At 72.4% G+C, this 55,977-nt stretch carries 50 protein-coding genes and 2 pseudogenes (2 of these 52 running past the window's edge); 24 read left to right on the top strand and 28 right to left on the bottom strand.

All coding sequences use genetic code 11. The annotated features are described in order from the left end of the window. Positions 1-91 carry the start of a 4'-phosphopantetheinyl transferase superfamily protein gene (locus tag AB0I66_RS06765; RefSeq protein ID WP_363206711.1) on the bottom strand. 578 nt of this gene lie to the left of the window's left edge, so 91 of the gene's 669 nt are visible here — the first part of the coding sequence; its start codon is at positions 89-91; its stop codon lies off the left edge, out of view. Positions 92-203: 112 nt separating this feature from the next. On the opposite strand from AB0I66_RS06765, the gene AB0I66_RS06760 reads away from it, so the two are divergent. From AB0I66_RS06760 to AB0I66_RS06745, 4 genes and pseudogenes are all read left to right on the top strand, one after another. Continuing rightward, positions 204-830 (top strand): YigZ family protein, encoded by a 627-nt coding sequence (locus tag AB0I66_RS06760; protein ID WP_363206595.1) that lies wholly within the window; start codon positions 204-206, stop codon positions 828-830. 57 nt (positions 831-887) lie between these two features. Beyond that, positions 888-3,245 carry an FHA domain-containing protein gene (locus AB0I66_RS06755; protein WP_363206594.1) on the top strand — a complete coding sequence of 786 codons (2,358 nt, stop codon included), beginning with the start codon at positions 888-890 and terminating at the stop codon, positions 3,243-3,245. A 70-nt stretch (positions 3,246-3,315) separates the two neighbouring features. After that, positions 3,316-3,786: pseudogene (locus tag AB0I66_RS06750) on the top strand (hypothetical protein); the annotation flags it as partial. Between the two features lie 938 nt (positions 3,787-4,724). Next, positions 4,725-5,747 (top strand): serine/threonine-protein kinase, encoded by a 1,023-nt coding sequence (locus AB0I66_RS06745; protein ID WP_363206593.1) that lies wholly within the window; start codon positions 4,725-4,727, stop codon positions 5,745-5,747. A gap of 10 nt (positions 5,748-5,757) precedes the next feature. Here AB0I66_RS06745 and AB0I66_RS06740 read toward each other — a convergent pair whose 3' ends face one another. Next, complete coding sequence (locus tag AB0I66_RS06740) at positions 5,758-6,933, bottom strand: streptophobe family protein (protein WP_363206710.1); 1,176 nt, start codon at positions 6,931-6,933, stop codon at positions 5,758-5,760. Positions 6,934-7,230: 297 nt separating this feature from the next. Between AB0I66_RS06740 and AB0I66_RS06735 the strand changes: the two genes are divergently transcribed. The 3 genes from AB0I66_RS06735 to AB0I66_RS06725 all read left to right on the top strand — a co-directional run bounded on the left by AB0I66_RS06735 (position 7,231) and on the right by AB0I66_RS06725 (position 12,727). Continuing rightward, a complete protein-coding gene (locus tag AB0I66_RS06735) occupies positions 7,231-8,361 on the top strand; it encodes a DUF6777 domain-containing protein (RefSeq protein ID WP_363206592.1) in 1,131 nt (376 codons plus the stop codon). Between the two features lie 134 nt (positions 8,362-8,495). Then, a complete protein-coding gene (locus tag AB0I66_RS06730) occupies positions 8,496-9,659 on the top strand; it encodes an exonuclease SbcCD subunit D (protein ID WP_363206591.1) in 1,164 nt (387 codons plus the stop codon). Continuing rightward, entirely contained in the window at positions 9,656-12,727 is a 3,072-nt protein-coding gene (locus AB0I66_RS06725; protein WP_363206590.1) for an SMC family ATPase, read from the top strand. The genes AB0I66_RS06730 and AB0I66_RS06725 overlap by 4 nt, the downstream gene beginning before the upstream one ends. 18 nt (positions 12,728-12,745) lie before the next feature. On the opposite strand, the gene AB0I66_RS06720 is transcribed toward AB0I66_RS06725, so the two are convergent. Further along, complete coding sequence (locus tag AB0I66_RS06720; RefSeq protein WP_363206589.1) at positions 12,746-13,192, bottom strand: Lrp/AsnC family transcriptional regulator; 447 nt, start codon at positions 13,190-13,192, stop codon at positions 12,746-12,748. A gap of 94 nt (positions 13,193-13,286) precedes the next feature. On the opposite strand from AB0I66_RS06720, the gene AB0I66_RS06715 reads away from it, so the two are divergent. Further along, positions 13,287-13,814 (top strand): rhodanese-like domain-containing protein, encoded by a 528-nt coding sequence (locus tag AB0I66_RS06715; RefSeq protein WP_363206588.1) that lies wholly within the window; start codon positions 13,287-13,289, stop codon positions 13,812-13,814. 11 nt (positions 13,815-13,825) lie between these two features. Here AB0I66_RS06715 and AB0I66_RS06710 read toward each other — a convergent pair whose 3' ends face one another. Both AB0I66_RS06710 and AB0I66_RS06705 read right to left on the bottom strand, forming a co-directional pair. Further along, a complete protein-coding gene (locus tag AB0I66_RS06710; protein WP_363206587.1) occupies positions 13,826-15,544 on the bottom strand; it encodes a DUF885 domain-containing protein in 1,719 nt (572 codons plus the stop codon). A 35-nt stretch (positions 15,545-15,579) separates the two neighbouring features. Next, positions 15,580-16,092, bottom strand: a complete 513-nt coding sequence (locus AB0I66_RS06705) for an Lrp/AsnC family transcriptional regulator (RefSeq protein WP_363206586.1) — start codon at positions 16,090-16,092, stop codon at positions 15,580-15,582. A 60-nt stretch (positions 16,093-16,152) separates the two neighbouring features. On the opposite strand from AB0I66_RS06705, the gene AB0I66_RS06700 reads away from it, so the two are divergent. Further along, entirely contained in the window at positions 16,153-17,394 is a 1,242-nt protein-coding gene (locus AB0I66_RS06700; RefSeq protein WP_363206585.1) for a PLP-dependent transferase, read from the top strand. On the opposite strand, the gene AB0I66_RS06695 is transcribed toward AB0I66_RS06700, so the two are convergent. Both AB0I66_RS06695 and AB0I66_RS06690 read right to left on the bottom strand, forming a co-directional pair. Continuing rightward, positions 17,333-18,748, bottom strand: coding sequence for a GNAT family N-acetyltransferase (locus tag AB0I66_RS06695; RefSeq protein ID WP_363206584.1), 1,416 nt, complete (start codon positions 18,746-18,748; stop codon positions 17,333-17,335). The two genes, AB0I66_RS06700 and AB0I66_RS06695, sit on opposite strands and share 62 nt — an antisense overlap. Positions 18,749-18,889: 141 nt before the next feature. Next, positions 18,890-20,473 (bottom strand): alkaline phosphatase D family protein, encoded by a 1,584-nt coding sequence (locus AB0I66_RS06690; RefSeq protein ID WP_363206583.1) that lies wholly within the window; start codon positions 20,471-20,473, stop codon positions 18,890-18,892. 202 nt (positions 20,474-20,675) lie between these two features. On the opposite strand from AB0I66_RS06690, the gene AB0I66_RS06685 reads away from it, so the two are divergent. Then, complete coding sequence (locus tag AB0I66_RS06685) at positions 20,676-21,086, top strand: VOC family protein (RefSeq protein ID WP_363206582.1); 411 nt, start codon at positions 20,676-20,678, stop codon at positions 21,084-21,086. Between the two features lie 22 nt (positions 21,087-21,108). Here AB0I66_RS06685 and AB0I66_RS06680 read toward each other — a convergent pair whose 3' ends face one another. The 5 genes from AB0I66_RS06680 to AB0I66_RS06660 form a co-directional block, all read right to left on the bottom strand. After that, positions 21,109-21,366 carry a hypothetical protein gene (locus tag AB0I66_RS06680; RefSeq protein ID WP_363206581.1) on the bottom strand — a complete coding sequence of 86 codons (258 nt, stop codon included), beginning with the start codon at positions 21,364-21,366 and terminating at the stop codon, positions 21,109-21,111. 14 nt (positions 21,367-21,380) lie between these two features. Further along, positions 21,381-21,635 (bottom strand): hypothetical protein, encoded by a 255-nt coding sequence (locus AB0I66_RS06675; protein WP_363206580.1) that lies wholly within the window; start codon positions 21,633-21,635, stop codon positions 21,381-21,383. A gap of 34 nt (positions 21,636-21,669) precedes the next feature. Next, the gene (locus AB0I66_RS06670) at positions 21,670-23,463 is read right to left on the bottom strand and encodes a S8 family peptidase (protein ID WP_363206579.1); all 1,794 of its coding nucleotides are present in this window, start codon (positions 23,461-23,463) and stop codon (positions 21,670-21,672) included. A 19-nt stretch (positions 23,464-23,482) separates the two neighbouring features. Next, positions 23,483-23,755, bottom strand: coding sequence for a hypothetical protein (locus AB0I66_RS06665; protein WP_363206578.1), 273 nt, complete (start codon positions 23,753-23,755; stop codon positions 23,483-23,485). 115 nt (positions 23,756-23,870) lie between these two features. Continuing rightward, positions 23,871-25,313 carry a PLP-dependent aminotransferase family protein gene (locus tag AB0I66_RS06660; protein ID WP_363206577.1) on the bottom strand — a complete coding sequence of 481 codons (1,443 nt, stop codon included), beginning with the start codon at positions 25,311-25,313 and terminating at the stop codon, positions 23,871-23,873. A 27-nt stretch (positions 25,314-25,340) separates the two neighbouring features. On the opposite strand from AB0I66_RS06660, the pseudogene AB0I66_RS06655 reads away from it, so the two are divergent. Further along, positions 25,341-26,252 (top strand): annotated as a pseudogene (locus AB0I66_RS06655) (EamA family transporter); the annotation flags it as partial. A gap of 24 nt (positions 26,253-26,276) precedes the next feature. Here the strand turns inward: AB0I66_RS06655 and AB0I66_RS06650 are convergent. Further along, positions 26,277-27,122, bottom strand: coding sequence for an alpha/beta fold hydrolase (locus AB0I66_RS06650; protein ID WP_363206576.1), 846 nt, complete (start codon positions 27,120-27,122; stop codon positions 26,277-26,279). A gap of 182 nt (positions 27,123-27,304) precedes the next feature. Here AB0I66_RS06650 and sigJ point away from each other — a divergent pair, with 182 nt between their 5' ends. Both sigJ and AB0I66_RS06640 read left to right on the top strand, forming a co-directional pair. Then, the gene (sigJ, locus tag AB0I66_RS06645; RefSeq protein WP_363206709.1) at positions 27,305-28,195 is read left to right on the top strand and encodes an RNA polymerase sigma factor SigJ; all 891 of its coding nucleotides are present in this window, start codon (positions 27,305-27,307) and stop codon (positions 28,193-28,195) included. Positions 28,196-28,451: 256 nt separating this feature from the next. Further along, the gene (locus tag AB0I66_RS06640; protein ID WP_363206575.1) at positions 28,452-29,213 is read left to right on the top strand and encodes a GntR family transcriptional regulator; all 762 of its coding nucleotides are present in this window, start codon (positions 28,452-28,454) and stop codon (positions 29,211-29,213) included. Between the two features lie 150 nt (positions 29,214-29,363). Here the strand turns inward: AB0I66_RS06640 and AB0I66_RS06635 are convergent, their stop codons facing one another. The 3 genes from AB0I66_RS06635 to AB0I66_RS06625 all read right to left on the bottom strand — a co-directional run bounded on the left by AB0I66_RS06635 (position 29,364) and on the right by AB0I66_RS06625 (position 32,522). Then, complete coding sequence (locus AB0I66_RS06635; protein ID WP_363206574.1) at positions 29,364-30,521, bottom strand: ROK family transcriptional regulator; 1,158 nt, start codon at positions 30,519-30,521, stop codon at positions 29,364-29,366. Positions 30,522-30,630: 109 nt separating this feature from the next. Beyond that, entirely contained in the window at positions 30,631-31,293 is a 663-nt protein-coding gene (locus AB0I66_RS06630; protein WP_363206573.1) for a response regulator transcription factor, read from the bottom strand. 14 nt (positions 31,294-31,307) lie between these two features. Beyond that, positions 31,308-32,522 carry a histidine kinase gene (locus AB0I66_RS06625; protein WP_363206572.1) on the bottom strand — a complete coding sequence of 405 codons (1,215 nt, stop codon included), beginning with the start codon at positions 32,520-32,522 and terminating at the stop codon, positions 31,308-31,310. A gap of 108 nt (positions 32,523-32,630) precedes the next feature. Here AB0I66_RS06625 and AB0I66_RS06620 point away from each other — a divergent pair, with 108 nt between their 5' ends. From AB0I66_RS06620 to AB0I66_RS06610, 3 genes are all read left to right on the top strand, one after another. Continuing rightward, entirely contained in the window at positions 32,631-33,566 is a 936-nt protein-coding gene (locus AB0I66_RS06620) for an ATP-binding cassette domain-containing protein (RefSeq protein WP_363206571.1), read from the top strand. A 2-nt stretch (positions 33,567-33,568) separates the two neighbouring features. Beyond that, complete coding sequence (locus AB0I66_RS06615) at positions 33,569-34,306, top strand: ABC transporter permease (RefSeq protein ID WP_363206570.1); 738 nt, start codon at positions 33,569-33,571, stop codon at positions 34,304-34,306. A gap of 75 nt (positions 34,307-34,381) precedes the next feature. After that, on the top strand, positions 34,382-34,891 hold the full coding sequence (locus AB0I66_RS06610; RefSeq protein ID WP_363206569.1) for a hypothetical protein: 510 nt from the start codon (positions 34,382-34,384) through the stop codon (positions 34,889-34,891). Positions 34,892-34,930: 39 nt separating this feature from the next. On the opposite strand, the gene AB0I66_RS06605 is transcribed toward AB0I66_RS06610, so the two are convergent. From AB0I66_RS06605 to mutA, 5 genes are all read right to left on the bottom strand, one after another. Beyond that, entirely contained in the window at positions 34,931-36,010 is a 1,080-nt protein-coding gene (locus AB0I66_RS06605) for an enoyl-CoA hydratase/isomerase family protein (RefSeq protein WP_363206568.1), read from the bottom strand. Positions 36,011-36,058: 48 nt separating this feature from the next. Continuing rightward, on the bottom strand, positions 36,059-37,300 hold the full coding sequence (locus tag AB0I66_RS06600; RefSeq protein ID WP_363206567.1) for an alpha/beta hydrolase: 1,242 nt from the start codon (positions 37,298-37,300) through the stop codon (positions 36,059-36,061). Positions 37,301-37,391: 91 nt separating this feature from the next. Then, complete coding sequence (gene meaB / locus AB0I66_RS06595) at positions 37,392-38,396, bottom strand: methylmalonyl Co-A mutase-associated GTPase MeaB (protein ID WP_363206566.1); 1,005 nt, start codon at positions 38,394-38,396, stop codon at positions 37,392-37,394. A gap of 2 nt (positions 38,397-38,398) precedes the next feature. After that, positions 38,399-40,606 (bottom strand): methylmalonyl-CoA mutase, encoded by a 2,208-nt coding sequence (scpA, locus tag AB0I66_RS06590; protein WP_363206565.1) that lies wholly within the window; start codon positions 40,604-40,606, stop codon positions 38,399-38,401. Further along, complete coding sequence (mutA, locus tag AB0I66_RS06585) at positions 40,606-42,456, bottom strand: methylmalonyl-CoA mutase small subunit (RefSeq protein ID WP_363206564.1); 1,851 nt, start codon at positions 42,454-42,456, stop codon at positions 40,606-40,608. Before mutA ends, scpA begins: the two co-directional genes overlap by 1 nt. A gap of 265 nt (positions 42,457-42,721) precedes the next feature. Here mutA and AB0I66_RS06580 point away from each other — a divergent pair, with 265 nt between their 5' ends. Both AB0I66_RS06580 and lysA read left to right on the top strand, forming a co-directional pair. Next, on the top strand, positions 42,722-43,081 hold the full coding sequence (locus tag AB0I66_RS06580; protein ID WP_363206563.1) for an SAV_915 family protein: 360 nt from the start codon (positions 42,722-42,724) through the stop codon (positions 43,079-43,081). An 80-nt stretch (positions 43,082-43,161) separates the two neighbouring features. Then, positions 43,162-44,502 carry a diaminopimelate decarboxylase gene (gene lysA, locus AB0I66_RS06575; protein WP_363206562.1) on the top strand — a complete coding sequence of 447 codons (1,341 nt, stop codon included), beginning with the start codon at positions 43,162-43,164 and terminating at the stop codon, positions 44,500-44,502. Positions 44,503-44,505: 3 nt separating this feature from the next. On the opposite strand, the gene AB0I66_RS06570 is transcribed toward lysA, so the two are convergent. Together AB0I66_RS06570 and AB0I66_RS06565 are read right to left on the bottom strand one after the other, a co-directional pair. Then, the gene (locus AB0I66_RS06570; RefSeq protein ID WP_363206708.1) at positions 44,506-45,141 is read right to left on the bottom strand and encodes a response regulator transcription factor; all 636 of its coding nucleotides are present in this window, start codon (positions 45,139-45,141) and stop codon (positions 44,506-44,508) included. Continuing rightward, the gene (locus tag AB0I66_RS06565; protein WP_363206561.1) at positions 45,141-46,277 is read right to left on the bottom strand and encodes a histidine kinase; all 1,137 of its coding nucleotides are present in this window, start codon (positions 46,275-46,277) and stop codon (positions 45,141-45,143) included. Before AB0I66_RS06565 ends, AB0I66_RS06570 begins: the two co-directional genes overlap by 1 nt. A gap of 135 nt (positions 46,278-46,412) precedes the next feature. Here AB0I66_RS06565 and AB0I66_RS06560 point away from each other — a divergent pair, with 135 nt between their 5' ends. Further along, the gene (locus tag AB0I66_RS06560) at positions 46,413-47,123 is read left to right on the top strand and encodes a DedA family protein (RefSeq protein WP_363206560.1); all 711 of its coding nucleotides are present in this window, start codon (positions 46,413-46,415) and stop codon (positions 47,121-47,123) included. A gap of 5 nt (positions 47,124-47,128) precedes the next feature. Here AB0I66_RS06560 and purB read toward each other — a convergent pair whose 3' ends face one another. Continuing rightward, a complete protein-coding gene (gene purB, locus AB0I66_RS06555; protein ID WP_363206559.1) occupies positions 47,129-48,571 on the bottom strand; it encodes an adenylosuccinate lyase in 1,443 nt (480 codons plus the stop codon). 127 nt (positions 48,572-48,698) lie between these two features. Beyond that, positions 48,699-49,103, bottom strand: coding sequence for a DUF4259 domain-containing protein (locus tag AB0I66_RS06550; protein ID WP_363206558.1), 405 nt, complete (start codon positions 49,101-49,103; stop codon positions 48,699-48,701). A 135-nt stretch (positions 49,104-49,238) separates the two neighbouring features. Here AB0I66_RS06550 and AB0I66_RS06545 point away from each other — a divergent pair, with 135 nt between their 5' ends. From AB0I66_RS06545 to AB0I66_RS06535, 3 genes are all read left to right on the top strand, one after another. After that, complete coding sequence (locus AB0I66_RS06545) at positions 49,239-49,589, top strand: hypothetical protein (protein ID WP_363206557.1); 351 nt, start codon at positions 49,239-49,241, stop codon at positions 49,587-49,589. A 114-nt stretch (positions 49,590-49,703) separates the two neighbouring features. Beyond that, the gene (locus AB0I66_RS06540; RefSeq protein ID WP_363206556.1) at positions 49,704-50,210 is read left to right on the top strand and encodes a hypothetical protein; all 507 of its coding nucleotides are present in this window, start codon (positions 49,704-49,706) and stop codon (positions 50,208-50,210) included. 224 nt (positions 50,211-50,434) lie between these two features. After that, complete coding sequence (locus tag AB0I66_RS06535; protein ID WP_363206555.1) at positions 50,435-50,863, top strand: hypothetical protein; 429 nt, start codon at positions 50,435-50,437, stop codon at positions 50,861-50,863. 43 nt (positions 50,864-50,906) lie between these two features. Here AB0I66_RS06535 and AB0I66_RS06530 read toward each other — a convergent pair whose 3' ends face one another. Next, positions 50,907-51,686 carry an SGNH/GDSL hydrolase family protein gene (locus tag AB0I66_RS06530; RefSeq protein ID WP_363206554.1) on the bottom strand — a complete coding sequence of 260 codons (780 nt, stop codon included), beginning with the start codon at positions 51,684-51,686 and terminating at the stop codon, positions 50,907-50,909. A gap of 17 nt (positions 51,687-51,703) precedes the next feature. On the opposite strand from AB0I66_RS06530, the gene AB0I66_RS06525 reads away from it, so the two are divergent. Continuing rightward, positions 51,704-52,180 (top strand): GNAT family N-acetyltransferase, encoded by a 477-nt coding sequence (locus AB0I66_RS06525; RefSeq protein ID WP_363206553.1) that lies wholly within the window; start codon positions 51,704-51,706, stop codon positions 52,178-52,180. A gap of 21 nt (positions 52,181-52,201) precedes the next feature. Here the strand turns inward: AB0I66_RS06525 and AB0I66_RS06520 are convergent, their stop codons facing one another. Further along, on the bottom strand, positions 52,202-52,672 hold the full coding sequence (locus AB0I66_RS06520; protein WP_363206552.1) for a DNA-binding protein: 471 nt from the start codon (positions 52,670-52,672) through the stop codon (positions 52,202-52,204). Between the two features lie 356 nt (positions 52,673-53,028). Here AB0I66_RS06520 and AB0I66_RS06515 point away from each other — a divergent pair, with 356 nt between their 5' ends. Continuing rightward, positions 53,029-53,637, top strand: coding sequence for a hypothetical protein (locus AB0I66_RS06515; RefSeq protein WP_363206551.1), 609 nt, complete (start codon positions 53,029-53,031; stop codon positions 53,635-53,637). A 68-nt stretch (positions 53,638-53,705) separates the two neighbouring features. On the opposite strand, the gene AB0I66_RS06510 is transcribed toward AB0I66_RS06515, so the two are convergent. Beyond that, positions 53,706-55,977, bottom strand: partial view of a carboxyl transferase domain-containing protein gene (locus AB0I66_RS06510; RefSeq protein WP_363206550.1) — the 3' portion only. Its footprint extends 911 nt past the window's final position; 2,272 of the gene's 3,183 nt are visible here — the last part of the coding sequence; the start codon falls outside the window, past its right edge; the stop codon is at positions 53,706-53,708.

The raw sequence follows: 55,977 nt of genomic DNA, 5'->3' as shown, positions 1-55,977 counted from the left end.
GCGCCACGACGTCCGCCTCCTCGGGAAACAGGAAGGGATCGGCCGGATCCTCGCGGGTCTCCACGACGGTGACGGGCACGGCGGCGAGCAGCGACCCCAACACGTCAGTGGCGCCGGGGACTTGGCGTACGCGATTCGAAGGTGAGGTCACAACGGATCACCGTACCGGGGCCGCTCCCCTAGTGGGGGCCTACTCTGGCGGGATGCACGACGAGTACCGCACAGTGGCCCGCGAGGCCGTGCACGAGACCGAGATCAACCGCTCGCGCTTCCTGTGCGCCCTCGCGCCCGCGGCCACCGAGGAGGAGGCCCAGGCGTTCGTCGCGCGCATCCGCAAGGAGCACCCGTCCGCCTCGCACAACTGCTTCGCGTATGTCATCGGGGCGGACGCCGGGGTGCAGAAGGCGAGCGACGACGGGGAGCCCGGCGGCACCGCGGGGGTGCCGATGCTCCAGATGCTGCTGCGCCGTGAGATGCGGTACGTCGTCGCCGTCGTGACCCGCTACTACGGCGGGGTCAAGCTCGGCGCCGGCGGTCTGATCAGGGCCTACGGAGGCGCGGTCGGCGAGGCGCTCGACGCGGTCGGCACGCTGACCCGCAGGCGCTTCAGGGTCGCCACCGTCACGGTCGACCACCAGCGCGCGGGCAAGATCCAGAACGATCTGCGGTCGGCGGGGCGCGAGGTGCGTGACGTGCGGTACGGGGACGCGGTGACCATCGAGATCGGCCTCCCCGACGCCGACGTCGAGGCGTTCAAGGCCTGGCTGGCGGACGCGACCGCGGGCGCCGCGGTCTTCGAGCCCGGGGGAGAGGCGTACGGGGACGCCTGACGCCCGGCGAGTGCCCGAGCCCAGGCGTGGATGCGTCCGAATGGGTAGAATTCGGGCATGGGAGAGCGGTCCGCAACACCGACTGCGCCCGAACTCGTCCTGGAGACCGACACCGGCTCCACGGTGATGAGTCCGAGCCGGGACTATCACGTGGGGCGCGATCCGCTGAGCGACGTCGTCATCGACGACGCCCGCGTCTCCTGGCACCACGCCGTGCTGCACGCCGAGCGCGACCACTGGACGATCGAGGACGAGCACAGCACGAACGGCACCTACGCCGACGGGCAGCGCGTCCAGGAGTGGGACGTCGGGGCGGGCAGCGTCCTGCGCTTCGGCAGCGTCACCGACGGTCCGCGCGCGGTGCTCGTCGGCCGTACGCCGCCTCCGCCCGCCGCCCCCGAGCGCCCCTCCGCCGTCCGTACCCCCTCGGCCACCGGCACCTTCCGGCAGCCGACGACCGTGCGCCCGCTGCCCGCCCGCACCGTCCGCATCGGCCGCGCCGCCGACAACGACCTGGTCATCGACGACCTGGTCGTCTCGCGCCGCCACGCCGAGCTGCGGGTCCTCGCGGACGGCAGCTACGAGATCGTCGACCTCGGCAGCCACAACGGCACCTACCTCAACGGCCAGCCCGTCGGCCGTGCCCCGGTCGCGCCCGGGGACATCGTCGGCGTCGGCCACCGCGCGTACTGCCTCGTCGGCGACCAGCTCCAGGAGTACGTCGACACCGGCGAGGTCTCGCTCGACGTCCAGGAGCTGACCGTCGCCGTCGACCGTGGCCGCAAGACGCTCCTCGACCGGATCTCCTTCCCCGTCGGCGAGAAATGCCTGCTCGCCGTGGTCGGGCCCAGCGGCGCCGGGAAGTCCACCCTCCTCAACGCCCTCACCGGTCTGCGCCCCGCCGACGACGGCACGGTCCTCTACGACGGCCGCGACCTCTACCGCGACTACGCCGAACTCCGTCAGCGCATCGGACTCGTGCCGCAGGACGACATCCTGCACGCACAGCTCACCGTGCGACGGGCCCTCGGATACGCCGCCGAACTGCGCTTCCCGCAGGACACCGAGAAAGCGGAGCGCCGGGCCAGGGTCGACGAGGTCATCCGCGAGCTCGGCCTCGAACAGCGCGTCGACCAGCCCATCCACAGCCTCTCCGGCGGGCAGCGCAAGCGCGTGAGCGTCGCCCTCGAACTCCTGACGAAACCGTCCCTGCTCTTCCTCGACGAGCCGACGTCCGGGCTCGACCCGGGCATGGACCGCTCGGTGATGCACATGCTGCGCGGCCTCGCCGACGACGGCCGTACGGTCATCGTCGTCACGCACAGCGTGCTCAGCCTCGACGGCTGCGACCGGCTCCTCGTGCTCGCCGCGGGCGGGAAGATCGCCTACTACGGGCCTCCGAAGGACGCACTCCCGTTCTTCGGCTTCGAGGAGTGGCCCGAGGCGTTCGAGGCCTTCGAGGGGGACCGCGACCGGGACTGGGCGGCGGAGTACCGGCGTTCGCCCTTCCACCAGCGGTACATCGTCAACTCCTCGGCTCAGCCGCCGATGCCGCAGGGCGGTGCGGGGCCGGTCGCCGCGTTCGCACCGCCGCCCAAGGCGCAGAGCTGGGGTTCCCAGCTCCGGACACTGGTGCGGCGGTACGCGGCAGCGCTCGCCGCGGACCGGACGTTCCTGGCCATCATGATCGCGTTGCCGTTCGTGATGGGCGCCATGGCCCGCGCGCTGTCCGGGAGCAAGCTCACGCAGGAGACGGCGATGAACGCGCTGCTCATCCTCTGCGTGGGCGGAGTCCTGACCGGCGCGGCCAATGCCGTGCGGGAACTGGTCAAGGAGCGGGTGATCTACCGGCGTGAACGGGCCGTCGGGCTCTCCAGATCGGCGTACCTGATGTCCAAGGTCGTCGTACTGGGGACGATCACCGTCCTCCAGGCCGTCGTGCTGACCTTGGTGGCGCTGCTCGGCGTCGACCTCAACGCCCCCGGCGGCGAGGGCGTGCTGCTGCCACCCCTGGTCGAGATCACCGTGGCGGTGGCGATGCTGGCGTTCACGGCGATGATGCTGGGGCTCCTGGTCTCGGCGCTCGTGCGCAAGGAAGAAGTGACGATGCCGCTGCTCGTGCTGCTCGCCATCGTGCAGGTGGTGTTCTGCGGCGCCCTCCTGAAACTGCACGGGGTGCCCGGTGTGGAGCAACTGGCGTGGCTCGTTCCCTCGCGGTGGGCGCTGGGCGCGATGGCGGGGACGATCGGCCTCGGCAGGATCGTGCCGGGGGAGCTGACCGCCGATCCTCTCTTCCGGCACTCGGCGGGCATCTGGCTGCTCAACATGGGCATGTTGGTCGCCCTCTCGGTCGTGTTCGGCTACCTGGTGGCGCGGCTGCTGAGACGGCATGAACCCGCGGTGATGCGGAAGTAGCGAGCGGTGGGGGGCGGATTCGGGCAAGGGAGCAGGTGCAGGTGCAGGAGCAGGAGCAGGAGTGGACGACATGACCACAGCGGACTTCCGCCCCACTCACGTCGTCCCCCAGGACGGTCTTTCCGCCTGGGAGGCGCCGGACGTGAACCGCCCGACCACGCCGCTCGACGCGCTGCTGCCCGTCCAACTGGTCGACCGGCTCGGAGACTGGGCCCGGATCGTCTGCGCGAACGACTGGTCGGCCTGGGTCGACGGCCGCCTCCTGATCGCCGTACCGGCGGACCCGCCCGCCGCGGGCCACCCCCTGACCCGCACGGCGGACCCCGCCCCGCTCCTCGCCCGCGCCGAGGCGGCACTGGCCGACTTCCGCCGCGCGACGCAGGACCTGGCTGCCGGCGAGGCCGACGCCGACACCTTCCGGCAGCGGACCCGCGGACTGCGGGTGGGCGTGGTCGTGGACGGCGACGCGATGTGGCTCTACGACGCCGAGCACGAGCGGTGGGTGTACTGCGACGGGGTCCGGCTCAGCGCGTACGCGGTGGGGGAGCCCCCGAGCGTCGACGAACCGCACGGGGAGGTGGGCGGCGGCGATGGGGCGCCTGCGGGTGAGCGGGGCGAGGGTGAGAGGCCGGAGCCGACGCAGGTGGTTGGGGGTTCTCGTGAGGCGGGCCGATCCGCGAGTGGGCCGGCGGGTCCGGAGCCGACGCGGGTGGTTGGGGGTTCTCGTGAGGCGGGCGGGTCTGCGAGTGGGCGGGGCGAGGGTGCGGGCTCGGTGGCGGGTCCGGAGCCGACGCAGGTGGTTGGGGGTTCTCGTGAGGCGGGCCGATCCGTGAGTGGGTCGGCGGGTCCGGAGTCGACGCAGGTGGTCGAAGGTGCTCGTGAGGCGGACCGGGTTTCCTGGGGGCATGGCGAGAGCGGTGACGCTCCCGGGGCGGCGCCCGGCTCTCCCGAGCCGACGCAGGTGGTCGAGGTCGCGCCCGGCGCGGGGCCGGGGCCGGTGCGCGCTGCGGGCGGCGACGACAGCGAAGGGCTCACCCCTGCCTCGTACGGCGAAGTCGCCCGCCGTACCCCTGCGACGTACGGCGAAGGTCCTGTTTCCGGCCCCGCGACGGCTCGCGGCGACCGTGGCTCCGACGGCGAGGATGCCCGTCGTGCCCCTGTGGCGTTGCGGGAAGAACCTGCAGCCGCCCCTGCGACGGCTCGCGGCGACCGTGGCTCCGACGGCGAGGATGCCCGTCGTGCCCCTGTGGCGTTGCGGGAAGAACCTGCAGCCGCCCCTGCGACGGCTCGCGGCGACTCTGCCTCGTACGGCGAAGATGACCGCCGTGCCCCTGTGACGTACGGCGAAGGTCCCGTTTCCGCGCCCGCGACGGCCCGCGGCGACCCTGCCTCCGCCCCCGACCCCGCCGGCGAACCCACCCGCCGTATCCCTCCCGTCCCGGCCGACCCCGGGCCCGTGGTTCGGGGCGGTGAGGGGTGATGGGGGCCGTGTCGCGGGGTGGCTTGGTGGCGGGGGCCAGTTCTTACTCCGGGCGGGCCTCCGAGTTGGTCGGGCGGCAGATTGCCGGGTACCGGGTCGAGGGGGAGATCGGGCGTGGCGGGATGGCCGTCGTCTATCGGGCCAAGGATCTGCGCCTGGACCGGACCGTCGCCCTGAAGCTGCTCGCGCCCGAACTCGCGCGCAACGACACCTTCCGGCAGCGCTTCACGCACGAGTCACGCGTGGCCGCCGCGATCGAGCATCCGCACATCGTGCCGGTATTTGAGGCGGGGGAGACGGACGGCGTGCTGTACATCGCCATGCGGTACGTCCCCGGGCTCGACCTGCGGCATCTGCTCGACGGCTCGGGCCCCCTTCCCGTCGGCGCAGCCCTCCGCATCGCCGCCCAGGTCGCCTCCGCGCTCGACGCGGCCCACGACCACGGCCTCGTCCACCGCGACGTCAAACCCGGCAACATCCTCGTGGCCAAGGGCACGGACAGCGACCACCCGGAACACGTCTACCTCACGGACTTCGGCCTGACGAAGAAGTCGCTGTCGCTGACCGGCTTCACGACCGTCGGCCAATTCGTCGGAACCCTCGACTACGTGGCGCCGGAGCAGATCTCCGGCCGCCCCGTGGACGGCCGGTGCGACGTCTACAGCCTCGCCTGCGTCGTCCACGAGACCATGGCCGGCGGGCCGCCGTTCCAGCGCGACGACGACATGGCGCTGCTCTGGGCCCACCAGTACGACCAGCCGCCCCGCCTGACGGAGAAGCGCCCCGAGGTTCCCGCCGCCCTCGACGGCGTCCTTGCGAAGGCGCTGGCCAAGCGCCCGGAGGACCGGTACGGCTCCTGCCTGGAATTCGCGGCCGCCCTGCGCGCCGCGGCCACGGGCAGCGCGCAGGGCCATGCCCCCACACAGGTGGACCTGGGGGTCGTCGGAGCCCCCGCCGACCCGGGAGCGCCCCCAGAGCCGCCCAACTGGGCGCGCCCCGTCTTCCGGCGGCTACCCCGCTAGCCGCCCGTACTCACTTCACCTCACCGCGTCGCCGCACCCCGCGCGCCAGCAAGCCGCCGATGAAACCGGACACCAGACCCCACGCCACGGCGAGGATCAGCGCGGTCCCCAGGTTCGGGTCCAGCTTCACCAGGCCCGACAGGCCGCCGCCCAGATCGCCGATGCCCAGGAGCGACAGCCCGTAGTGGGCGGACACGCGGGCGAGCAGGCAGACGGCGAGCACCGTCAGGGTCAGCGCCACCGCCATGTGCACGGCGTGCTGCCAGGCCCGCATCCGGGCCGGTGAACGCGCCGCCATGAGGAACGCGGCGCCGAGCACCAGGACCGCCGCGACCACCAGCAGCCACCACACCCGCCCGTCGTGCTCGGCGAGCGTCCGCAGGCTGAGCGTCGAGTCGGCCGGAGTGCGCAGTACGTCGCCCAGGGCGTTCGGCATCGGCAGCCCGAAAGGACCGTCCACGCGCCCCTCCCAGGACGCGCCGAGCCCGATGGTGAAGGCGAGCCAGACGAGGTTGGGAAGGCCGAGGAGCAGCACCGCGAACGTCTCGGCCGTGTGCCCCTTGGTCACCGCCACGACCACGCCGGCCACGAGCCCCAGGGCGACGTACGCGAGCAGCAGGACGACCATGGCGTGCGCCGCGGGACGCACCGACTCCTGGAAGCGCACCAGGCGGGCCGGGAGCGGCGCGCCGCGCGAGACCAGCAGCGCCACAAGCAGGACACCCGCGAGCCACAGCAGCCCGAAGAGGACGGTCAGCGGCACATCCGTCTCGAAGCCGACCTTGGGCGAGGCGTCAAGGAGATCGCCGATGTCGGCCGCGGGCCCCTCCCCGAGCGTGATCGTGAACCGGTGGCGCGCGAGCAGGCCGAGTCCGACGAGGAGCAGCACCCACAGCACGGCGAACCGAGCGGCCCAGCCCGCGAGTTCCCGGGTGTCGGCGACAGCCCTGTGCCGCAGCGGCCTGAGGAACCCGGCGCCCACCACCAGCGCCCCGGTGAGGGTGACCGAGAGGGGCAGCACGGAGAGCCCCGCGTTCGTCTCGGCGATCGCCCCCGCGTCGCCGGAGAGCCCTACGGAGCCGCCGACCGCCATCACGACGACGGCCGCGACGACCCTGGGGAACGCGCCGTCGGGCAGATCCGCGGCCCCGGCGGCCCACAGGCCGAGCGTGGCGACGACGGCCATGGCCACCAGCGCGGCGAGCACCGCGAGGAGGGCGTGGATCCAGCCGTGGGGGGCCCGCCGGTTCTCGGACGCGCGCTGCGCGCCTGCCTGCCCGGGCGGTGTCTGGTCGCTCACGTTGTCACGCTAAGCAGCGCCGCCGGGGTCCGCCCGTCGGGAGGGCCGACCGCGTCGGCTTGCGGGTCCCCGGGAGGCGGGACACACAATAGGCGCGTAACGGAATTAGGCGTACGGATCGAGTGAAAGCAAGTCTTACCGGGTCTGAGCGCCGTACATCCCCTACGCAGGGAAGAAGTGCTCGTGAGCGCCGAACCGCCGTCGTCAGGACGCCCCACAGGACCCCCGTCCGGCCCGCTCTCGGGCCCCTCAAGTGGGCCACCGAGCGGTCCACCGGAGCCTCCGGGCCCGCCGCCGGGTGGCGCGAGCCCCGAACCGGGACCCGGCGGGGGCGGCCCGGCACCGGACCGCCCCTGGTGGAAGTCGGCGCCGCGCGTGGCGGCGATCTCCCTGGCCCTCGTTGCCGCCGTGGTGCTGGCCGTCGTCCTCACCCGGCCGGACGGCTCATCGGAGTCCGGCGGCGAAGTGGCCCTCCAGCCCGCGGGGAAGCAGGGCCCCGATCCCTTCACCGAGTCGACGGCCCGGGACGACTCCACGCCGCCGTCCCCGAGCGCCCTGCCGAGCTCCTCGGCATCGGCCAACGTGACGCGCGGCGTCGACGGCGCCGCTCCCGGCCTCTACGGAGGGACGCGGAAGGTCGGTGCCTGCGATGTGGAGGAGCAGGTGGACGCGCTGGGCAAGGACCCGGCGAAGAACAAGGCGTTCGCCTCGGTCCTGGACATCGACGCGTCCGCCGTCCCCGCGTATCTGCGGGCCCTCACGCCCGTACAGCTGCGCATGGACACCCGTGTCACCAACCACGGCTACCGCGACGGCGCCCCGACCTCCTATCAGGCGGTGCTCCAGGCGGGGACGGCCGTGCTCGTGGACGACCGGGGCGTGCCCCGCGTGCGCTGCGCCTGCGGCAACCCCCTGCTGCCTCCCGTCGCGCAGAAGAGCACCCCGAAGCCGAAGGGTGACGCGTGGCCCGGCTACCGGTCCTCGAACGTCGTGGTCGTGGCGCCGGCCACCCAGGCCGTGAACGCCTTCGTCATGTACGACCCGGAGAGCGGCGACTGGTTCGAACGTGACAAGGGCGACACGGGTGCCGGTGACACGAAGACCGAACCGCCGGCGAATCAGCCGTCACCGTCCCCGTCCGAGTCGTCGTCCCCCTCGTCGAGCTCGCCCTCTTCGTCCCCTTCATCCTCTTCGCCCTCTTCCGTTCCCCCCACCTCCGATGAACCCTCCTCGCCGTCCGCCCCGCAGACGCCCTCCTCGGAGCAGGAGCAGCCGCCCGCGTCGCAGCCCGCGCAGCCGCCGTCCTCTCCGTGACAGATCGACGTTCGTGATGGAGCAGGTGCCGACAGGCGCTAGCGTGGTGGGTGCTGTCGGCGAGGCCCGTGCTGGGGCGGTGCTGGTTCCGGGGCGTAGGAGGGGAAAGCGAGCATGCGGGCCGGAGCGGCGTCTTGAGAATTCTGCACACGTCCGACTGGCATCTGGGCCGGGCGTTCCACCGCGTGAACATGCTCGGCGCCCAGGCCGAGTTCATCGGCCACCTCATCACCACGGCGCGTGAGCGCGAGGCGGACGCCGTCGTCGTGTCCGGCGACGTGTACGACAGGGCGGTACCGCCGCTCGCGGCCGTCGAGCTCTTCGACGACGCGCTGCACCGGCTCGCGGACCTGGGCGTCCCGACGGTGATGATCTCCGGCAACCACGACTCGGCGCGCCGCCTGGGCGTCGGCGCCGGGCTTATCGGCCGCGCGGGCATCCACCTGCGCACCGCGCCCGCCGCCTGCGCGGACCCGGTGGTCCTGGCCGACGACCACGGGGACGTGGCGTTCTACGGCCTTCCCTATCTCGAACCGGCCCTGGTCAAGGACGAGTTCGCGGTGCCGAGGGCCGGGCACGAGGCGGTGCTCGGCGCCGCCATGGACCGGGTCCGCGCCGACCTGGCCGCCCGGACGCCCGGCACCCGTTCCGTCGTCCTCGCCCACGCCTTCGTCACCGGAGGCGAGGCGAGCGACAGCGAGCGGGACATCACCGTCGGCGGGGTCGCCGCCGTGCCGTCGGGGGTCTTCGACGGCGTCGACTACGTGGCGCTGGGCCACCTGCACGGCAGCCAGGCCATCAGTGAGCGCGTGCGCTACTCGGGTTCTCCGTTGCCGTACTCGTTCTCCGAGTCCACGCACCGCAAGAGCATGTGGCTCGTGGACCTCGGACCCGCTGGGGAGATCGCGGCCGAGCGGATCGACTGCCCGGTGCCGCGCCCGCTCGCCCGTATCCGCGGCGACATCGAGACGCTGCTCGCCGACCCGGGGCTCGCCCGCCACGAGGACGCCTGGGTCGAGGCGACGCTCACCGACCCGGTGCGCCCCGACGACCCCATGGCCCGTGTCAGCGAGCGCTTCCCGCACACCCTCAGCCTCGTCTTCGACCCCGAACGCGCCCCCGAGGATCCGGACGTCTCCTACGCCCAGCGCCTGAAGGGCCGCAGTGACCAGCAGATCGCGGAGGACTTCGTGACCCATGTGCGGGGCGCGGGACCCGATGTACCCGAACAGACGGTGCTGCGGGCGGCGTTCGACACCGTCCGCGGCGACGACACCTTGCGCGAGGTGGCCCGATGAGGCTGCACCGGCTGAGGATCACCGCGTTCGGTCCCTTCGGCACCACCCAGGACATCGACTTCGACGACCTCTCCGCCGCCGGGCTCTTCCTGCTGCACGGACCGACCGGCGCGGGCAAGACGTCCGTCCTGGACGCCGTCTGCTACGGCCTGTACGGCTCGGTGCCCGGGCCACGGCAGGGCAGCGGTCAGGGCGTGACGCTGCGCAGCGACCACGCGCAGCCCGGTGTGCGGACGGAGGTGTGCCTCGAACTCACCGTCGCCGGACGCCGGTTGGAGGTCACGCGGCAGCCGCCGTGGGAGCGCCCGAAGAAGCGCGGCACCGGCACCACCATGGAGAAGGCGCAGAGCTGGCTCCGGGAGTACGCGGCCGGGGAAGCCGAAAGCGGTGCCGCGTGGAAGGACCTCAGCCGCTCCCACCAGGAGATCGGCGAGGAGATCACACAGCTGCTCGGCATGAGCAAGGAGCAGTTCTGCCAGGTGGTGCTGCTGCCCCAGGGCGACTTCGCGCGCTTCCTGCGGGCCGACGCCGAGGCCCGCGGCAAACTCCTCGGACGCCTCTTCGACACGCGCAGGTTCGCGGCGGTCGAGCAGCGTCTCGCCGAGCAGCGGCGCGAGGCCGAGGGTGCCGTGCGGGAAGGCGACAGGGAGCTCCTCGCCGACGCGCACCGGATGCAGCAGGCCGCCGGGGGCGGACTCGATGACGCCGAGTCGCCGCTGCCCGAGCTCTCGCCCGGCGACCCCGGGCTCGCCGATTCCGTGCTGACCTGGGCCGCCGTCGCCCGTACCAGCGCCCGCGAGCGCCACGCGGTCGCCGAGTGCGCGCTCATGGCCGCCGAGTCCGCGCAGGCCGCCGCGGGACGCCACTTGGACGACGTACGCGAACTCGACCGGCTGCAGACGCGGTTCGCCCAGGCGCGGGAGCGGGCCGAGGTGCTTCAGGAGCGGGCCGGGGAGCACCGGGAGCGGCTTGACCGGATGGAGCGTGCCCGCAAGGCCGAACGGGTCGCGCCCGCGCTCGGCCTGCGCCGCGCCACCGAGGAGGAACACCGCCGCGCGAGCGCCGACGAGACACGGGCGAGGGGGCAACTGCCCGCCGCGTTCGCCGACTCCGGCGCGGCGGGACTCGCCGCCGCCGCGCGCAAGGCCGCCGAAGAACTCGGCGGCCTCGAATCGGCCCGGCGCGCCGAGCGGCGCCTGGCCGAACTCGGCGCGCAGCGCACCTCCTTGGAGCGCGAGGAGCGCGCCGACGACGAGCTCCTCCGCGAGGCCGCGGGCTGGCTCGACGGCTGGGAGGCGACCAGGACCGCGCTCCAGGAGCGCATCGAATCCGCCCAGGAGGCGGCGACGCGCGCGGAGCACCTCGCGGGTCAACTGGAGCCCACGCAGGGCAGGTTGGATGCGGCGCGCCGCCGCGACCGGCTCACCGGGGCAGCGGCCGCCGCGCACGAGCGGACCCTCGCGGCCCGTGAGCGTGCCACCACGGCCCACGAACACTGGCTCGCCCTGAAGGAGCAGCGCCTCACCGGCATCGCGGCGGAACTGGCCGCCAATCTGGCCGACGGCGCCCCCTGCGCGGTCTGCGGCGCCACCGAACACCCCGCGCCCGCACCGCGGAGCGCAGGACATGTCGACCGCGCCACGGAGGAGTCGGCGCTCGCCGCCTACCGGCAGGCGGAGGAGGCGCGCACGCAGGAGGAGCGGCAGCTCGGCGAGGTGCGCGAGTCGTTGGCGGCGGCCACTGCCGCGGCCCTCGGGTCATCCGGCACGGAGACCGCCGAAGAGCCGGAGGCCGCATCCCAGGGGCCGTTCGTCGAACAACTCGCCGCACTCGTCGAGGAGTTGCGACGGGAGCACACCGAAGCCCGAAGCCGCGCCTCCGGGCTGCACGCCGCGAGGGAAGCGCTCGCCCAGGCCGAGCGCGAGCACGACCGCAGGGTCGCCGCACGGCAGGAGGCCGTCGTGCGGGCCGCGTCCCGCGCCACCCTGCGCGACTCCATGGAACGCGAACAAGGCGGCCTCGAAGCCGAGTTGACCCGCGCGCGGGGAGCCAGCGGCAGCGTCGCCGCGCGAGCCGCCCAGCTGGAGCGGCAGGCCGCGCTCCTGACCGAGGCCTCGGAGGCCGCGCGCAGCGCCGACGACACCGCCCAGCGCCTCAAGGACGCCGACGCGCGACTCGCCGACGCCGCCTTCCGCGCCGGGTTCGACACGCCGCAGGACGCGGCCGAAGCCCTGCTCGACGACGCGGGCCATCGCGCGCTGCAGCACCGTGTCGACGCGTGGCAGAACGAGGAGGCGGCCGTGCGGTCCCTCCTCGCCGAGCCGGACGCGGCCGCCGCCGCAGAGAAACCGCCGGCCGACCTCACGGCCGCCCAGGAAGCCGCCGAGCACGCCGACCAACGGGCCAGGGCGGCAGCCTCCGCGCTCGACGCGGCCACGCGACGGTGCGCCGAACTCGACCGGCTCTCCGAGCGGTCGGCCGCCGGAGCCCGGCGGCTCGCGCCACTGCGCGCCGACCACGACCGCGTGGCGCGCCTCGCGGGCCTCGCCGCGGGCACGTCGGCGGACAACGAACGCAAGATGCGCCTGGAGTCCTACGTCCTCGCGGCGCGGCTCGAACAGGTCGCCGCCGCGGCGACCGCGCGGCTGCGTCGCATGTCGTCGGGCCGCTACACCCTCGTCCACTCCGACGACCGTACGGGGCGCGGCCGTTCGGGCCTCGGGTTGCACGTGGTCGACGCGTGGACGGGTCGCGAACGCGACACGTCCACGCTCTCGGGCGGCGAGACCTTCTTCGCCTCGCTCGCCCTCGCGCTGGGCCTCGCGGACGTGGTCACCGACGAGGCGGGTGGCGTACGGCTCGACACGCTCTTCATCGACGAGGGCTTCGGCAGCCTCGACGACCAGACCCTCGACGAGGTGCTCGACGTCCTGGACTCCCTGCGTGAGCGGGACCGCAGCGTCGGCATCGTGAGCCACGTCGCGGACCTGCGGCGCCGTGTCCACGCGCAGCTGGAGGTCGAGAAGGGGCGCGCGGGGTCGGTCGTGCGGCAGCGCGGCGGGGCGTGAGCGAATCGGGCGCGCGGTTCAGCGGCCCAGCGGGCGCCTCGGCAGGGGAGAGGAGTAGACGATGCTGGTGGTCACCGAACCCAGCGCGCCGATCTTTCCCGCGACTTCCTCCAGGTGACCCATCGAGCGCGCGGCGACCTTGATCACGAAGCAGTCGTCGCCGGTGACGTGGTGCGCCTCCAGGATCTCGGGGGTCACCTCGACCAGGTCGTGGAACGGCTTGTAGTTGCCGTTCGGATAGCGAAGCCGCACGAACGCCAGGATCGGCAGGCCAAGACGCTCCGGGTCGACCACGGCCGCGTACCCCTGGATCACGCCCGCCTCCTCCAGGCGGCGGACCCGTTCGGTGACGGCGCTCGGGGACATGGCGACGGCACGTGCCAGCTCGGCGTAGCTGGCGCGGCCCTCGCGCTGGAGGACATCGAGGATGCGCCAGTCGGTGGCGTCCGTGGAATAACCGGTCATGCCTGAGAGGTAACAGGGGAATCCCCGGCCGATCAAGAGGTACGCCGGTGATCATCCCTTCTGGGCCGGTGGCTTCCCCCGTAGATTTCTGGCCATGAGCACAGTGACGCACACCGAGACGACGACCGGCTCCAGCACTCCGGACGCGGCGGCCGCCGCCCCGAACGCCGTCCTGCGGGTCCCTCCCGCGTCCCCGGCAGCGGCCGCCGCCCACTTCGGCGCGAGCCTCGCCTTCCACGCCGACGTGTCCGACGTCGCCTCGGCGCTGGCCGCCGACGGCGACCCCGGCTTCGTCGTGGTCGACTCCCGCTCGACGGCGTCCTGGGACCAGGGCCACATCCCCGGCGCGCTCCACCTGCCCACCGCGCTCATCCCCGAGCAGGCGGAGCAACTCCTCGACAGGTCCGTCCCGGTCGTCACGTACTGCTGGGGCCCCGGCTGCAACGGCGCGACCCGCGCCGCCCTCGCCCTCGCCCAACTCGGCTTCCAGGTCAAGGAGATGCTGGGCGGCTTCGAGTACTGGGCCCGCGAGGGCTTCGGGTACGAGACCTGGGAGGGCGCCGAACGACGTGCGCCCGACGCCCTGACGGCCCCGGTGGACGCGGAGGACTGCGGCTGCTGAGGCCGGGGCCTCTAGAGCGCGGACAATTCGTCCACCAGGTCGTCGAGCCCCAGAGACCCCTGCGACAGCGCGGCCATGTGCCACGCCTTCGCGTCGAACGCCTCGCCGTGCCGCCGCCGCGCGTTCTCACGGCCGAGCAGCCAGGCCCGCTCGCCCAGCTTGTAGCCGATGGCCTGGCCGGGGATGGAGAGATAGCGGGTCATCTCGCTCGCCACGTAATCCGTGGGCCGGCTGCAGTGCGCGTCGTAGAACTCCTGCGCGAGGTCGGGCGTCCAGCGCTCGCCCGGGCGGAAGGGCGAGTCCGCCGGGATCTCCAGCTCCAGGTGCATGCCGATGTCGACGATCACGCGCAGCGCCCGCATCATCTGCGCGTCCAGATAACCGAGCCTGCGCTCGGCGTCCTTGAGGAAGCCGAGCTCGTCCATCAGCCGCTCCGCGTACAGCGCCCAGCCCTCCGCGTTGGCGCTGACGATGCCGATGGTCGCCTGGTAGCGGGAGAGGTTCTCCGCGACGTGCGCCCACTGGGCGATCTGGAGGTGATGTCCGGGCACACCCTCGTGGTACCAGGTGGAGACCAGGTCGTATACGGGGAAGCGGGTCGCGCCCATCGTCGGCAGCCATGTGCGGCCGGGGCGCGAGAAGTCCTCCGACGGGCCCGAGTAGTACGGGGCGGCGGCGCCGCCCGGCGGGGCGATGTGGGACTCCACCTTCTTCACCCGCTCGGCGAGTTCGAAGTGCGTGCCGTTCAGCGCCTCGATCGCCTCGTCCATCAGCTCCTGGAGCCAGACCCGCACCTCCTCCACGCCCTCGATGTGCGTGCCGTGCTCGTCGAGATGGGCGAGCGCCACCCACGGCGTCCCGGCGCCGGGCAGGATCTTCTCGGCCTCGGCGCGCATCTCGCCGAGCAGCCGGTGGAACTCGGACCAGCCGTACGCGTACGCCTCGTCGAGGTCCAGGTCGGTGCCGTTGAAGTAGCGGGACCAGCGGGCGTAGCGCTCGCGGCCCACCGTCTCGGGGGCGCCCTCGATCGCGGGCGCGTAGACGTCGCGCATCCAGTCGCGCAGTGCCACGACCGAGGCGGTGGCGGCGCGGGCCGCGGCGTCCAGCTCGGCCCTGAGCGACGCGGGCCCGTCCGCGGCGAACTCCTCGAACCAGCCGCGGCCCTCGTCGCCGCCGGGTCCCGCCCACTCGCCGAGCTGCTCGACGAAGACGGCCGTCGGCCGGGGAGCCGCGAACAGCTTGCGCTCCAGGCCCAGTTCGAGTGACGCCCGATATCCCTCGTAGGCGGCGGGCACGGCACGCAGCCGTTCGGCGATCGCCGACCAGTCCTCGTCCGTCTCCATCGGCGTCATGGTGAAGATCTCGCGCACCGCGTGCGGAAACGTGTGCAGATTGCCGACCGCGCGCAGTCCCTCCTCGGCCTCGTGCATGGCGAGTTCGGCGGTGAGCCGCTCCCGGAGGAGCCGGGCGCACCGGCGTTCGGCGTCACTGTCGGCGCCGGGCCTGCGCTCCGCCTCGTCGAGCCGGGCGAGCGTCGTGCGGGCAAGGTCCGCGACGGCTTCCTGGCCCGCCGGTGAGGCGTCGGGGAGCTTGCTGTGGCTGGCCTTGACGCCGAGGAACGTGCCGTTGATTGGGTCGAGGACGATGAGCTGGTCGACGTAGGCGTCGGCGACCTGGCGAGGCAGCGGGCCGCCGCTCTCGTTCGTGTTCGGGATCTTCGTGTCTGACATGCGGACATCCTCGTACGCGGGACACGCCCCCGTCATCACGATTGGCCGGAGGTCTCCCCTTGGTCATCGCTCCCCGGACCCGGCGGAAGGAGCGGGCCGCACTCCCACTGCTGGAAGATCAACCGGGTTTCCACGCGCGCCACTTCGCGACGCGCCGTGAACTCGTCGAGAACGAGCCGCTGGAGGTCCGCCGTGTCGGCCACCGCCACATGGACCAGATAGTCGTCCGGGCCCGCGAGATGGAACACCGACCGGGACTCGGGCAGCGCCCTGATCCGATCGACGAACGGCCCGACGAGCTCACGCCGGTGCGGACGCACCTGCACGGAGAGCAGTGCCTCGAGGCCGCGCCCGAGTTTCGCCGGGTCGAGCCGCAGCTGATGTCCGAGAATCACCCCGGAGCGGCGCAATCGGGAGATACGGTCCAGGCAGGTCGACGGAGCGACGCCGACCTGGGCCGCGAGATCGCGGTAGGTGATCCGGGCATCGTTCTGCAGCAGCCGCAGGATGCGGAGATCCACCGGGTCGAGTACGACAGAATCAGCCACTTGCCGAACGTAGCACGGGGTTCAACCATCGGGCACCGGTCTTTGTTCAGGCTGTCCCGCATGGACACGAACACGGAAACCCCCGCACCCCGGGCCCTGGCCACCGAGGCCGTGCACGCCGGACGCGACGACCTCGCCGGCCTCGGCCTGCACGCCGCCCCGATCGACCTGTCCACCACGTACCCCTCGTACGACACCCGGGGCGAGGCCGCGCGCATCGACGCCTTCGCCGCCGACGGCGCCCTGGACGACGGCCCGCCCGTCTACGCCCGCCTCGCGAACCCCACCGTCGCCCGCTTCGAGACCGCCCTGGCCAGGCTGGAGGGCACCGAGAGCGCGGTGGCTTTCGCCAGCGGCATGGCGGCGCTGACCGCGGTCCTCCTGGCACGGGGAGCGGCGGGCCTGCGCCATGTCGTCGCGGTCCGCCCGCTGTACGGCTGCAGTGACCACCTCCTGACGGCGGGGCTCCTCGGCTCCGAGGTGACCTGGGTCGACCCCGCCGGGATCGCCGACGCGATACGCCCCGACACGGGCCTGGTGCTCGTCGAGTCGCCCGCCAACCCGACCCTGGCCGAACTCGATCTGCGCGCGGTGGCCCACGCCTGCGGGACGGTGCCGCTGCTCGCCGACAACACCTTCGCGACGCCTGTCCTCCAGCGGCCCGTCGAGAGCGGCGCACGGCTCGTGCTGCACAGCGCCACCAAGTACCTGGGCGGCCACGGCGACGTCCTTGGCGGAGTGGTCGCGTGCGACGAGGAGTTCGCGCGGCAGTTGCGGCAGGTGCGGTTCGCCACCGGCGGGGTGCTGCATCCGCTCGCGGGCTATCTGCTGCTGCGCGGGCTCGCCACGCTCCCGGTGCGGGTGCGTGCCGCCTCCGCGAACGCGGCGGAGCTCGCGCGGCGCCTGACCGCCGACCCGCGCGTGAGCCGGGTGCACTATCCGCGGCTCGGCGGCGCCATGGTCGCCTTCGAGGTCATCGGCGACCCGCACGAGGTGACCGCCGGGGTGCGGCTGATCACCCCGGCGGTCAGCCTCGGCAGCGTCGACACGCTCATCCAGCATCCGGCGTCCATCAGCCACCGTGTCGTGGACCCGGCGGACCGGCGCTCGTCGGGCGTGAGCGACAAGCTGCTGCGGCTCTCGGCCGGACTCGAGGACGTCGAGGACCTGTGGCAGGACCTCGACAACGCCCTCGGTCCCTGCCCGGCCGGTATCGGAGTATTGGCCGGAGCGCCGCGGGTCAGTGCCGCTCCGCCCGCCCCTGCGGCTGGTCGTACGGCAGTCGCGAACTCACCGGCGTAGCTTCGAGCCTGGCGGTGATCACCAGCGTGCCCTCCTCGATCTGGTAGTCGAGGGGCAGCCCGAGGCCGCGCATCGCGGCGACCATGCCCGTGTTGGACGCCTGCGTCACCGCGTACACGCTCTCGCAGCCCGCCTCGACCGCCATGGACACCAGGCGGCCGAGCAGTTCGCTGCCGATGCCGCGGCGCTGCCAGTCGTCCTCGACGAGCAGCGCGATCTCGGTCTCGTCCCCGTCCCAGAGGAGGTGGCCGATGCCGACGACGCGCCCGGACGCGGTCTGCACCGCCAGGGTGCGGCCGAACCGCGGGCTGAGCAGGTGGGTGAGATAGCGGTCGGCGTCCCGTACGGGGCCGTGGTACCGCATGCCGAGGGTGCGCTGCGAGCAGCGGTCGTGCATGGCCTTGGCCGCTTCGACGTCGGCGGTGTCGGCCCGGCGCACGGTGATGGAGTTGCCCTCGGCGAGGGTGAGCACGTCCTGGCTGTGCGGGATGCGCGGGCCGAGCCGGGTGTCGAGCTCGACCAGGGCACGCGCGCGGGCGAACTCGGTCGGCGTGAACGGCAGATAGGGCCGCTCCACGGTGATCACTTCCCCCTCGGGGGCCCGCAGTCGCAGCACCGTCCCTTCGAGCGCGCCCTCGACGGGGGCACCTTCGGCGGGCGCGTCGGCCCGCTGGCCGCCCGCGCCCTGCGGCTTCGCGGGCAGCGAACGGATGGTGCACCGGCCGAGCAACTGCCGAAGGGCGAGCGGGAGTTCGGCCGCGTCCAGGGCGGTGCGGGTGGCCAGGCCGAGGATGCGGGTGGGGGCGTCCACCAGGTCGTGGGCGTCCGCCCGCTCGATCCAGGTGCCCGAGCCGCCCGCCTGCGCGACGCCCCGGCTGATCCCCGCCGCGGGCAGCTCGGCGGGGGCGCGCAGCAGGAACTCGTCGACGGTGCCTTCGGCCAGCGGGTGCGCCTGGAGGCTCAGGATGTCGACCTTGTCGTGGGCAAGCGCCGTGCACAGGGCGGCGAGCGCGCCCGGCTCGTCCCGCACGGTGGTGCGCATCCGCCACAGGGTCGTCTCCCCTGTGGCCTCCTGCCCGGCGGTGTGCGGCCGGGCGTCGGTATCGTCCGCCGTCGGGGGCGCGTGGTTGTGGCGGCGTGCCCACCATGTGTGGAACCCGACCGTGGCGAGCAGCGCCACGGCCGAGATCACGAGCAGGGCGGGGCCGTCGGGGCCGTGCCCGATCATGTTCGCCACCGCGTCCGCCACGGCGACGGCCGTGAAGAGGGCGGCCAGTTCCACCAGGTCGCGCCGCCAGTGGTGCACGGGGCGGCCGTGTTTGGTTCGCGTCACATCAGACATGTCAGCACTCATGCAGTCACTGTGGAGGAAGGGTGTTGCGTGATCACGAACGTTTTGTGACTGATGAGTTAAGACGCCTTCTGTCCGTTTAGTTCAACTTTGGTCTTTACCGAAGTGCGGACGCGACCTTTCGTTGCGCGTTCGGGGGCAAAATCACTGCTGACCCACCCGTCCCGGCCGCAGCACCTTCGTGAACAGCACTCCGCCGCCCTCCTGGCGCAGCCGCACGGTCAGGTCCCCGCTGTGGCCGTCGATGTCGATCTCGCCGAAGTACTGCGGGGTCTCGGCCGGCGAGGTGTTGGAGCGGTTCGGCGCCTTGATGAAGCGCTGCTCGGCGCCGAACGTCTGGTCGAGCTTGAGGGCCTGGAAGCCGCCCGCCGCCAGCGGTCCCGACACGAACTCCCAGAACGGCGCGAAGTCCTTGAACGCCGCACGCGAGGGGTCGTAGTGCTGCGCCGACGTGTAGTGCACGTCGGTGGTCAGCCACACCGTTCCGGTGACCTTGCGGTGCTTGATGTGCCGCAGCAGTTCGGCGATCTGCAGCTCACGGCCCAGCGGCGCCCCGGGGTCGCCCTGCGCGACGGCCTCGAAGTTCGCCGAGCCGTCGGGCACGACGAGGCCCAGCGGCATGTCGGACGCGATGACCTTCCAGGTGGCACGCGAACGCGACAGCTCGCGCTTCAGCCACCGCAGTTGGCGGGCGCCCAGGATGCCGGTGGCGTCGTCGGGCTGCCGGCCCGGCGAGTTGGCGTTGCGGTAGGAGCGCATGTCCAGGACGAACACGTCGAGGAGCGGTCCGTGCCGCAGCACGCGGTACACCCGCCCGTCCTCGTCGCCCGGCGACAGCGTCGAGATGGGGTAGTACTCGCTGAACGCCCGCAGGGAACGTCCGGCGAGGACGTCCACGTTCTTCTCCGTGTAGCGGGCGTCGGTGAGGATCTGCCCCGGGTACCAGTTGTTGCGCACCTCGTGGTCGTCCCACTGGACGATGGAGGGCACCTGGGCGTTGAAGCGCCGCAGGTTCTCGTCGAGCAGGTTGTAGCGGAAGGCGCCGCGGAACTCCGCGAGCGACTCGGCGACCTTCGACTTCTCCTCCGTGGTCACGTTCCGCCACACGGTCCCGTCGGGCAGGGTGACGCTCGGCAGGATGGGCCCGTCGGCGTAGATGTTGTCGCCGCTGCACAGGAAGAAGTCCGGGTCCCTGCGGCGCATCTCGTCGAAGATGCGCCAGCCGCCCCGGTCCGGGTTGATGCCCCACCCCTGGCCGGCGATGTCCCCCGACCACAGGAAGCGCACGCCTTCCTTGCGGCCCTTCGGTGTCGTACGGAACGTGCCGGTGACCGGCTCTCCCGTGCGTCTGGGGTCGTCGGGGTCGGCCAGGGTCACGCGGTAGTGGATCTGCTCGCCCGCGGGCAGTCCGCGCAGCCGCGTCGTCCCGGTGAAGTCGGTGCCAGGACCCAGCACCGGGCCCTTCCAGCGGGTGGGGTTGCGGAACGACTCGGTGGCGGACGTCTCCACGATCATGCGGGCCGGACGGTCGGAACGTACCCACACCAGACCCGCGTGCGCCGTCACGTCACCGGCCTGCACACCCCACTCGGCCCGCGGGCGCCCCGACCTGGCGAACGCGGGGGCCGCCCCGGCGAGGGACGGCACGGCCAGCGCCGCCGGCACGGCGAGCGAGCCGCGCAGCACACTGCGGCGGCGTGGTGACGGGCTCGGCTGAGGGTGTGACATGGATGCGCCTCCAGTGACAGGTCCGACCAGTGTGCAGGGCAACAACTAGTGGTGCGCGGCGGCGCACACACAAACCACAAGTGAACAACTGCCCATGGGCACAAGGGAACCGGTGTGCGAAGGCCGCGTCGCCCGGATCTTCGGCTGGCTACGCTCGGCGGCAGCGGCGCGCGGCCGAGCGCGCCCCACCGAAGGGGGATCTGTGCCGGTCAACGGTCAGAGCCACATACGTATCGCCCGCCCGTCCCGCGACCTCGCGGCGGCGGAGCGCTTCTGGGTGGGGGGCCTCGGCCTGGACGTCGTATGGCGTTCGCAGGGCGGCGGTGTACCTGGTGAGCACGATCTGCTCATGGCGGGCTGGCCGGACGCCTCCTGGCATCTCGAACTCGTCCACGACGCCGACAAGCCGGTCCTGCCCCGCCCCACGGAGGAGGACCTGCTCGTCATCTACCTCGACGAGCAGGTCCCCGACAGCCTGGTGGCCCGCCTGGAGGCGCACGGCGGCACGCGCGTGCAGTCACCCAACCCGTACTGGAACGAGTGGGGCGTCACCGTCGAGGACCCCGACGGCTACCGCCTGGTGCTCTGCACGCGCGCGTGGGCCAACTCCTGATACGGCTGTTCCTACGTTCTCGTCACCTCGCGCTTCCGGCGTCCATGGCCCGGCCATCGGACGACCCGCGGGCCTCCTGCGGCTCCTCGCCCGGGCGGGCCACCTGACCGGCGTCGGCGAGCCTGACGAGTTCGGTAAGCCAGGCCGGGGCCTCCCCGCCGTCCGTGACGGGCCCGGCTTCGGCGGTGCCCGTGGCGTTTCGCGGCACGGCAAGCTGCTGGCCCGTGGCGGCGGTCGGCGCCGCGCCCGCGTCCTCCGCGATCGTGATGTGTACCTGCATGGCCGTCCCCTCGCCTAGTTGAGAACCGCGTACCGGCCTTCGAAGTTCATCTGGGTGCTGCCGACGTTCTTCACCGTCAGCCAGTACGTGACGGTCGTGGCCGAGGCGCGCTCCACCTCGGTCTCCCATTCGATCTGCGGGCTGCCGGTCTGCGGAGTCGTCGGCATGAAGTACCAGATGACGTGCCAGCCCTGTGGCCAGTTGAAGGTGAACCAGCGCCCGGTCTGCCCGGGGTTGAGTGTGCCGGTGAACTGCGTGCCTACGCGCATCGTCGTTTTCCTCTCAGCGTCCGAGAACCGCGAATCACCATCCGAGGACCGCGAACCGGGCCTCGAAGTCGACCGGGTCGGCCACGAGGTTGGTCACGTCGATCCAGTACGTCGCGTACGTGTCACTGGCCCGCTCGACCCGGACCTTCCAGCCGATCTGCGGGGCGCCGGTGCGCGGACTGGTCGGGACGACCGTCCACACCACGTGCCAGTGGGCGGGCCAGTTGAAGGTGAACCAGCGGCCGGTGCGGTGCCCGGCGAGGGTGCCCCGGAACTGGACGCCGACCCAGCTGCTCGTCTGGAGGGCCGCAGGGATGAGCTGGCGCAGATCGGGCCGCCTGCCGATGCGCTGGGTCGCCGGGCGGCCCGGCGCGTCCTGCTGCGGTGAGCCGGTGGCGCGCAGCAGCTGGCGGGCCCGCGAGGGCGACAGCGGGATACGGCCCGCCGCACGCAGGACGCCCTGTGTGCTCGCCACCGCCCCCACCACGATCGGCGAGGCGCTGGACGTGCCGCTGAACTGATCCGTGTACCAGAAGTCGCGGTCGGCGCCCGCCTGGAGGTCGCCGTACCCGGTGGTGGTCACCTCGCGCCCCCAGCCCTGGGCGTCCACGCAGGCACCGTAGTTGGAGAAGTCGAGCCGGGAGCGGTCCGGGCCGTGCTGACGGCCGTGGGTGCCGGGCGGCGGCGCCCCGGCACCGACGATCACGGCGCCCGCGTCCAGCGTGGTGCGCCGGAAGGGGTTGCGCCACCAGGCGGGGAAGCCGGCCCGCGGGGTGTCGTAGTCGGCGTGGTCCAGGTCCTCCGCGCCGTTGCCCGCGGCCTCGACGACGGTGATGCCCTTGTTCACGGCGTAACGGATGGCCAGATAGTCGTCCGGCCACCACTCGACGGCGATGTACCCGACCTGGCCGACGCCGGTCGCGTGCGGCCCCGCTCGATGGATCTCCAGCAGGATGATGTCTCCGGGACCGAGGCGGTCCGCGGCGTTGCGGATCGCCGTGGCCGTGGGGATGGAGAAGGCGGACGCGCTGGTGACGGCGTCGGGCGCGATCCCGGTGATCCCGAACGCGTTGACGTCGCCGCCGATCTCGCCGAGCACGGCGGTGCCGTGATCGGTGTCCGTGCTCCCGGTGCCCGAGACGATGCCGCCCTGGTTGAGGCGCAGGTCCTCGTGGGTGAAGCGCCAGCCCCACTCGCAGTCGATCACCCGGACGCCGGCGCCGCGCCCACCCGCGACGGTCCACGCGTACCGGGCGTCGACGCCTCCCGGAGCCGCGTCGAGGTAGCCCTGCCGGGCGGTGAAGTCCGGGGTCACGGGCGGCGCGTCGGCGCCCGTCGGCTGCATGTCGTTGAGCGGCGGCTGCTCCGCCTCCTCGCTCTCCTTCTTCGGGACGACCCGGGGGACGGCCAGGGCGGCGGCGGGCTTGACGTAGGCCCCCTCGACGGCGTCCGACGCGCGGAGCCGCTCGGCCAGCGCGTCCAACTGGTCCTCCGGCGCGTCGACATGGAAGAAGAGCGCCATCCGGTCGAGTATCTCCGGCGTGGCGTCGTCGGCCCCCGAAGCCTCCGGCAGCGGCCCCGCCTGGGCCCGCAGCCTCTCCTTGTCCACGCCGAACAGCGGCCTGATGGTGACGCCCTCCAGGGCCGCCACGGCATCGAGGCCGCTGACGGAGATGTCCGCCGCGGCACTCGCGCCGGTCTCGGTGATGCGTACCCCGGCGTCGGCGCGCGTGACGCACACCAGCTCGGAGCGTCCGAAGAGTGGTCCGATCTCTGGAGCCGGGCTGCTGTTCCCCCGGCTGTTGCCCGCACCTGATCGCTGTGGCACAGCTGACTCCTTCACCACGTCACGGAAGGTCCGCCGGTGGTTTCACATAGGCGGCCTCGACTGCCGGGTGGCCGCGCAGGGCCGTGGCGACGGCCTCGGCGTCCACGCCGGCGGGGACGGCGACCCGTTGCCATCCGACGAGGGCCGGGTCGTCGACACCGGGGTGCAGCGGCTCCGCCGTCACGCCGAACCACCGCCGCAGCAGGCTGCTGACGTCCAGCACCCCCGTGGTGCCCGCCGTCGCGGGACGCTGCGGGGTGCGGAGCCGGACGATGACTTCGGCCTCGGCCACAGGTCTGCTCCCCCCGGACTGCTCCGGCACCGCGTCCGAGCCGCTCGCTCGGGCCGCCGGGCCCGGACGACGGCGCTCGCGGTCACCGGGCCCGGCCGACCCTAATGACGTGCTGTCACCGGACCGTCCCGGTCGCGTCACCGTGCCGGTGGTCCGCCTCGGCGAGAAGCCGCACCCCTTCGGCGATCCGGGCAGGAGTGAGATGGGCGTAGCCGAGCACGAGACGTACGCCGGGGGCGTCGGCCGAGCCGTAGTCGCTCAGCGGGCGGACCGAGACCCCCGCCGCGGCCGCCCGCCGCAGGAAGTCGGCCTGTGAGCCCCGTTGCGGGGGCAGCCGGGCGATGACGTGCAGTCCGGCGGCGATGCCGGACACCTCCGTGCCGGGAAAGTGCTCGTCGAGGGCGGCGACGAGCGCGTCCCTGCGCTCCCGGTAGGCACGCTGACAGCGGCGCAACTGGCGGTCGTAGTCACCGCGTTCGACGAAACGCGCGAGGAGCGCCTGGTCGAGGGCCGGATTGCCCAGGTCCATCATGCGTTTGCGGGCGACGACCTCATCGGTCATCGACTCCGGTACGAGCAGCCAGCCGAGGCGGAGCCCCGGGGCGAGCGACTTGCTGACCGAGCCCGTGTAGGCGACGTGCCCGGGGTCGAGACCTTGCAGCGCGCCCACCGGGGCACGGTCGTAGCGGAAGTCCCCGTCGTAGTCGTCCTCGATGACCAGACCGTCCACGGCCCGCGCCCAGTCCAGGAGTTCGGCGCGCCGCCCGGCCGAATAGCCGATGCCCAGCGGGAACTGATGCGCGGGCGTGGTGACGACCGCCCGCAGGCCCCGCTCCCTCAGTACGCCGGTGACGACACCCTCCTCGTCGAGGGGCACCGGCACGGTGGCGACGTCCGCAGAGGCGAACAGCTCGCCGTGCTGCGGGCTTCCGGGGTCCTCGACGCCGACGGTGCGCACCTCGCGCGCGTGCAGCACGAAGCCCACCAGGGCCATGGCCTGCGCGACGCCGGAGCAGACGACGATCGCCTCGGGGTCCGCGACCACCCCCCGGCGGCGTACGAGCAGCTCTGCGAGGGCCGTACGCAGCCGGGGCAGGCCCCGCGGGTCCGGGTACCCGAGCGCGTGGTGGGGGAGTTCGGCCAGGACGCCGCGGTGCGCGGCCGCCCATGCGGCGCGCGGGAACAGGGACAGGTCGGGGGTGCCCGCGATGAAGTCCACGCGCGCGTGGACCTCACGCGGCGCCAGATCGCGCGCCCCCGGTGCGGCCTTCCGCGCGGCGCCGCCCACCCAGGTGCCCGCGCCACGGTCGCTGCGCAGATAGCCCTCGGCCGTCAACTGCTCGTACGCCTCCGTGACGAGCCCCCGGGACACGCCCAGGTCGGCGGCGAGCTCACGGCTGGAGGGCAGCCGCGTCCCCGACGCCAGGCGACCGGACCGCACCGCCTCGCGCAGCGCCGACTGCAGGCTGCGGCCACGACTGCGGGCGGGCGCGGCTGCGGCGGGGAGCAGCAGCTCCCAGGCGGCGGTCCCGGGCGCCCGGCCCGAACTCGTTGGCACCGGTATACGCCTCCTTGGTTCACCGGGATGGCGAAGTGGTCCCCGAAACGGTCCCGGAAGTGGACCTTAAACCGGTCCGCGTCCGTTCCTAACGTCGGGGACATGAACGCGAACCTGACACGCGGGTCCCTCCTCGCGGCCTTCGCCTGCCTCCTCGTGGGCGGTTCCTTCACCGCCAACAGCCTCCTCGGCGACTACCCGTACGCGGGAGGCCAGTTCCTGCGCTACGGCTTGGCCTGTCTGCTGCTCCTGCCGCTGCTCGGACGGGGCGGCACGGCGCCGCTCCGCCGCCTCACCGGCCGCCAGTGGGGGCGGCTCGCCGTGCTCGCCGCCGTCGGCATGGTCGGCTTCAACCTGGCGATCCTCGCCGCCGAACGCACGGCGGAACCCGCCGTACCGGGTGTCGTCGTAGGCTGCGCCCCGGTCGTCGTGGCGGTCATCGTGCCGCTCCTTGAGGGCCGTCAGCCACAACGCCTGGTGATGTACGGGGCGTTGATCGTGGCCGTCGGGGCCTTCACCGTGCAGGGGTGGGGCCGAACGGACGGGCTCGGCATCCTCTTCTCCGTGTGCGCCCTTGCGGGCGAGGTCGGCTTCGCGGTCCTCGCCGTCCCCGTGCTCCGCCCGCTCGGCCCGAAGCTGCTCTCCGCCACGGTCTGCGGGATCGCCGCCGCCGAGTCCGCCGTCATCGGTGCCGTGGTCGACGGCGGGAACTTCCTGCGGATGCCCGGCACCACCGAGGCGGCGGCCCTGCTGTGGCAGGCGGCGATCGTCACCGTCATCGGCTTCGTCTGCTGGTACTCGGGCATCCAGCGCATCGGCGCCGAACGGGCCACCCTCTTCTCCGGCCTCATTCCCGTGGCGGCGGCCTTCACCGCCCCCATGGTCGGCACCGGCACCTACGGAGTCCCGCAGGCCGTGGGCAGCGCACTCGTCGGCGCCGGGGTGGCCCTGGGCTCCGGCGTGCTAAGCGGCCGGCGTACGGCGGCAGGTGTCCAGGACGACGCGCGAGACGAGAGCCGGGTCGTCGTTCATCGGGACGTGACCGCAGCCGGGCAGCCGCACAAGCCGCGCGTCGGGGACGGCGTGCTTCGCCCGGACACCCTGACGGCGCAGCAGGATCCGGTCGCGCGAGCCCCACGCGACGGTGACCGCGATGCCGGGCACGTCGTCGCCGAAGAGCACGTCACGCCCGGCGGCCAGGGTCTGCTCGAACCCCTTGGCGTCGCGCAGCGCGAGCGTCTCGGCGACGACGGCCTCGGGTGAACGCCGCCCGGGGTGGGCGTAGATGGTGCTGGTCAGCGCCGTACGTCCGGCCACGCTCCGCGAGAGCCGTTCGATCAGCGGCAACGGGAGCAGCCGCGCGCCGTGCCGCATGGCGAGCAGCGTGTTGAACGCGTAACGCCGCTCACCGGGCGTCCAGAAGCCCGCAGGGGACAGCGCGGTGACCGAGCGCACGAGCTTCTCCCGGCCGAGTTCCAGGGCGAGCAGGCCGCCCAGCGAGTTGCCGGCCACGTGCGGACGCTCGATCTCCAGGGCCTCGCACAGCGCGCCCAGCACGGACACCACCGTCGTGATGTCGTAGGGCAGCCCGTCGGGCAGGGCGGGGGACTCCCCGAAGCCCGGCAGGTCCACGGCTATCACGTCGTACTCGGCGGCCAGGATGCCGAGCACCGGGTCCCACGCCTGGCGGTGGTGGCCGATGCCGTGCAGCAGGAGCAGCGGCTCGCCCCGGCCCGTGCGTTCGTAGGCCACGGACATCGTCCGTGGGCCGCCCGGGGTTTCGACGCTGAAGGACACCTCTGCGGCCATTGCTGCTCCAGTCCCCGTCGCCCGGCGACGGTCTACAGACACCTTAGACACCTTGTCAGCAACAATTACCGCTCAGTAGCTCCCAGTTCAAGAGGGTGGGGGTCACGGCCGCGGGACCGGTGTGGGGCGTGACGCACCGAATTCGCCTGGACACCGCGTGGCCCGTCGGCTGGGATGGAGAAGTGGCGACCGACACCGTGACCGACGTCTTCGAAGAGCACCGGCCCGTCCTGATGGGCGTGGCCTACCGCATGCTCGGCCGGGTGGCCGACGCCGAGGACGTCGTACAGGAGTCCTGGTTGCGCTGGGCGGCGGCCGACCGCTCGCAAGTGCGCGAACCCCGGGGCTACTTGGTGCGTGTCACCACCCGGCTCGCCATCGACCGCCTGCGCCACGTGCAGTCCCGGCGCGAGTCCTACGTGGGTCAATGGCTGCCCGAGCCCCTCGTCACGGACTTCGGGCCGACCGTCCCCGACACCGCCGAGCAGGCCGTGCTCGCCGACTCCGTGTCCATCGCCGTCCTGGTCGTCCTGGAGTCGCTCTCGCCCCTGGAGCGTGCGGTGTTCGTGCTGCGGGAGGCCTTCGGGTTCCCCTTCTCGGAGATCGCCCTCACGCTGGACCGCGGTGAACCCGCCGTGCGTCAGCTCGCGGCGCGGGCCCGCAAGCACGTCGACGAGGGCAGGCCGCGCTACGCCGTGGATCCGGACGAGCGCCGGGATCTGACCGAGCGGTTTCTCGCCGCGGCGACCAGCGGTGATCTGGACGGTCTGATGTCCCTGCTCGCTCCGGGCGTACGTCTCGTCGGGGACAGCGGCGGCAAGGCCAAGGCCCCGCTGCGGGTCATCGAGTCGGCCGACAAGGTGGGCCGTTTCCTCGACGGCGCGGCCCGCAAGGGCGTGCCGGCGGACGCGGAGCTGGAGGCCCGCTTCCTGGAGGTCAACGGCGCGGGCTCCGTCCTCTTCCTGGTCGACGGGAAGCCGCACTCCCTCTTCCAGCTGGACGTCGTCGACGGACGGATCGCGTACGTCTACATCATCCGCAACCCGGACAAGCTGGTCGGCCTGGCCCCCTAAGGCACCCCTGCCGGCCATCTCACGGACCCCCGCCTTTACAGGGCGGGGGTTTTTGTCTTGTTCGCCACGGGTGCATGACGCGACGCCAACAACACGTGAATGCTCTGTGGCATCGTCCTTGTGCGCGCTGTAACGGATCGAGGATTGGTCTTGACCAAGGGTGGGGGCCGCTCTATCGTCGCAGAGATAGTGCAGGAACCTTTAATAAACAAGGGCGCTAAAAAGCCGCCGGCACACGGCGATTGCGGAGGACAGGGTGGGGACCACGCAGCTGGAAACGGCACCGGAGCCGAAGTACTGGCACCTCAAGACCGTGCTCAGCGAGGCACTCGACTCCGAGTTCGCCGTCGGCGAGATCCTGCCCAACGAACGTGATCTCGCCGCCCGGTTCGGTGTCGCCCGCGCCACGCTTCGTCAGGCACTGGAACAGCTGGAGCTCGAAGGCAGGCTGCAGCGCCGTCGCGGGGTCGGCACGACCGTCGCCCCGCCGCGGATGGGTGTGGCCGTCGGATCCGCACAAGGCACGTGGCCGGGCGAGGTCGGCGACGCCTGGCAGCCCGCCGACTGCGCACCGGCGGTCCCGCCCGCGGACGTGGCCCGCATGCTGGCGGCCGACCCCGACGAGCAGGTGCACGTGGTACGTCGTACGCGCGTCTCGCACGGCCAGCCCGTGGCCGCCGAGCTGCTGTACGTGCCGATGTCGTCCGTCGCGGAGCTCTCCGCCATCGACGCGCCGTCGGGACCGGCACGCGCGCGTGGCGTGCTGCGAGAGCTGCACCGGCTCGGCCTCGAAGGGCAGGACCGCGCCGTCGAACTCGGCTCGGCCCGCGCGGACGACGCCAAGGCGCTCGACCGACTGCCCGGAGCACCGGTCCTCGTCGTGACGACCCGCTTCTTCGCCGAGGGACGCACCGCCGCGGTCTCCGTGGCGACGTACCGCGCGGACACCTGCCGCCTCACGTTCGGCGACACAGGCGGCGTCGAAATCCACCACGGCCCGGAACGCCGGGCTTCCTAGCCCCTGACCCGAGCCGCCGCCGTCTCAGCGAGCAACGCGGTCCGTTGCGACGGCCGCTTGGCCGCGCGGCGGAGCGGCGTCGAGATCCACCACGGCCGGGAGCGCCGGGCTTCCCGTCGGCGGCGTTACCCCCGGTCCGGCCCGGCGGGCTCAGCGGCGTGCCGTTACCGTTCCCTCGACCGCGAACAGTTGCTCCTCGACGTGGTCGAGGGCCAGGCGCAACGCACCCGTCGCGACGGCTGCTTCGCCGAGCATCGACAGGGCGACCCGGGGCGGTCGCAGGCAGTAGCGTGCCAACTCGCGGCGCAGTGGCTCCAGTACGCCGTCCAGGCCGGCGGCCCAGCCGCCCACGACGACCAGTTCGGGGTCCAGGGCGAGCACCAGCGCCGCCACGTCGTGGACCAGGCGCTGGATGAAACGCTCGACGGCCTGCTGCGCCCGTTCGTCGCCCTCGCGCGCGTGGGCGAAGACCTCCGCCACCGCCTGCTCGTCGAGCGGATGCAGGGGCTCGTCCGTGGTCGAGAGGAGCGTCTCCGGGGTCACGTCACGGCCGAGGAGATGCAGCGCGCCGATCTCCCCGGCGGCGCCGCCGTACCCCCGGTGCAGCCGACCGCCGATCAGCGCACCGGCCCCGGGACTGAGCCCCGCGAGGACGAACACCACGTCGTCGGACTCCGTCGCCGCACCCTTCCAGTGCTCGGCCACGGCCGCCGTGTTCGCGTCGTTCTCCACCAGGACCGGGCACTTGAAGGACCGGCGAAGACGCTCGCCCAGCTGCAGCCCCGTCCATTCGGGCAACGCGGTGCCCAGCCGGACCGTGCCGTCCGCCTCCACGATGCCGGGGCTGCCGACGCCCACCGCGCGCAGGGAACTGCGGGCGATCCCGCCTCGGCGCAGCAGATCGGCGACCGCCATCCGCAGCCGCTCGAGGCGCTCGTCGGCCGGGGCCGTCTCGTCCACGGCCTTCGAGGCCGAGCCGAGCACGCGGCCGTCCAGATCGGAGAGGACCGCGGCGACCCGGTGCGGGCCGATCTCCAGGCCGAGCAGATGCCCCGCCTCAGCCCGGAAGCGGAACCTCCGCGCAGGCCTTCCCTGGCGTCTGGCCGCGCCTTCCTCGGCAGCGGTCTCCACCACGAGCCCGGCCTCGATGAGCCCCTCGACCACGCCCTCGACGGTCGGCCGGGAGAGCCCCGTCACCCGGGTGATCTCGGTGAGTGTCGCGAAGTCCGCCGCACGCAGCGCGTGCAGCACCACCGCGGAGTTGATCCGCCGCAGCAGAGAGGGATCCCCGCCGGTCAGCCGCCCCAACGTCCGTCCTCCCAGCTCGTGCGCATGATGGGCGGATCGTACTCGCCGGGGCCGACCGCTGCGAGCGCCGGGCCCGCCTGTGACACAGAGTGCCGATCGGCCGTCGCCCTCACCCGGGCGCCACGAATCCGGATTCGTACGCGGCGATGACCGCCTGCGTCCGGTCCCTGGCCCCCAGCTTCGCCAGCACGGAGCTCACGTGCGACTTCACCGTCTCGGCGCCCACGATCAGCTCCGCGGCGATCTCCGCGTTCGACAGGCCGCGTGCCATGAGACGCAGCACGGCCGACTCGCGCTCGGTGAGCGCGGCGCGGTCCAGGGCCTCCCTGGCCGCGGCGTTGCCCGGCCGACGCCCGTACTCGCCCGCCAGCTGCCGTACCGCTGCCGGGAACAGCAGCGACTCACCCTCCGCGACCAGACGGACGGCGTTCACGATCTCCGCCGGCCGGGCCCGCTTCAGCAGGAAACCGTCGGCGCCCGCGCGCAGCGCCTCGTACACGTACTCGTCGTTCTCGAAGGTCGTCACGACGAGGATCTTCGGGGGGTCCTGCACGGTGCGCAGGACCGCACGCGTGGCCTCGATCCCGTCCAGGAGCGGCATGCGGACGTCCATGGCGACCACATCCGGCCGCAGTTGGCGCACGAGCGGAATCACCGCGGCCCCGTCGGCCGCCTCTCCGACCACCTCGATGTCGGGCTGAGCCTCGAGGACGGCGCGCAGTCCGGCGCGTACGAGGGGTTCGTCGTCGACGAGGAGGACTGTGACCGGCATCCGGTCAGCGTAGATCACCCCAGGGGCAGTTCGACGTGCACCTGCCATTCCCCCGCGCGGGGGCCCGTGACGGCCCGGCCGCCGAGCAGCGTGGCCCGCTCGCGGATGCCGCGCAGCCCGCTGCCGCCACGCCCGGTGGCCTCTCCTCCCGTGGGCAGAGGATTGCGTACGCCGATCTCCAGGGCCGCCGCGTCGACCGCGAGCCGCACCTGCACAGGGACCGGCCCGGAGTGGCGCAGCACGTTCGTGAGGGCCTCCTGGAGCATGCGGTACGCCTCGCGGGAGACCGGACCGGGCACCTGGTCCAGGGGGCCCGTCACCTCGACGTCGACCTTCGCCCCCGAAGCGCGCGCGGAGTCCAGGAGTTGACCGGCGTCGGCGAGCGTGGGGCGGCGGCTCGCGGGCTGCCCGTCCTCCCGCAGCACGCGCAGGACACGCTCCAGGTCCTCCAGGGCGGCACGGCCCGTCTCCTCGATCGCGCCCAGCGCGCGGTCGGTGAACTCGGGGTCCGCCGCGGCCCGCGCGGCACCCGCCTGGACGACCGCGACGGTCAGCGCGTGCCCGATGGAATCGTGCAGTTCGCGGGCGATGCGGTTGCGTTCGAGGAGTTGCTCGGTGCGCTCCTCCAGGGCGGCCAGACGCTCCTTGGGGGAGGGGCCCAGCAGCCGCCGGGCGGCCGCTGCCATCAGCCGCCCCGCCACCACGGCCACCGCGAGAAGGAGCAGCAGGGGCAGCGGCGCGAGCAGCGCGTTCGTCCAGCTCGGGGCGGGAACGGGGAGGAGCACACCGGGGTCCTCACCGGGCTCCGTCACCGATCCGAGCAGGGCCAGCATGGTCCCCAGCAACTGCACCGTGCAGAACGCCGCCGCGGCCCCGGCCTCCAGGCGCAGCACGAGCCACACCGCCGTCCTGCCCCGGTCCCGCCAGGACGCGGAGGGAGCGACGGACACGCCGGGGTCCTCGTCGGCACCGGGCACGCGCGCGTGCTGCCCCGGAAACAGCATCAGGCGGGCCTGCAGTCCCTCCGCCCGGCGTATGGAGGGCAGGACGGCGGTGGCCGCCACCAGCGGGATCGGCTGGAGAGCGATCAGTATCCAGTCGGCGAACGCGGGGTCGCTGAGCCCGGGGTAGATGAACGAGATCATCAACGGGATGGCCGCGCCGATGAGCAGGTGCAGCCAGCGCGTGTAGGTCACCGCGCGGGTGAGCGGCCGGAGGAAGCGGGACATCACGTCATCGTGCCAGCCACCCGCCGCCGCCCGGCTCCCCCGTGAGGGGGAGACGCGATCCCCGGACGGGGGAAGCCCCGCCCCGCTCCCGGCCGCCAGTCTGGTCCCATGACCAGCATCGACGTCCAAAACCTCAGCAAGGAGTACGGCACCACCCGCGCGGTGGACGGACTGACCTTCACCGTCCGCCCGGGGAAGGTCACCGGGTTCCTCGGCCCCAACGGCGCGGGCAAGTCCACCACCATGCGGCTCGTCCTCGGCCTCGACCGGCCCACCTCGGGCACCGCGACGGTCGGCGGCCGCCCCTATGCGGCCATCGACGAACCCCTGCGCCACGTGGGGGCCCTGCTCGACGCCCAGGCCGCGCACGGATCGCGTACCGCACGCAACCACCTCCTCGCCCTCGCCGTCGCCAACCGCATCCCCGTGCGGCGCGTGGACGAGGTCCTCGAAGAGGCCGGGCTCGCCACCGTCGCGGGGCGCCGGATCAAGACGTTCTCCCTCGGCATGCGCCAGCGCCTGGGGATCGCGGCCGCGCTGCTCGGAGACCCGCGCGTCGTCATGCTGGACGAGCCGTCCAACGGCCTCGACCCCGAAGGCATCATCTGGATCCGCGAACTCCTCCGCCGCCTCGCCCGCGAGGGCCGGACGGTCCTCGTGTCCAGCCACCTCATGAACGAGACCGCCACGTTCGCCGACCACTTGGTGGTCCTCGGCCGCGGAAAGCTGCTCGCGGACACCTCGATGGCGGACTTCATCGCGGCACACAGCAGTCCGCGGGTACGGCTGCGCACCCCGGAGAGCGACCGGCTGCGGGGCCTGTTGCGGGACAAGGGGTACGCGATGACGCCCGGGGAGGACGGTCGCTGGACCGTGGACGGCGCGAAGGCCGACGAGATCGGCTCCCTCGCGGCCGCCCACGGCATCCCTCTCCTCGAACTCTCCGACCAGCAGGCCTCCTTGGAGCAGGCTTACCTGGCCCTCACGGCCGACGACGCCGAGTTCGCCGCAGCCGCCCCTTCGACGCCCCGCCAGGAGGCCTGACCATGCAGACGACCGCCGTGCTCCACTCGGAATGGATCAAGATCAAGTCGGTGCGGGCCAGCCTCGGATCGCTCGTCGCCGTCTTCGCGGCCACGGTCGCCATCACCGCGTTCGCGTTCGCCGCGGTCGGCACGGCGGAGGCGGACAACGCCGACTACGAACCGCTCTTCGGAGCCTTCTACGCACTCAACTTCGGCCAGATCGCCGCCATCAGCTTCGGCACGACGGCGATGTCCTCCGAGTACCTGAACGGCGCGCTGCGGATCTCCCTCTCCGCGGTGCCGCGCCGGGGACTCTTCTACGGGGCCAAGGTCGCGGTGGTGGGCGCCCTGGCCCTCGGTGTCGGGGTCCTCACCAGCTTCGTCGGCTTCCTGACAGGGCAGGCCTTCCTGGGGGAGTACGCCATCGGCCTCGGTCACGACGGTGCCGTACGGGCGTGCGTCGGCGGCGGTGTCTACCTCGCGCTCATGGCGCTCCTCGCCGCGGGACTGACCGTGCTGCTGCGCAGCGGGGTCGCCGTACTGAGCATCCTCATCCCGTTCACGCTCATCGTGTCCTTCGTGGTCGGGGACGTCGCGAGCGGCGCCGCGGAGTTCCTGCCGGACCGGGCGGGACAGCAGGTGCTGCACGCAGACCCGGCGGGAACTCTCGGCCCCTGGACCGGACTTGCCGTCACCGCGGCGTGGGCGGCCGCGGCGCTCCTTGCGGGCTGGTGGGCGCTGCGGCGGCGCGACGCGTGAGGCGGGTGTCCGGATGGTGACCTCGGGGGCCTGACGGCGGGCCAGTTGTCAGTGGTGGCCGCTTTACTGGATGCCATGAGTACCGCAGAGCATCTCGCCGCGATCGACCTGCTGCGCTCGCGGGAGTTTCCCGCGGAGCACGGCAGGTCGCCGTCCGGCGTCGGCGGTCCGGGGTATCACATCGCCGAGTTACTGACGAGCGGCGACTTTTGGGAGGACGACGGCACGGAGTGGGAGGCGACGTCGGATCAGTACGACGCCGAACGCGACGCCCTGACGGTCCTGCTCGCGGAGCGCTGGGGGGCGCCCCAGATCTTCAGCTTGGCGAGCGTCTTCGAGCGGGCGCAGGGCGGTGCGTACGGGTATGGGGGCGAGGAAGACTGGGACGAGGACGGTGGGGGCGAGAGCAGCGAGAACGGCGAGAACGGGGACATACCGGAGCCATGGGGCTTCCTGAGTTCCTCGGTGCCGGACCTCCACCTGTGGCGGGCCGACGGGCGGTGGATAGCGCTCGGCGTCTCGCAGTGGGACAGGGAGCTGCCGTTCCAGCTCCTCGCCGTGATCACGGAGATCGACCCGCCGTAGCGCATGCGGACAAGACGTCCGGATCACCGGATCACCGGATCAGGGGCGCCGCGGACCTGTCTCGGTGGCGAGGCCGAGCTCGTCGCCGACGCGCGGCGCGAAGTGGCGGGCCACCTCCGCGTCGCTCACCTGCGTGAGTTCGGCGGGGGACCAGTGCGGGTCACGGTCCTTGTCGACGACCTGGGCGCGGATGCCCTCGACCATGTCCGGCGCGGTGATGGCGGTGGCCGACACGCGGTACTCCTGGTCGAGCACCTGCTCCAGGGAGGCGAGGGCGCGGGCTCGGCGCAGGGCGGCGAGAGTGACCTTGAGGGAGGTCGGCGACTTGGAGAGGATGGTCTCGGCCGTTTCCTTCGCGGCACGGTCACCGGAGTGGAAAAGCCGGTCGACGATCTCCTCCACGGAGTCGGCGGCATGGCAATCGTCGATCCACGCGCGGTGGGCCGCGAGTTCGCCTTCGGGCGCGGCGGTGGCGTACTCCGCGACCACCTCGGACACGTCGGCCTCGCTCAGCGCGGCCGTGAACTCCGGGAGCAGCTCCGACGGCACGTAGTGGTCGGCGAGACCGCACAGGATGGCGTCGCCCGCGCCCACCGCCGAGCCGGTGAGCGCGAGGTGGGTGCCGAGTTCGCCGGGCGCCCGCGACAGCAGGTATGTACCGCCGACGTCCGGCACGAAGCCGATCCCCGTCTCCGGCATGGCGATCCGCGAGCGCTCGGTGACGATCCGCACGCTGCCGTGCGCCGACACCCCGACCCCGCCGCCCATCACGATGCCGTCCATGACGGCCACATACGGCTTCTCAAAGCGGGCGATACGGGCGTTGAGCCGGTACTCGTCACGCCAGAAGGCCAGGGACGCGACACCGCCACCCGCACGGATGTCGTCGTGGATGGACCGGATGTCACCCCCGGCACACAGCCCCCGCTCACCGGCTCCGGTCACCACGACAACGCCCACGGAGTCATCCCCCTCCCACTCGGCGAGAGCGTCGTCCATCAGCCGGACCATGGCGTGGTTGAGGGCGTTGATGGCACGGGGCCGGTTGAGAACGACGTGCCCCGCACGGCCGTGGCGACGCAGGAGAACGGGAGCTTCGTCGGAGTCAGCGATGGACATGGTGCAGGAGGCTCCTTCAACGACGGACGATGACACGGCCCAACCTACTCAGGGCGAGTGGAACGTGACCTCCGGGTTTGTCGGGGTGGGGCCGTTCAGCAGGGGGCGGGGGTGGTTCTTGAGGTGTTTGTCGAAGAATGCCGTCGCGTAATCGGTGGTGATCTCTCCCGACCGCTTGCCGGAGAGCGGGGCCGACGGGTCGGTCATGTTGAGCTGACCGCCGAGAATCGGCAGGTCGGTGAAGGTGAGGTGCCCCGAGTCCGCGACCGTGAGCCAGCGCTTCCAGCCGTGCAGACGGTGCCACTGACGCGGCCAGGTGGCGTCCTCGGCACGGGGGTTGTGGTCCTTGCGGGTGCCGAGCATGAGGACGGGGCGTCCGGTGCCCGGGGACGGGACCGGGGAGAAGAATGTGCCGTCCAGGTTGGCGGCGGCGCGGACGCGGTGGTCCGTTCCGGCGGCCACGGCCGCCGCGTTGCCGCCGAGCGAGTGTCCGGCCGCCGCGATCCGCCGGAGGTCGATGAGTGAGGAGTAGTCGGCGCGCCGACCGTCGCTGGGTCGGGAGCGTTCGGTCAGTTCGTCGATGACGTAGGAGATGTCCGCGGCCCGGTTTCGCGCGGCCTTGGCCAGCATCTTCTTCTCTCCGGCGTCGCCGTTCGGTGCGTCCTCGACCTTTTCGCACGCGACGCAGGTGTTGATGCGCGACGAGCCGTCCCGGCCCGGGAACTCGGTTCCGAAGGACTCGTACGCGTGGTCGACGAGAGCGACGAGATAGCCGTGGGACGCCAGAGTCTCCGCGAGCGTGGTGAGGGTGGCGCGATGCAGCGTGAAGCCGGGGGAGAGGACGATCAGCGGGTGTTTGCCCCCGATGGGCCGGGCGGCGGCGTGGGCGTTCGTGCGGACGGACGTCAGCTGCCCGGCGTCGTACAGCTTGTCCAGCTTCTGCCCCTTCAGGAGCAGTTCGGCCTCTTCGGTCGCCAGATACGGAGCGCGGTCACCGCCACCCACGCCCTGCCGGGCCGGGTAGAAGACGGACACCATCAGCTCCCGGGAGCCCGCCGAAGGCACCCACGGGTCGCGGCGCTCGTCGTCCACGAGATGGAGGGTGTCCCGCCCGATCGCGTGGGGCCCGGAGGGGCGTGGCAGAGCCAGCTCGGATGCGGTGGGAGAAGGGGAAGCCTCACCCGCCGATGACGCGCCGCCCTCCTCGGCGCACGCCGTCACGGACGGGGTGACGAGGGCGAGGGCCAGCAGAGCGGTGACGGCGTTGCGCCGCGTGCGGATTCTGTTCATGCCCCGGAGACTATGAATCGCGGGTACCCCTCCGGCAGCGACGAAGGTCTGGAGCAACCCCCTACTTTCGTAAGGGATTTCGGGCAGGGCACTAGGCCGACCGGCCCCCGTCCCCCTGAAACGCCTCCAGAATCCGCTCGGCCGCGGTCGTGGCCGTCAACGTCCCCTCGCGAACCCGCTGTTCGAGGTCAGGAGCCAGCTCCCGCACCGCCTCGTGCCCCCGCAGCCGGTCCAGGAGTTCGTCCCGGACCATCGTCCACGTCCAGTCGACCTGCTGGTCCCGTCGCTTGGCGGCGAGTCGGCCCGTCGAGTCGAGGAGCGTGCGGTGCTGCTCCAGGCGGTCCCAGACCTCGTCCAGGCCGCTGGACTCCCGCGCACTGCAACTGAGCACCGGGGGAGTCCAGGCGGCGTCGGCGGGGTGCATGAGCCGCAGAGCGCCGGCGAGTTCGCGCGCCGCCGAGCGGGCGTCCCGCTCGTGCGGGCCGTCCGCCTTGTTGATGGCGAGGACGTCCGCCAGTTCCAGGACGCCCTTCTTGATGCCCTGGAGCTGGTCGCCCGTACGGGCGAGGGAAAGCAGCAGGAACGAGTCGACCATGTTCGCGACCGCCGTCTCCGACTGGCCCACGCCCACCGTCTCCACGAGCACCACGTCGTAGCCCGCCGCCTCCATCACCACGATCGACTCGCGCGTCGCCTTCGCGACCCCGCCGAGCGTCCCGGCGGTGGGCGACGGACGCACGAACGCCGCCGGGTCCACCGCGAGGCGTTCCATCCGCGTCTTGTCGCCGAGGATCGAGCCCCCCGTCCGGGTCGACGACGGGTCGACGGCCAGGACCGCGACCCGGTGCCCGAGCCCGGTCAGCATCGTCCCGAGCGCGTCGATGAACGTCGACTTGCCCACGCCGGGCACCCCGCTGATGCCGACCCGCCGCGCCCGCCCACTGTGCGGAAGCAGCTGGGTCAGCAACTCCTGTGCCAGGGCGCGGTGTTGGGGCCGGGTCGACTCGACGAGCGTGATGGCGCGCGCGATCTGCGCCCGCTTCCCGTCGAGTACACCCTTGACGTACGCGTCGATGTCGATCCGCGGCGCCGCCATGCTCACAGCTCGTGGCCGAGGTCGGCCGCCAGCCGCTTCACCAGGTCGTACGCGGCGTCCGGGATCACCGTGCCGGGCGGGAAGACCGCGGCGGCGCCCATCTCCAGGAGCGTCGGCACGTCCTGCGGCGGGATCACGCCACCCACGACGATCATGATGTCCTCGCGGCCCTCGGCGGCCAGCTCCGCACGCAGCGCCGGCACGAGCGTGAGGTGCCCGGCGGCCAGCGACGAGACGCCGACGATGTGCACGTCCGCCTCGACCGCCTGGCGCGCGACCTCCGCCGGGGTCTGGAAGAGCGGGCCGACGTCCACGTCGAAGCCGAGGTCGGCGAAGGCGGTGGCGATGACCTTCTGGCCGCGGTCGTGGCCGTCCTGGCCCATCTTGGCGACCAGGATGCGCGGCCGGCGCCCCTCGGCCTCCTCGAAGGAGGACACGAGGGTGCGGGTGCGCTCCACGGACGGGGACGAGCCTGCTTCGGTGCGGTACACACCGGAGATCGTACGGATCTGCCCCGCGTGCCGCCCGTACGAGGTCTCCAGGGCGTCCGAGATCTCGCCGACGGTCGCCTTCGCGCGGGCCGCGTCGACCGCCAGAGCCAAGAGGTTGCCCTCGAGGCCCGGACCGGGGTCCCGCTCGGCCGCCGCCGTCAGCGCCCGCAGCGCGTCCTGGCAGGCCGCCTCGTCGCGCTCCTCGCGCAGCCGCTTCAGCTTGGCGATCTGCTGGCTGCGTACGGACGAGTTGTCGACCTTGAGGACGTCGATCTGCTCGTCGGTCTCCACTCGGTACTTGTTGACGCCGATCACGGGCTGACGCCCCGAGTCGATCCGCGCCTGCGTACGGGCCGCGGCCTCCTCGACGCGCAGCTTCGGGATGCCGGCGTCGATGGCCTGCGCCATGCCGCCCGCGGCCTCGACCTCCTCGATGTGCTGCCAGGCGCGCCGCGCCAGGTCGTGCGTCAGCTTCTCGACGTACGCGCTGCCGCCCCACGGGTCGATCGTGCGCGTCGTGCCCGACTCCTGCTGGATGAGCAGCTGGGTGTTGCGGGCGATGCGTGCGGAGAAGTCGGTGGGCAGGGCGAGCGCCTCGTCGAGGGCGTTCGTGTGCAGCGACTGGGTGTGGCCCTGCGTCGCTGCCATCGCCTCCACACACGTACGCGTGACGTTGTTGAACACGTCCTGCGCGGTGAGCGACCAGCCCGAGGTCTGCGAATGGGTGCGCAGCGAGAGCGACTTGGGGTTCTTCGGGTCGAACTGCTTGACCAGCTTCGCCCACAGGAGGCGCGCCGCGCGGAGCTTGGCGACCTCCATGAAGAAGTTCATGCCGATCGCCCAGAAGAAGGAGAGCCGCGGCGCGAACGCGTCGACGTCCAGGCCCGCTTCCTGACCCGCCCGCAGGTACTCCACGCCGTCGGCGAGGGTGTACGCGAGCTCCAGGTCGGCCGTCGCGCCCGCCTCCTGGATGTGATAGCCGGAGATCGAGATGGAGTTGTAGCGCGGCATCTTCTGCGAGGTGTACGCGAAGATGTCGGAGATGATCCGCATCGAGGGCTTGGGCGGATAGATGTAGGTGTTGCGGACCATGAACTCTTTGAGGATGTCGTTCTGGATGGTCCCGGCCAGCTTCTCGGGCGGTACGCCCTGTTCCTCGGCGGCCACGATGTAGAGCGCGAGCACGGGAAGCACGGCGCCGTTCATCGTCATCGACACGGTCATCTTGTCCAGCGGGATGCCGTCGAAGAGCTGACGCATGTCGTAGATCGAGTCGATCGCCACGCCCGCCATGCCGACGTCGCCCGTCACCCGCGGGTGGTCACTGTCGTAACCGCGGTGCGTGGGCAGGTCGAAGGCGACCGAGAGGCCCTTCTGCCCGGCCGCGAGGTTGCGGCGGTAGAAGGCGTTGGACTCCTCGGCGGTGGAGAAGCCCGCGTACTGCCGGATCGTCCAGGGCTGGTTGACGTACATCGTCGGGTACGGGCCGCGCAGGTAGGGCGCGACACCCGGATACGTCTCCAGGAAGTCGAGCCCTTCGAGGTCGGCGCCCGTGTAGAGCGGCTTGACCGCGATGCCCTCCGGGGTCTCCCACAGGAGGTCGTCGTCCGCCTTGCCCGTGGACTCCTTGACGGCGCTGCGCCATTGGTCCTGGGAGACGGCGGACTCAGACGTGGCATCCGGCGTCAGGCCGACGCCGGAGAAGTCGGGGATCGCCATTACGCCACTCCCATGTGGTCGAGGGTGGAGGAGAGCACGGACACGGCGTCGCAGCCCGCGAATACGTACGCGTCGACCGATGGGTACTCGGCCGGGCGTCCGGCGAGGAACACCCGCTGAGCGCCCGCCGACTTGAGGGCCTCGGCGACCGCTTCGGCCTGCTCCTCGTAGAGCGCGTCGCTGGAGCAGACGCACGCCACCGTGGCACCGCTTGCCTTGAACGCGTCGGCGGCCGTCGTCGCGTCGACCGTCGCCGGGTCGTGCACGGCTTCGATGCCGCCCGCCTGGAAGAGGTTCGAGGCGAAGGAGGCGCGCGCGGTGTGTGCGGCGGCCGGGCCGAGCGCGGCGAGGAAGACCCGGGGGCGGGCCCCCGTCGAGGCGAGGTGCGCGTCCGAGCGGGAGCGCAGGACCTCGTACGCCTCGTCGCGGCGGACGCGCGGCAGGCCGCCCGTCGCCTCGGCGGGCGGGGCCTCGCGCTCGACCGGACGTTCCGTCAGGTTCGGGAACTCGCTGACACCGGTGATCGGTTCACGCCGCTTGGCCAGCTTCTCGCTGCGCCTGGCCCAGGTGGCGGCGAGGCGTTCGCCGATCAGGCCGGAGCGCAGGGCCGCCGCCTGGCCGCCCGCGCGCTCGATCTCCTGGAAGAACTCCCAGCCCGCGTGGGCCAGTTCATCGGTGAGCCGCTCCACGTACCAGGAGCCGCCCGCAGGATCGATCACCTTGGCGAGGTGCGACTCCTCCAGGAGGATCGTCGAGGTGTTGCGGGCGATGCGGCGCGCGAACGCGTCCGGCAGGCCGAGCGAGTGGTCGAAGGGCAGCACGGTCACCGAGTCGGCGCCGCCGACACCCGCGCCCAGGCAGGCCACGGTCGTGCGCAGCATGTTCACCCACGGATCGCGGCGCGACATCATCACCGGCGAGGTCACGGCGTGCTGGCGCTGCGCCCCCGCGTCCGGTGCGCCGCAGACCTCGGCCACGCGGGCCCACAGCCGCCGGGCCGCCCGCAGCTTCGCGATGGTCAGGAACTGATCGGCGGTGGCCGCGTACCGGAACTCCAGCTGCGCGCAGGCCGCCTCGACCGTGAGCCCCGCCTCGGTCAGCTCGCGCAGGTAGGCGACCGCCGTGGCGAGGGAGGCGCCGAGCTCCTGCCCGGCCGAGCCGCCCGCCTCGTGGTAGGGCAGGGCGTCGACGGTCAGCGCGCGGAGGTTCGGGTACTCCTGGCCGCACAGGCGGGCCAGCCCGGTCGCGGCGGCCGGGTCAAGGCGCTCCCCGGTGCGGGCCTCGTGGCCGAGGGGGTCCGCGCCGAGCGTGCCGCGCGCGGAGTCCTTCGGGATGCCCCGCTCCTCGTACAGCCGGAACAACTCGCGTGCCGCGGGCTCGAATTCGGCGCCCGCGTCCATGGCCACCGGCGCCAGATCGAGGAAGACGCCCTCCAGGGCGCGCTCGATGCCGGAGACCGGGAGAGCGCCGGGGCCGACGCCGATCCACAGCGAGGTGACGCCATTCTCCAGGTCCGCGAGCACGGTCTCGTTCGATGCCGCGGGGTCCGTGGCCGCGTGCCGCTGCCGTACGTCCCAGCCGGCCGCGGCACTGCCCGCAGCGGTACCGCCCCTGACAAAGGGGGCGAAACCCGGGTAACCGGCGTCAGGCGCGGCTTCACGGGCGGTGTACAGGGGGCGGGTGCTGAGCCCGTCCTCGAGTGCGGTGGACAGCGCTTCCTCGGCGGCCGGCCCCGATACGTCCTTACCCGATTTGCGCAGCACGCCTTCCACCAGGCGCTGCCACTGCTCATGGGTCGCATCAGGGAACTCGGCGGCCAGGGAAAGCCCGTCGTCAGGCAGGACCGTCATGGGCATGATGCTAGGGCGCAAACCCTGGCACTCGGTGCCGTCCAGGGCTGTGACCTTGGCCTCTCCCGCACTCTCTTGATCTCAAACGAGCGGACGGCTACGGCGTTGCCTTGACTCTTCCGCACCGCGGCCGATGCGCTGCGAGAGCGAGGGCGTCAAGCCCTCGTCAACGCGGGTCACCCCGCCGTCAACGTCCCGTCATGAGGGCTCGGTCGGCACCTGGTGCCGGACATAGCGTCACCACATGTCCCCGAGGAGGAACCCCATGGCAGAGACCCAGTGCGGCGAGGACCCCGAGCCCCTTGAACCCGGCCCGGCCGGACCGCTCTTCGTCCCCGTCCGGCCGGGACCCGCGGGCTGCGTCGCCCGCCTGTTCCGCACCCCCGTGGGCGGCCGCACCGCCGTTGCCTTCACCACGCCCCAGCGGCTCAGCGCCGCCCTCGGCGACCGCCAGGCCTGGATCAGGCTCTCGGAGCCCGCGCTGCGCACCCTCACCGAACCGCTCGGCGTCCGCGAGGTCACCGTCGACCCACGTCTCGCCGCGCACCCCGTCGGCGCACCCCGGCGGCCCACACCCGCCTGGCGCGCGTGGGACCCGCGGGCGGTCGGCGCGCTGACCGCCTGAGTCGGCTGAGACGCGGACGCGGCCTGCGCAATGCGGCATGCGGCATGCGGAACGAGGACGAGGCGAAAGAGAGACTGACCGTGACCACCCTGTACGACCCCCTGACCGCCGGCGCGACGGCTGACGACGACCTGTCCGTCTGGCCCGCGTCCACCACGCGGCTGCCCCACGGCGACCTCGCCGTCGGCGGCGTACCACTCACCGCGATCGCCGGGCGTTTCGGCACCCCGGCCTACCTCATCGACGAAGGTGACGTACGCACGCGTTGCCGCACCTACCTGCACGCCTTCCCCGACGCCGCAGTGCACTACGCGGCCAAGGCGTTCCTGTGCCGCGCCATGGCCCACTGGGTGGCGGAGGAGGGTCTCGGGCTCGACGTCTGCTCCGCCGGGGAACTGGAGCTCGCCGTCACCACGGGCTTCCCCGCCGAGCGCATCGTGCTGCACGGCAACGCCAAGAGCCCGCACGACCTGGAGGCCGCGCTGCGGCTCGGCGTCGGGCGCATCGTCATCGACAGCGCCTCCGAGATCGCGCGCCTTGCCGCCGCCGTGCCGCCGGGCAGTCGCCAGAAGGTGCTGGTCCGGGTGGTGCCGGGCATCGCGGCGGGCGGCCACGCCAAGATCCGCACCGGGACCGACGACCAGAAGTTCGGCCTGTCGATCACCGATGGGTCCGCGCAGCACGCCATCGCCCGCATCCTCGGCCAGCCCGGCCTCGAACTGGCCGGACTGCACTGCCACTTGGGCTCGCAGATCACCACCGAGAAGCCATTCCTGGCCGCCGTACGCCGACTGGTCGGCCTGATGGCCCGCGTCAAGGAGCAGCACGGCGTCACCCTCCCCGAACTCGACCTCGGCGGCGGCCACGGCATCGCCTACCGCCCCGGCGAGGAAGCGCTCGACATCACCGCCCTCGCCCGCAAGGTGCGCGCCGAACTGACCGGGAGCTGCGCGGCGGCCGGACTCACCGTGCCCAAGCTGCTCATCGAACCGGGGCGCGCCATCGCGGGCCCCGCCGGAGTGGCCCTCTACCGCGTGCTCGCCGTCAAACGCACCGGCGGGCGCACCTTCGTCGCCGTGGACGGCGGGATGAGCGACAACCCGCGGCCCGCGCTGTACGGCGTGCGGTACGCGCCGCGCCTGATCGGCCGGCACTCCACGGTCGCGTCCGCGCCGGTGACCGTCGTCGGGCGGCACTGCGAGGCGGGCGACGTGCTCGCCTCCGACATCGAACTGCCGGGCGACGTACGGCCGGGGGACATCCTGGGCGTGCCGGTGGCCGGCGCCTACCACCTCTCGATGGCCTCCGGCTACAACCTCGTCGGTCGCCCGCCCGTGGTGGCCGTCGCCGACGGGCACGCGCGGCTCCTGGTGCGGCGCGAGTCCCTGGAAGACTTCCGCAGCCGCGATGTGGGCCTCTAGCGGTCAGGACCCGAGATAGCGCAGGACGGCCAGCACACGGCGGCTGTAGCCCGTCGTCCCGGTCAGCTCCAGCTTGTCGAAGATCGCGTTGATGTACTTCTCGACGGCGCTCTGCGAGACGTGCAGCTGACCGGCGATCGCCGCGTTCGTGTGCCCCTGCGCCATCTTGCCGAGCACCTCGCGCTCGCGCGGGGTCAGACGCTGGAGCGGGTCGGTGTGGCTGCTGAGGGTCAGCAACTGCCGTACGACCTCGGGGTCGAAGGCGGTCTGGCCCGACGCGACCCGCTCCAAGGCGTCCAGGAACTCGTCGACCTGGACGACCCGGTCCTTGAGCAGATAGCCGACCCCTTCGGTCGCGGTGGTCAACAGCTCGGTGGCGTAACGGCGTTCGACGTACTGGGACAGCACGAGCACGCTCGTCTCCGGCCACTTCGCCCGGATCTCGAGCGCGGCCCGCAGCCCCTCGTCGGTGTGCGTGGGCGGCATCCTTACGTCGATCACGGCGGCATCCGGCGGGTCCTCGGCCACGGCGGCGAGCAGCGCCCGCGCGTCACCGACCGAGGCCGTGACGGTGTGCCCCTCGTCCACGAGGAGCCGGGCCAGGCCCTCCCGCAGCAGCGTCGAGTCGTCGGCGAGCATTACGCGCATGGGAGCTCCGCGGTGATGAGGGTGGGCCCACCGGCGGGGCTCTCCACGGTGAGGGTGCCGTCCAGGGCGGCCACGCGCCGGGCGAGCCCGAGCAGACCGCTGCCGGACGGGTCGGCGCCGCCCCGCCCGTCGTCCTCGACGCGCAGGTGCAGCACGGCACCCCGCCGCTCGCCGTGGACGCTGACGAGGGTGGCGCCGGAGTGCTTGACGGCATTGGTGACGGCTTCGGCGGCGACGAAGTACGCCACGGCCTGGGCGGTCGGTGGCGGTGTCTCGCGCAGGTCGCAGTGCAGGCGTACGGGGATCGCGGCCCGCTCGGCGACCGTCTCCAGGGCGGCGGCGAGGCCGCCCTCGTCGAGCGTCGCGGGGTAGACGCGCCAGGCGACCTCGCGCAGCTCGACCAGGGCCTGCTGGGTCTCCTCGTGCGCCTGGGCGAGGAGCCGCGCGGACTTCTGGGGCTCGGAGGCGCGGCGGGCCCTGCCGAGCAGCATGCCGAGGGCGACGATGCGCTGCTGTACGCCGTCGTGCAGGTCGCGTTCGATGCGCCGTCGCTCGTCGTGCACGGCCTCCACCACACCGGCGCGGCTCGCGACGAGCTCGCCGATCCTGCGCTCCATGAGCTGCCCGTCGTTCGGGCCGAGGTACCGGCGGGCGTGCCGCTCGTCCGCGAGGGCGACGCCGTACGTGCCCTGCACACAGAGGTAGAACAGGAAGAGTCCGCCGACCGAGGAGAGGATCAGGGTTACGGGGGAGTCGATGTCGGCGACGAACCAGCCCCACACCGCCAGCGAGGCGTACCCCGCCCCTAGCAGCGCGCAGCCGAGCACGACACCGCCGAGCAGTCCGACCGCCCAGCGCGACGCGATGTAGTTCACGGCGGGCAGGCCGGTCGGCGGCGTGGCCAGCTCGGTGCCGAAGAAGGCGGTCATGCGCCGCCGCTCGAGATCGGCCAGCCGCCGGGCTCCGTCCACGATCCGGGCCTCGGCGCCGCGCCCGGTGCGCCGCCCCAGGGTGGCGAGCAGCCACAATCCGGCCACCAGGGCGAAGGCCAGCTCGACGAGGCCGGTGAAGGCGCCGACGAGGACGCCGACGGTCACCCTGAGCCAGCGCTGGAGATGCGTACGCATGATCGATGACGCTAGCCCAACGGCCGGGCCACGGGGACTGCGGAAAACCACAATGCTGCCCTGCGGTACACCGCACACGACCTGTGTGGCCGCCCTCATACCGCCGCGCGCCATGCCTTCCGTAGCGTCGAGTGCATGATCCTCACTGCCGCGCACGAAGCCTCGGCCCCCGCGAACGAAGCCCCTGTCGGCGGTGTCGCGGGCTGGGCCGCCGATCTCATGGACTCGTTCGGCGCCGTCGGCGCCGGAGCGGCCATCGCCCTGGAGAACCTGTTCCCGCCGCTGCCCAGCGAGGTGATCCTGCCCCTCGCGGGCTTCGCCGCGAGCCAGGGCAAGTTCGGCCTGATCACGGTCCTGCTCTGGACCACGGCGGGCTCCGTGATCGGCGCGCTCGCCCTCTACGCGATCGGCGCGCTGCTCGGCCGGGACCGCACCGTGGCCATCGCGGCCCGCCTCCCGCTCGTGAAGGCGTCCGACATCGAGCGCACGGAGAAGTGGTTCGCCCGGCACGGCACCAAGGCGGTCTTCTTCGGCCGGATGATCCCGATCTTCCGCAGCATGATCTCGGTGCCGGCGGGCGTGGAGCGGATGCGCCTGCCCGTCTTCATCGCCCTGACGACCGCGGGCAGCCTCATCTGGAACGCGGTCTTCATCCTGATCGGCCACGCACTCGGCAGCCGCTGGCACCAGGTCAGCGACCTGGTGGGCCTGTACTCCAAGGGCGTGCTCGCCGTGGTGGCGCTGGGGGCACTGATTTTCGTGGCGCTGCGGGTGCGCGCCCTCAAGGGGCGCGGGGAACCGCGCGACAAGCCACGGCGCACCCGCAGCAAGGGCAGCCCCCGCTGAGAGCCCTAGAGAATCGCCCCCGGCGCGTACGAAGCGGCCTCGGGGTGCTCCTTGAGCAGGGCCTCGATCTGCGCGACGACGACGGCGACCTGGTCGCTGGCCGCGCCCGTGAACGACAGCTTGTCGGCCATGAGGGCATCGAGCTCCGCGCGGTCCAGCGGGATGCGGGAGTCCGCGGCGAGCTTGTCGAGGAGTTCGTTGCGCTCGGCGCCCTGCTCGCGCATGGCGAGCGCGGAGGCGACGGCGTTCTCCTTGATGGCCTCGTGGGCCTCCTCGCGGCCGACGCCCGCGCGCACCGAGGCCATCAGGACCTTGGTGGTGGCGAGGAAGGGGAGGTAGCGGTCCAGCTCGCGCGCGACGACGGCCGGGAAGGCGCCGAACTCGTCGAGCACGGTCAGGAACGTCTCCAGGAGCCCGTCAAGGGCGAAGAACGCGTCGGGCAGGGCGACACGGCGTACGACCGAGCAGGAGACGTCGCCCTCGTTCCACTGGTCGCCCGCCAGCTCGCCGGTCATCGAGGCATAGCCGCGCAGGATGACCGTGAGGCCGTTGACGCGCTCGCAGGAGCGGGTGTTCATCTTGTGCGGCATCGCGGACGAGCCGACCTGGCCAGGCTTGAAGCCTTCGGTGACGAGCTCGTGCCCGGCCATCAGCCGGATGGTCTTGGCCAGCGACGAGGGGCCCGAGGCGAGCTGCACCAGGGCGGTGACGACCTCGTAGTCGAGGGAGCGGGGGTAGACCTGACCGACCGAGGTGAAGGCGCGGTCGAAGCCGAGGTGACCGGCGATGCGCTGCTCCAGCTCGGTCAGCTTGTCGGCGTCGCCGCCGAGCAGGTCGAGCATGTCCTGGGCCGTGCCTACGGGGCCCTTGATGCCGCGCAGGGGGTAGCGGCGCAGCAGGTCGTCGACGCGGCGGAACGCGACGAGCAGCTCGTCGGCGGTCGTCGCGAAGCGCTTGCCCAGGGTCGTCGCCTGCGCGGCGACGTTGTGGGAGCGGCCGGCCATGACCAGCTCCGCGTACTCGCCCGACAGCTTGCCCAGGCGCGCGAGCACCGCGACGGTGCGGTCGCGCACCAGCTCCAGGGAGAGGCGGACCTGCAGCTGCTCCACGTTCTCGGTCAGGTCGCGGGAGGTCATGCCCTTGTGGACCTGCTCGTGCCCGGCGAGCGCGTTGAACTCCTCGATGCGGGCCTTCACGTCGTGGCGCGTGACCTTCTCGCGCTCGGCGATCGAGGCGAGGTCGACGTCGTCGAGAACCCGCTCGTAGTCGGCGAGGGCGGCGTCCGGCACCTCGATCCCCAGGTCCTTCTGCGCCCGCAGGACGGCGAGCCAGAGCTGGCGCTCCAGCTTGACCTTCTGCTCGGGCGACCAGAGGGTGGCGAGCTCGGCGGAGGCATAACGCCCGGCGAGGACGTTCGGGATACGGGGCTTTGCAGGCGCGACAGTCACGTGCACGGAGTTTACCTGCCGTCCGACCTGCTCTTTGACCGTCCGTACAGTCCGGAAAGCGCGGGGACGTTGGAGCATCATCCAGGCGTGGCGCCGTCGTGACAGCGGGCCCCCGCGTGACGGGCCTCTACTCGCCCACAGGCTGCAGCACGCGCCGCAACCCCTCGACTCCCTTGCGCCACGGCTCCCCGTCGGACTCCTCCCACAAGTCGCGCAGCTCCGAGCCCTCGGCCAGCACGCGGTCCAGGGCCTGGTGGGCGGGATCGCGCTGCGACAGGAGGTCGGGTATCGCCTGCTCCGGCCCGTACACGGGGTCGACGGGCTCGCCGCCCGGGCACTGCGCGGCGACGAGGGCGGCGGCGGCCACGGCCGTCTCGGCGACACTGGCGTCCAGCTCTCCGTCCTCTTCGGCGGCGTCGCTCAGGGCGGCCCGGACAAGACTGAGCCGGTCCTCGGCAGGCGCGTCGTCGAGGTCGCCGCAGAAATCCGCCGCGGTGTCGTTGTCGAACGGCCCGACGTCCCAAGTGCCCATGGGCACTCCCGCTTTCGTCCCGTGCCGGACACCGTTCTGTCCAGCTCCGGGCATCGTGTCATCGAGCACTGACAACGGCCGGTCACCGGCTGTGCCGCAACTCCCGTTGATCCACCTACGTCTAGGCTTCACCACATGGAGCAGCGCGAGATCATCCAAAGAGTCGTCGGCATCCTGACCGAGGCGATCGAGATGCGCCGACAGGTACGGGAGAACCCGGACGGCGAGGTCGAACCCAGCGGCGCGGTGGGCGCGATGCTGGAGGAGATGCTGCCGCGCATCGAGATCCCCGCCGACGCCACCGCCATAGAGGTCGCCGAGGTGGTGGGCCGGGAACTGAGTCCGGTCATCGAGCAGATCACGTCGGCCTTCGCCTTCTCCTTCGCGCAGTTGGCGGAGGCGCACGACGAAGGACGCACCGACGTGACGTCGGCGGACGTACTGCAGTCCATCGCCCTCCACTTCGAGGACGAGGTCGAGGAGTAGGACGCACGACCCCGCGGCGCGGGCGGGCCACCCCTGGGGCGGCCCCGCCCGCGCCGCTCTATGCTGTGACGCCTGATGCGCGGGGGCGTGACGGGGCCGGTACGGGGGCTGGGGATGGATCAAGGACTGGCGGCCGTTCTCGGCGCGGCGGTGGGGGCGGTCGCCACCGGGACGGCGGCGCTCGTCACAGCGATGTCTGCGTCACGCCTGCACAAGAACAAGGCGAGGCAGGAGGCGTGCCTGGCCTACCTCACCCTGGTGGCCCAGATCCGCATGGCGCTGCTCGACATAGCCCGCCACCACCGTCCGGACCCGACGGACCTCCACGAGCCACTCGACCCGGCGACGGCCCGCGCCCGCGCCGCGGACATAGACGCCCAGTACCGCGAGCTGATCACGAAGCACGCGATCCTGATGCTGGCAGGCCCTCGCCGCGTCTACAGACAGGCGGTACGCACGACGGACCTGATCGCCCGCCCTCTGACACTCGTCACCCACTGGAGCACGACCCCGACACCGCCAACGGCCCCGCCCGAGCAACTACAGGCCTTCGACCAGGCAATGGAAGCCCTGTCCCAGGGCTTGGCCGCCTTCGCGGACACGGCGAGGGAGAGTACGTAACCGGGCGGCAGCCGACTGAAGCGCGCCGGCGGCGCAAGCTGTCAGGGGCTCCGCGTGCGGGACGGCACGACGGGGCGGAACCTGAGGACATGAGTGACAAGACGCCGCGGTGGAGCCAAGGCGATCCGGCCCCGGGGCCTCCGGGAGGACCCCTGCGATGGGGAGCGGAACCTCCGAGAGCACCGCGATCCCGGCGAGGCTGGCTGACACATGGGGCCGCGGCAGTGGCCGGGTTCGTCATCGGCGCCGTCATCGTCGCGGCGGCCACCGGAGGGTCGGACTCCGGCGACAGCGCAGAGCCGTCTGCCACGATCACCGCGACGGAGACGGTGGCGGGGAGCGGGAAGCCCGACTCCTCGCCGAAGCCCAGCGACTCAGCCTCGGCCTCAGAAGAGCATGGGGACGGCGACGGAATTCCCGGCGACGGCACTTTCGTCGTCGGAACAGAGGCCAAGCCGGGTACGTACCGCACCGCGGGACCCGCGGACGACGTCATCGACAACTGCTATTGGGCGCGTCTCAAGAGCACTTCCGGGGATGTCGGAGACATCATCGCCAACGGCAACACCAAGGGCCCGGCGACCGTCACGATCTCGCCCGGTGACAAGGCCTTCCAGACGACCGGCTGCACGGACTGGAAGAGGGTCGACTAGCGCCCGAGTCGCGGATCGCCGTCCTCGAGCGCGCCTGCGCGACCTACTCCCGCGGGTCCTCCCACGGCAGCAGGTCCGGGCGCTTGGCCGGGAGGCCGTCGCCTGAGGAGCGGCCTGTGAGGCGGCGGGCTATCCAGGGGGCCAGGTGTTGCCGGGCGAAGCGGATGTCCGCCACGCGGCGTGCCGCCCAGGTCGGTGGGGCCGTGGCCGGGAGCAGGGTCTGCCAGTCGTCCTCGGGGGCGTAGCCGAGGGACTGCCACACCGCTTCGGCGACCCTGCGGTGGCCTTCGGCCGTCAGGTGCAGCCGGTCCACGTCCCACATGCGCTGATCGCCGAGTGCGACAGACCCGTACAGGTCCACGACCGTGGCGCCGTGCCGTTCCGCCAAGTCGTCGATGTGGACGAAGAGTTCCTCCATGCGCGGGCGGAAACGCTGGAACACGGGTCCGTTCCTGCCCGGGCTGCGCATCAGGACCAGCTGCTTGCAGGCGGGGGCGAGGCGTTCGACCGCCTCTTCCAGGAGGTCGCGGACGCGGACCATGTCGCACTTGGGGCGCAGCGTGTCGTTGAGGCCGCCCACCAGGGTGATCACGTCGGGCTGCATGGCGGCCGCGAGGTCCACCTGCTCGGCCACGATCTGCGCGATGAGTTTCCCGCGCACCGCGAGGTTGGCGTACCGGAATCCGGGGGAGGCGGCAGCCATCCGGGCGGCGAGCAGATCTGCCCAGCCGCGGTAGCTGCCGTCGGGCTGGAGGTCCGACATGCCCTCGGTGAAGGAGTCGCCGACCGCGACAAGACTGGTGTAGTTGGCATTCATCTGCATGGCGGGAGCGATCGTACATGGAGCTTCGACCCTTAGCCCCGGCGGACGCGGCCACGGTGGCGCGCTGGCCCGCCTCCGCCGCCGAGGTCGCGCTGTGGTGCGGGTCGAGTGACTTCCCCGTGGCGGCGCAGGTGGTGGCCGGGTGGCAGCAGGACCCGGACGCGCACGGCCATGTGCTGGTCGCGAGCGGCACGCTCCTCGGCTACGGGGAGGTGTGGTGCGACGAGGAGGAGGGCGAGGCGGAACTCGCCCGGGTCATCGTGGCGCCGGGCGCCCGGGGGCGGGGCATCGGGCGGAGGCTGGTGCGGGGCCTGGCCGAGCAGGCGCTGCGGGCCGGCCACACGGAGATCTTCCTGCGCGTCCACCCCGCGAACACCGCCGCCCTGCGCTGCTATCACGGGGCCGGATTCCTGCCGGTCGACCCCGCTCTGGCCGAGGAGTGGAACGCCCCGCAACCCGTCAGTTATGTGTGGCTCCGGCACGCGGGAGCGTGAGGGGAGCCATACGGCGGGGGGTCAGGGGCTCGGGGGCGTGGTCTCCGTGTCGGCGACCGACGTACGGCCCACCAGCCGTTCGTAGCGCTGCCTCGCCGCCTGCGGAGTGCCGAGGCCGAGGCCGAAGGCGATCTCCGGCCAGGTCATGCCCCGGCCGCGCGCCATCTGCAGGAGCCCGGCCTCCACCTCGTCCATCTCGGTGCGTGCCATCGGCATGAGCGTCAGCGCCGCGGTGATGTCCGCGTGGTCCACCTCCGGCTCGCCCTCCTCGCGATCCGCGATTCCGGTGAGCATGAACGTCACGAGCCGCGCCGCCTCGTACGGACCGACGATCGTGGCGTGGACCTGTCGGCGCCGCTGCTCGTCGGTGGCCGCGTGGCGTTCGGCGATGCGGAACAGGGCGGCGGGGGCGCGACCCGCACGTACCTGGTCCGGGTGCGTGGGGCTGAAGGGGTCGGTCTCGGCGGGCTGCTGCTCGGGAGTCGAGGTCATGCCGTCCAGCATGGGCGGCACACATGATGCTGTCAATGGAGTGTTGTGAACATTGTGTTTGCATGCCCTCGCGACCATGGGAGCTCCGGGGCTACCAGTCGCCGGGCGAGGCGGCTTATGGAACGGTGGAAAACACGGTGGAAAACACCTGAAATGCCACTCCTGGCACACCCGGCGAGAGGGGAAGCGCATGTCATCGAAGCGACGTCGCAAGAAGAAGGCACGCCGTAAGCACGCGGCCAACCACGGCAGCCGCCCCCAGTCCTGACCGTCGCCGACCGGCGCCCGTGCAACCGGTTTCTGTGTGATCTCGTCAACAGCCTTGCCACCTGGGTCAACGGGTGAACAATGGTGCAATGTTGGAGTTGTTGCGAGAAGTCGGCGTAGAACTGCCGGGCGGTGCCGGGCTGTTGAAGTTCGGGATGACACCCGGCGAGGTCCTCGAACTGCTGCCGCCCGACAAGGTCACGCGGCACCGGCAATGCATGGGGCTGACCCTGGACCAGTACGCGGAGCTCCGGCACGCGCACGACGCCTGGCTCGGCGGGCTCCTCTTCGAGCCCGAGTGGAACTTCGACGCCGAGCTCGGCGGCGTGGTCCTGGGCTTCGGCGGCGGCGGGCCCGGCGTCACGGACCGGCTCGCCCGCGTCGAGATCCAGGCGCGGGCCCGGCCGGACCGCCCGGAAGCGACTCCGGTGGCCTGGGACGACATCGACCTCTTCGGCTATCCCGCCGCGGAGATCGTGGCCGTACTGCCCGGGGCCACCGCGTCGCCGGGCGGGCCGCCGCCCGCCGACGTGGCCGTGGGCGAGCTCGGCCTGCGCCTCTCACGGGCCAGGCCGACGGCGGAGCACTGGGAACGGGTGACTCTCTTCGGCCCCGGGTCCGGCAGCTGGGGCGCCTGCTGCGCGGGCGGACTCGTCTGCGCCGAGCAGGGGGACGGCCTCGTGGGGATCATGTACTGACGGGGCCCGTGACCGGGCCCGCATGACCGTGCCCGGGCCCGGGCCCGAGACCGGGCTTCGGTCGCCGGTCACGGCCGTGCCCCACCCGCCCCCTCCAGCGCCGCAAGAAGCCAGCTTCGCGACTCCGCCGGGTCGATGACCGCGTCGATTTCCAGCGCGGCCGCGGCGTTCACCGCCTTGCCGTGCTCGTACAGCTCGGCGACATGGGCGTCGAACACCCGCTGCCGCTCCACGGGATCGACGATCGCGGCCAGTTCCTTCCGGTAGCCCAGGCGGACGGCGCCTTCGAGCCCCATCCCGCCGAACTCGCCGCTCGGCCAGGCCGCCGTGGCCACGGGCGCGCGCGTGGAACCGCCCATCATGGCCATCGCGCCGAGGCCGTACGCCTTGCGCAGCACCAGGCTGACCAGCGGGACGCGGAGCTGGGCGCCGGTCACGAAGAGCCGGGAGAAGTGCCGTACGGTCGCGGTCCGTTCGGCGTCCGGGCCGACCATGAATCCCGGTGTGTCACAGAGGGAGACGACGGGGAGCCCGAACGCGTCGCACAGCCGCAGGAAGCGCTCCGCCTTGTCGGCCGCTTCACGGTCGATCGCCCCGCCCAGATGCCCGGGGTTGTTGGCGAGCAGCCCCATGGGCCGGCCCTCGACGCGTACGAGAGCCGTGAGGATGCCCACCCCGAAACCGCGCCGCAGTTCCAGGACCGAGTCCGTGTCGGCGATGCCCTCGATCGCGGCCCGCACGTCATAGGCGCGCCGCCGGTTCTCCGGCACCACGTGGCGCAGGAGACGCGGGTCCGGTGCCTCCCAACTGCGGTCTGCCGCATGGCTGTTCGCGAAGTAGGACAGGTACTTCCGCGCCACCCGCACCGCCTCCGCCTCGTCGGCCACCGCGATGTCCACCACCCCGTTGGGCACCTGGACGGAGAGCGGGCCGACCTCCTCGGGGCGGAACACGCCGAGGCCACCGCCCTCGATCATCGCGGGGCCGCCCATCCCGATGCTGGCCTCAGGCGTCGCGATCACCACGTCGCAGGTGCCGAGCAGGGCCGCGTTTCCCGCGAAGCAGCGGCCCGACGCGATGCCCACCAGGGGGACGTGCCCGCTCAGTCGCCCCATCTGATGGAACGTCGTCACGTCGAGCCCGGCGACCGACGTCGAGTCGGTGTCCCCGGGGCGCCCGCCGCCGCCCTCAGCGAACAGCACGACGGGCAGCCGCCGTTCCTCCGCCAGCTGGAGCATCCGGTCCGTCTTGCGGTGGTTCTGCAGACCCTGGGTGCCGGCGAGGACGGTGTAGTCGTACGACATCGCCACGCACCGCACGCCGTCGATCCGCCCCGTGCCGGTGACCATGCCGTCGGCGGGTGTCGAGGCGATCAGGTCGTCGAGGGAGCGGCGGCGGCGCTGGGCGGCGATCGCGAGGGCGCCGTACTCCGTGAACGTGCCGTCGTCGCACAGGTCGTCGATGTTCTCGCGCGCCGTGCGGCGCCCGATGCGGCGGCGCTTGGCGACGGCTTCGGGGCGTCGGGCGTCCAGGCCGATCGCGTGCCTGGCCAGGGTCTCGGCCAGGTCGGGGCGGATGGCGTCCAAGTCCGTGATGTCCTCGGCGAGCGCCGTGGCCGCCTCGCCCGCCGCCGATGCCTCCACCGTGACCAAGGGGTGGCCCTCCGTCGCCGTGCCGCCGACCCGCGCGTGCAGGGCGGTCACCGTTCCGGAGGTGGTCGCGCGCAGGATGTGCTCCATCTTCATCGCCTCGAGCACGAGCAACTGCTGTCCTGCGGCGACCTGTTCGCCCACCGCCACGTCGATGGTGACGACCGTCCCCGTCATGGGAGCGACGATGGCCGAGTCCTCGCCCGCCGGTGCGTCATCGGGCAGCAGTTCCGCCAGCAGCTCCGCCATGTGCTCGGCCACGAAGCCGGTGTGCGCGCCGCCCGCGGTGAAGCCCGGATGGGCGAGCAGCGCGCGCAGTAGGGGGATGCCGGTGCGTACGCCCTCGACGGCGAAGTCCGCCAAGGCGCGGGACGCGCGTTCGCAGACCGCGGTGAAGTCCCCGTGGGGCGTGTGCGTGATGACCTTGGCGAGCAGCGAGTCGTAACGCGCCCCGACCTCCGCTCCGTTGCGCGCCGCCGTGTCCACGCGCACCCCGCGGCCTGTCGGCACGTCAAAGCGGGTGAGTGTGCCGGTGGAGGGGAGGGCGGTGCCGTCCCGCAGGGGGGACTCGGCGTTGACGCGCGCCTGGAGCGCGTAGCCGCGTGGCTCGGGCGGCGGACCCGTCAGGCCGAGCGCCGCGAGCGATTCGCCTGCGGCCAGGCGCAGTTGTGTCACCACCAGGTCGACGCCC

Source organism: Streptomyces sp. NPDC050439, assembly GCF_040655335.1.
Lineage (GTDB): Bacteria > Actinomycetota > Actinomycetes > Streptomycetales > Streptomycetaceae > Streptomyces.
The sequence above is the reverse complement of the archived record's forward strand: the minus strand, read 5'-3'. Positions and strand labels throughout refer to the sequence as shown.

Bases quoted from the DNA above. Each gene is read 5' to 3' on its own strand.
- AB0I66_RS06760 (WP_363206595.1), top strand. From the start codon at position 204: ATGCACGACGAGTACCGCACAGTGGCCCGCGAGGCCGTGCACGAGACC.
- AB0I66_RS06755 (WP_363206594.1), top strand. From the start codon at position 888: ATGGGAGAGCGGTCCGCAACACCGACTGCGCCCGAACTCGTCCTGGAG.
- AB0I66_RS06745 (WP_363206593.1), top strand. From the start codon at position 4,725: ATGGGGGCCGTGTCGCGGGGTGGCTTGGTGGCGGGGGCCAGTTCTTAC.
- AB0I66_RS06740 (WP_363206710.1), bottom strand. From the start codon at position 6,933: ATGGCCGTCGTCGCCACGCTCGGCCTGTGGGCCGCCGGGGCCGCGGAT.
- AB0I66_RS06725 (WP_363206590.1), top strand. From the start codon at position 9,656: ATGAGGCTGCACCGGCTGAGGATCACCGCGTTCGGTCCCTTCGGCACC.
- AB0I66_RS06720 (WP_363206589.1), bottom strand. From the start codon at position 13,192: ATGACCGGTTATTCCACGGACGCCACCGACTGGCGCATCCTCGATGTC.
- AB0I66_RS06715 (WP_363206588.1), top strand. From the start codon at position 13,287: ATGAGCACAGTGACGCACACCGAGACGACGACCGGCTCCAGCACTCCG.
- AB0I66_RS06710 (WP_363206587.1), bottom strand. From the start codon at position 15,544: ATGTCAGACACGAAGATCCCGAACACGAACGAGAGCGGCGGCCCGCTG.
- AB0I66_RS06700 (WP_363206585.1), top strand. From the start codon at position 16,153: ATGGACACGAACACGGAAACCCCCGCACCCCGGGCCCTGGCCACCGAG.
- AB0I66_RS06695 (WP_363206584.1), bottom strand. From the start codon at position 18,748: ATGAGTGCTGACATGTCTGATGTGACGCGAACCAAACACGGCCGCCCC.
- AB0I66_RS06690 (WP_363206583.1), bottom strand. From the start codon at position 20,473: ATGTCACACCCTCAGCCGAGCCCGTCACCACGCCGCCGCAGTGTGCTG.
- AB0I66_RS06680 (WP_363206581.1), bottom strand. From the start codon at position 21,366: ATGCAGGTACACATCACGATCGCGGAGGACGCGGGCGCGGCGCCGACC.
- AB0I66_RS06675 (WP_363206580.1), bottom strand. From the start codon at position 21,635: ATGCGCGTAGGCACGCAGTTCACCGGCACACTCAACCCCGGGCAGACC.
- AB0I66_RS06650 (WP_363206576.1), bottom strand. From the start codon at position 27,122: ATGGCCGCAGAGGTGTCCTTCAGCGTCGAAACCCCGGGCGGCCCACGG.
- AB0I66_RS06630 (WP_363206573.1), bottom strand. From the start codon at position 31,293: ATGCCGGTCACAGTCCTCCTCGTCGACGACGAACCCCTCGTACGCGCC.
- AB0I66_RS06625 (WP_363206572.1), bottom strand. From the start codon at position 32,522: ATGTCCCGCTTCCTCCGGCCGCTCACCCGCGCGGTGACCTACACGCGC.
- AB0I66_RS06620 (WP_363206571.1), top strand. From the start codon at position 32,631: ATGACCAGCATCGACGTCCAAAACCTCAGCAAGGAGTACGGCACCACC.
- AB0I66_RS06615 (WP_363206570.1), top strand. From the start codon at position 33,569: ATGCAGACGACCGCCGTGCTCCACTCGGAATGGATCAAGATCAAGTCG.
- AB0I66_RS06610 (WP_363206569.1), top strand. From the start codon at position 34,382: ATGAGTACCGCAGAGCATCTCGCCGCGATCGACCTGCTGCGCTCGCGG.
- AB0I66_RS06605 (WP_363206568.1), bottom strand. From the start codon at position 36,010: ATGTCCATCGCTGACTCCGACGAAGCTCCCGTTCTCCTGCGTCGCCAC.
- AB0I66_RS06600 (WP_363206567.1), bottom strand. From the start codon at position 37,300: ATGAACAGAATCCGCACGCGGCGCAACGCCGTCACCGCTCTGCTGGCC.
- meaB (WP_363206566.1), bottom strand. From the start codon at position 38,396: ATGGCGGCGCCGCGGATCGACATCGACGCGTACGTCAAGGGTGTACTC.
- scpA (WP_363206565.1), bottom strand. From the start codon at position 40,606: ATGGCGATCCCCGACTTCTCCGGCGTCGGCCTGACGCCGGATGCCACG.
- mutA (WP_363206564.1), bottom strand. From the start codon at position 42,456: ATGACGGTCCTGCCTGACGACGGGCTTTCCCTGGCCGCCGAGTTCCCT.
- AB0I66_RS06580 (WP_363206563.1), top strand. From the start codon at position 42,722: ATGGCAGAGACCCAGTGCGGCGAGGACCCCGAGCCCCTTGAACCCGGC.
- AB0I66_RS06570 (WP_363206708.1), bottom strand. From the start codon at position 45,141: ATGCTCGCCGACGACTCGACGCTGCTGCGGGAGGGCCTGGCCCGGCTC.
- AB0I66_RS06565 (WP_363206561.1), bottom strand. From the start codon at position 46,277: ATGCGTACGCATCTCCAGCGCTGGCTCAGGGTGACCGTCGGCGTCCTC.
- AB0I66_RS06560 (WP_363206560.1), top strand. From the start codon at position 46,413: ATGATCCTCACTGCCGCGCACGAAGCCTCGGCCCCCGCGAACGAAGCC.
- AB0I66_RS06550 (WP_363206558.1), bottom strand. From the start codon at position 49,103: ATGGGCACTTGGGACGTCGGGCCGTTCGACAACGACACCGCGGCGGAT.
- AB0I66_RS06545 (WP_363206557.1), top strand. From the start codon at position 49,239: ATGGAGCAGCGCGAGATCATCCAAAGAGTCGTCGGCATCCTGACCGAG.
- AB0I66_RS06540 (WP_363206556.1), top strand. From the start codon at position 49,704: ATGGATCAAGGACTGGCGGCCGTTCTCGGCGCGGCGGTGGGGGCGGTC.
- AB0I66_RS06530 (WP_363206554.1), bottom strand. From the start codon at position 51,686: ATGCAGATGAATGCCAACTACACCAGTCTTGTCGCGGTCGGCGACTCC.
- AB0I66_RS06525 (WP_363206553.1), top strand. From the start codon at position 51,704: ATGGAGCTTCGACCCTTAGCCCCGGCGGACGCGGCCACGGTGGCGCGC.
- AB0I66_RS06520 (WP_363206552.1), bottom strand. From the start codon at position 52,672: ATGACCTCGACTCCCGAGCAGCAGCCCGCCGAGACCGACCCCTTCAGC.
- AB0I66_RS06515 (WP_363206551.1), top strand. From the start codon at position 53,029: ATGTTGGAGTTGTTGCGAGAAGTCGGCGTAGAACTGCCGGGCGGTGCC.